At 67.0% G+C, this 55689-nt stretch carries 57 protein-coding genes and 2 tRNA genes (2 of these 59 cut by a window edge); 27 read left to right on the forward strand and 32 right to left on the reverse strand.

Features of this window, described 5'->3' with window-relative positions:
* Both recG and C8258_RS14460 read right to left on the reverse strand, forming a co-directional pair.
* Positions 1-2041, reverse strand: partial view of an ATP-dependent DNA helicase RecG gene (gene recG, locus C8258_RS14455; protein WP_106955608.1) — the 5' portion only. Its footprint begins 251 nt before the window's first position; the window shows 2041 of its 2292 coding nt (coding positions 1-2041); the start codon lies at positions 2039-2041; its stop codon lies off the left edge, out of view.
* Positions 2042-3922 carry a DAK2 domain-containing protein gene (locus C8258_RS14460; protein ID WP_233225087.1) on the reverse strand — a complete coding sequence of 627 codons (1881 nt, stop codon included), beginning with the start codon at positions 3920-3922 and terminating at the stop codon, positions 2042-2044.
* Between the two features lie 321 nt (positions 3923-4243).
* On the opposite strand from C8258_RS14460, the gene rpmB reads away from it, so the two are divergent.
* Positions 4244-4435 (forward strand): 50S ribosomal protein L28, encoded by a 192-nt coding sequence (rpmB, locus tag C8258_RS14465; RefSeq protein WP_011210730.1) that lies wholly within the window; start codon positions 4244-4246, stop codon positions 4433-4435.
* A gap of 115 nt (positions 4436-4550) precedes the next feature.
* Positions 4551-5081 (forward strand): GNAT family N-acetyltransferase, encoded by a 531-nt coding sequence (locus tag C8258_RS14470; protein ID WP_158271258.1) that lies wholly within the window; start codon positions 4551-4553, stop codon positions 5079-5081.
* On the opposite strand, the gene C8258_RS14475 is transcribed toward C8258_RS14470, so the two are convergent.
* From C8258_RS14475 to C8258_RS14485, 3 genes are all read right to left on the reverse strand, one after another.
* Entirely contained in the window at positions 5065-5343 is a 279-nt protein-coding gene (locus C8258_RS14475; protein WP_030513011.1) for a hypothetical protein, read from the reverse strand. The genes C8258_RS14470 and C8258_RS14475 overlap by 17 nt on opposite strands.
* Before the next feature lie 38 nt (positions 5344-5381).
* The gene (locus C8258_RS14480; RefSeq protein WP_036503772.1) at positions 5382-6059 is read right to left on the reverse strand and encodes a uracil-DNA glycosylase; all 678 of its coding nucleotides are present in this window, start codon (positions 6057-6059) and stop codon (positions 5382-5384) included.
* Positions 6060-6133: 74 nt separating this feature from the next.
* Entirely contained in the window at positions 6134-7090 is a 957-nt protein-coding gene (locus C8258_RS14485) for a thiamine-phosphate kinase (protein ID WP_106955689.1), read from the reverse strand.
* Between the two features lie 247 nt (positions 7091-7337).
* Between C8258_RS14485 and C8258_RS14490 the strand changes: the two genes are divergently transcribed.
* The gene (locus C8258_RS14490) at positions 7338-8111 is read left to right on the forward strand and encodes a DUF3515 domain-containing protein (protein WP_106955610.1); all 774 of its coding nucleotides are present in this window, start codon (positions 7338-7340) and stop codon (positions 8109-8111) included.
* A 5-nt stretch (positions 8112-8116) separates the two neighbouring features.
* On the opposite strand, the gene C8258_RS14495 is transcribed toward C8258_RS14490, so the two are convergent.
* The 3 genes from C8258_RS14495 to C8258_RS14505 are packed head-to-tail and all read right to left on the reverse strand — an operon-like array spanning position 8117 to position 10596.
* Positions 8117-8404 (reverse strand): DUF6191 domain-containing protein, encoded by a 288-nt coding sequence (locus C8258_RS14495; protein ID WP_063065043.1) that lies wholly within the window; start codon positions 8402-8404, stop codon positions 8117-8119.
* A 43-nt stretch (positions 8405-8447) separates the two neighbouring features.
* Entirely contained in the window at positions 8448-9566 is a 1119-nt protein-coding gene (locus C8258_RS14500; protein WP_106955611.1) for a D-alanine--D-alanine ligase family protein, read from the reverse strand.
* 34 nt (positions 9567-9600) lie between these two features.
* Entirely contained in the window at positions 9601-10596 is a 996-nt protein-coding gene (locus C8258_RS14505) for an NAD(P)H-dependent glycerol-3-phosphate dehydrogenase (RefSeq protein ID WP_106955690.1), read from the reverse strand.
* Positions 10597-10708: 112 nt separating this feature from the next.
* Here C8258_RS14505 and cofC point away from each other — a divergent pair, with 112 nt between their 5' ends.
* From cofC to C8258_RS14520, 3 genes are all read left to right on the forward strand, one after another.
* Positions 10709-11488, forward strand: coding sequence for a 2-phospho-L-lactate guanylyltransferase (gene cofC / locus C8258_RS14510; RefSeq protein WP_106955612.1), 780 nt, complete (start codon positions 10709-10711; stop codon positions 11486-11488).
* A gap of 71 nt (positions 11489-11559) precedes the next feature.
* Positions 11560-13776: an RNA degradosome polyphosphate kinase gene (locus C8258_RS14515; RefSeq protein WP_106955613.1), complete on the forward strand. Its 2217-nt coding sequence runs from the start codon at positions 11560-11562 to the stop codon at positions 13774-13776.
* Between the two features lie 83 nt (positions 13777-13859).
* On the forward strand, positions 13860-14822 hold the full coding sequence (locus tag C8258_RS14520) for an NUDIX hydrolase (RefSeq protein WP_106955691.1): 963 nt from the start codon (positions 13860-13862) through the stop codon (positions 14820-14822).
* 72 nt (positions 14823-14894) lie between these two features.
* Here the strand turns inward: C8258_RS14520 and C8258_RS14525 are convergent, their stop codons facing one another.
* From C8258_RS14525 to leuC, 3 genes are all read right to left on the reverse strand, one after another.
* Complete coding sequence (locus C8258_RS14525) at positions 14895-15551, reverse strand: HU family DNA-binding protein (protein ID WP_063065019.1); 657 nt, start codon at positions 15549-15551, stop codon at positions 14895-14897.
* Positions 15552-15707: 156 nt separating this feature from the next.
* Positions 15708-16316: a 3-isopropylmalate dehydratase small subunit gene (leuD, locus tag C8258_RS14530; protein WP_036503809.1), complete on the reverse strand. Its 609-nt coding sequence runs from the start codon at positions 16314-16316 to the stop codon at positions 15708-15710.
* Positions 16317-16352: 36 nt separating this feature from the next.
* Positions 16353-17777, reverse strand: a complete 1425-nt coding sequence (gene leuC, locus C8258_RS14535) for a 3-isopropylmalate dehydratase large subunit (protein ID WP_063007943.1) — start codon at positions 17775-17777, stop codon at positions 16353-16355.
* Positions 17778-18014: 237 nt separating this feature from the next.
* On the opposite strand from leuC, the gene C8258_RS14540 reads away from it, so the two are divergent.
* Both C8258_RS14540 and C8258_RS14545 read left to right on the forward strand, forming a co-directional pair.
* Positions 18015-18716 carry an IclR family transcriptional regulator gene (locus C8258_RS14540; RefSeq protein ID WP_036503812.1) on the forward strand — a complete coding sequence of 234 codons (702 nt, stop codon included), beginning with the start codon at positions 18015-18017 and terminating at the stop codon, positions 18714-18716.
* A 55-nt stretch (positions 18717-18771) separates the two neighbouring features.
* Entirely contained in the window at positions 18772-19272 is a 501-nt protein-coding gene (locus C8258_RS14545; protein WP_106955614.1) for a pyridoxamine 5'-phosphate oxidase family protein, read from the forward strand.
* Positions 19273-19340: 68 nt separating this feature from the next.
* On the opposite strand, the gene C8258_RS14550 is transcribed toward C8258_RS14545, so the two are convergent.
* The 4 genes from C8258_RS14550 to C8258_RS14565 all read right to left on the reverse strand — a co-directional run bounded on the left by C8258_RS14550 (position 19341) and on the right by C8258_RS14565 (position 22070).
* Positions 19341-19413, reverse strand: a tRNA-Glu gene (locus C8258_RS14550).
* A gap of 139 nt (positions 19414-19552) precedes the next feature.
* A tRNA-Gln gene (locus tag C8258_RS14555) sits at positions 19553-19624 on the reverse strand.
* A gap of 200 nt (positions 19625-19824) precedes the next feature.
* The gene (gltX, locus tag C8258_RS14560; protein ID WP_106955615.1) at positions 19825-21282 is read right to left on the reverse strand and encodes a glutamate--tRNA ligase; all 1458 of its coding nucleotides are present in this window, start codon (positions 21280-21282) and stop codon (positions 19825-19827) included.
* Positions 21283-21296: 14 nt separating this feature from the next.
* On the reverse strand, positions 21297-22070 hold the full coding sequence (locus C8258_RS14565; protein ID WP_036503906.1) for a fumarylacetoacetate hydrolase family protein: 774 nt from the start codon (positions 22068-22070) through the stop codon (positions 21297-21299).
* A 165-nt stretch (positions 22071-22235) separates the two neighbouring features.
* On the opposite strand from C8258_RS14565, the gene C8258_RS14570 reads away from it, so the two are divergent.
* A complete protein-coding gene (locus tag C8258_RS14570; protein WP_106955616.1) occupies positions 22236-23411 on the forward strand; it encodes an MFS transporter in 1176 nt (391 codons plus the stop codon).
* A 161-nt stretch (positions 23412-23572) separates the two neighbouring features.
* Here the strand turns inward: C8258_RS14570 and C8258_RS14575 are convergent, their stop codons facing one another.
* From C8258_RS14575 to C8258_RS14610, 8 genes are all read right to left on the reverse strand, one after another.
* The gene (locus C8258_RS14575; protein WP_106955617.1) at positions 23573-24175 is read right to left on the reverse strand and encodes a Uma2 family endonuclease; all 603 of its coding nucleotides are present in this window, start codon (positions 24173-24175) and stop codon (positions 23573-23575) included.
* Positions 24176-24430: 255 nt separating this feature from the next.
* The gene (locus tag C8258_RS14580) at positions 24431-25438 is read right to left on the reverse strand and encodes a 3-isopropylmalate dehydrogenase (protein WP_036503821.1); all 1008 of its coding nucleotides are present in this window, start codon (positions 25436-25438) and stop codon (positions 24431-24433) included.
* Between the two features lie 452 nt (positions 25439-25890).
* Positions 25891-27489, reverse strand: a complete 1599-nt coding sequence (serA, locus tag C8258_RS14585) for a phosphoglycerate dehydrogenase (RefSeq protein WP_106955618.1) — start codon at positions 27487-27489, stop codon at positions 25891-25893.
* A 235-nt stretch (positions 27490-27724) separates the two neighbouring features.
* Positions 27725-27928, reverse strand: coding sequence for a cold-shock protein (locus C8258_RS14590; RefSeq protein WP_025351824.1), 204 nt, complete (start codon positions 27926-27928; stop codon positions 27725-27727).
* Between the two features lie 545 nt (positions 27929-28473).
* Entirely contained in the window at positions 28474-28710 is a 237-nt protein-coding gene (locus C8258_RS14595) for a cold shock domain-containing protein (RefSeq protein ID WP_106955619.1), read from the reverse strand.
* A 97-nt stretch (positions 28711-28807) separates the two neighbouring features.
* The gene (locus C8258_RS14600; protein WP_106955620.1) at positions 28808-29626 is read right to left on the reverse strand and encodes an ATP-binding cassette domain-containing protein; all 819 of its coding nucleotides are present in this window, start codon (positions 29624-29626) and stop codon (positions 28808-28810) included.
* Positions 29623-30672 (reverse strand): ABC transporter permease, encoded by a 1050-nt coding sequence (locus C8258_RS14605; protein WP_106955621.1) that lies wholly within the window; start codon positions 30670-30672, stop codon positions 29623-29625. Before C8258_RS14605 ends, C8258_RS14600 begins: the two co-directional genes overlap by 4 nt.
* Before the next feature lie 13 nt (positions 30673-30685).
* Positions 30686-31717, reverse strand: coding sequence for a sugar ABC transporter substrate-binding protein (locus C8258_RS14610; RefSeq protein WP_106955622.1), 1032 nt, complete (start codon positions 31715-31717; stop codon positions 30686-30688).
* A gap of 149 nt (positions 31718-31866) precedes the next feature.
* On the opposite strand from C8258_RS14610, the gene C8258_RS14615 reads away from it, so the two are divergent.
* From C8258_RS14615 to C8258_RS32890, 6 genes are all read left to right on the forward strand, one after another.
* Positions 31867-32358: a MarR family winged helix-turn-helix transcriptional regulator gene (locus C8258_RS14615; RefSeq protein WP_106955692.1), complete on the forward strand. Its 492-nt coding sequence runs from the start codon at positions 31867-31869 to the stop codon at positions 32356-32358.
* A gap of 94 nt (positions 32359-32452) precedes the next feature.
* Entirely contained in the window at positions 32453-33013 is a 561-nt protein-coding gene (locus tag C8258_RS14620; RefSeq protein ID WP_106955623.1) for a carboxymuconolactone decarboxylase family protein, read from the forward strand.
* 80 nt (positions 33014-33093) lie between these two features.
* Entirely contained in the window at positions 33094-33741 is a 648-nt protein-coding gene (locus tag C8258_RS14625; protein ID WP_106955624.1) for a dihydrofolate reductase family protein, read from the forward strand.
* Positions 33742-33794: 53 nt separating this feature from the next.
* On the forward strand, positions 33795-34211 hold the full coding sequence (locus tag C8258_RS14630; protein ID WP_106955625.1) for a PPOX class F420-dependent oxidoreductase: 417 nt from the start codon (positions 33795-33797) through the stop codon (positions 34209-34211).
* Between the two features lie 91 nt (positions 34212-34302).
* Positions 34303-34569 carry a hypothetical protein gene (locus C8258_RS14635; protein ID WP_106955626.1) on the forward strand — a complete coding sequence of 89 codons (267 nt, stop codon included), beginning with the start codon at positions 34303-34305 and terminating at the stop codon, positions 34567-34569.
* A gap of 138 nt (positions 34570-34707) precedes the next feature.
* Positions 34708-35055 carry a hypothetical protein gene (locus C8258_RS32890; protein ID WP_199195704.1) on the forward strand — a complete coding sequence of 116 codons (348 nt, stop codon included), beginning with the start codon at positions 34708-34710 and terminating at the stop codon, positions 35053-35055.
* A gap of 51 nt (positions 35056-35106) precedes the next feature.
* Here C8258_RS32890 and C8258_RS14645 read toward each other — a convergent pair whose 3' ends face one another.
* Positions 35107-35874: a TetR/AcrR family transcriptional regulator gene (locus C8258_RS14645; protein WP_106955627.1), complete on the reverse strand. Its 768-nt coding sequence runs from the start codon at positions 35872-35874 to the stop codon at positions 35107-35109.
* 164 nt (positions 35875-36038) lie between these two features.
* On the opposite strand from C8258_RS14645, the gene C8258_RS14650 reads away from it, so the two are divergent.
* A complete protein-coding gene (locus C8258_RS14650; protein ID WP_106955628.1) occupies positions 36039-36659 on the forward strand; it encodes a hypothetical protein in 621 nt (206 codons plus the stop codon).
* Between the two features lie 57 nt (positions 36660-36716).
* On the opposite strand, the gene C8258_RS14655 is transcribed toward C8258_RS14650, so the two are convergent.
* Positions 36717-37616: a LysR family transcriptional regulator ArgP gene (locus C8258_RS14655; protein WP_106955629.1), complete on the reverse strand. Its 900-nt coding sequence runs from the start codon at positions 37614-37616 to the stop codon at positions 36717-36719.
* A gap of 69 nt (positions 37617-37685) precedes the next feature.
* Between C8258_RS14655 and C8258_RS14660 the strand changes: the two genes are divergently transcribed.
* The 3 genes from C8258_RS14660 (at position 37686) to C8258_RS14670 (ending at position 40416) form a co-directional block, all read left to right on the forward strand.
* Positions 37686-38309, forward strand: coding sequence for a LysE/ArgO family amino acid transporter (locus C8258_RS14660; protein WP_106955630.1), 624 nt, complete (start codon positions 37686-37688; stop codon positions 38307-38309).
* Between the two features lie 56 nt (positions 38310-38365).
* On the forward strand, positions 38366-38740 hold the full coding sequence (locus C8258_RS14665; protein WP_106955631.1) for a hypothetical protein: 375 nt from the start codon (positions 38366-38368) through the stop codon (positions 38738-38740).
* 167 nt (positions 38741-38907) lie between these two features.
* Complete coding sequence (locus tag C8258_RS14670; RefSeq protein WP_106955632.1) at positions 38908-40416, forward strand: HNH endonuclease signature motif containing protein; 1509 nt, start codon at positions 38908-38910, stop codon at positions 40414-40416.
* A 383-nt stretch (positions 40417-40799) separates the two neighbouring features.
* On the opposite strand, the gene C8258_RS14680 is transcribed toward C8258_RS14670, so the two are convergent.
* Entirely contained in the window at positions 40800-41201 is a 402-nt protein-coding gene (locus C8258_RS14680) for a hypothetical protein (RefSeq protein WP_146161234.1), read from the reverse strand.
* Between the two features lie 236 nt (positions 41202-41437).
* Between C8258_RS14680 and C8258_RS14685 the strand changes: the two genes are divergently transcribed.
* From C8258_RS14685 to C8258_RS14700, 4 genes are all read left to right on the forward strand, one after another.
* The gene (locus C8258_RS14685; RefSeq protein ID WP_106955635.1) at positions 41438-42784 is read left to right on the forward strand and encodes a helix-turn-helix transcriptional regulator; all 1347 of its coding nucleotides are present in this window, start codon (positions 41438-41440) and stop codon (positions 42782-42784) included.
* Positions 42781-43380: a GNAT family N-acetyltransferase gene (locus tag C8258_RS14690; protein ID WP_106955636.1), complete on the forward strand. Its 600-nt coding sequence runs from the start codon at positions 42781-42783 to the stop codon at positions 43378-43380. The genes C8258_RS14685 and C8258_RS14690 overlap by 4 nt, the downstream gene beginning before the upstream one ends.
* Before the next feature lie 107 nt (positions 43381-43487).
* Positions 43488-44375 carry an HNH endonuclease gene (locus tag C8258_RS14695; protein ID WP_106955637.1) on the forward strand — a complete coding sequence of 296 codons (888 nt, stop codon included), beginning with the start codon at positions 43488-43490 and terminating at the stop codon, positions 44373-44375.
* A gap of 230 nt (positions 44376-44605) precedes the next feature.
* A complete protein-coding gene (locus tag C8258_RS14700) occupies positions 44606-44854 on the forward strand; it encodes a hypothetical protein (RefSeq protein ID WP_106955638.1) in 249 nt (82 codons plus the stop codon).
* Between the two features lie 25 nt (positions 44855-44879).
* Here C8258_RS14700 and C8258_RS14705 read toward each other — a convergent pair whose 3' ends face one another.
* Both C8258_RS14705 and C8258_RS14710 read right to left on the reverse strand, forming a co-directional pair.
* Positions 44880-45683 carry a DUF1460 domain-containing protein gene (locus C8258_RS14705; protein ID WP_233225088.1) on the reverse strand — a complete coding sequence of 268 codons (804 nt, stop codon included), beginning with the start codon at positions 45681-45683 and terminating at the stop codon, positions 44880-44882.
* 107 nt (positions 45684-45790) lie between these two features.
* Positions 45791-47497, reverse strand: coding sequence for a tetratricopeptide repeat protein (locus C8258_RS14710; RefSeq protein WP_106955639.1), 1707 nt, complete (start codon positions 47495-47497; stop codon positions 45791-45793).
* Positions 47498-47728: 231 nt separating this feature from the next.
* Here C8258_RS14710 and C8258_RS14715 point away from each other — a divergent pair, with 231 nt between their 5' ends.
* Positions 47729-48499 (forward strand): SDR family NAD(P)-dependent oxidoreductase, encoded by a 771-nt coding sequence (locus C8258_RS14715; protein ID WP_106955640.1) that lies wholly within the window; start codon positions 47729-47731, stop codon positions 48497-48499.
* Positions 48500-48516: 17 nt separating this feature from the next.
* Positions 48517-49353 (forward strand): enoyl-CoA hydratase/isomerase family protein, encoded by an 837-nt coding sequence (locus C8258_RS14720; RefSeq protein WP_106955641.1) that lies wholly within the window; start codon positions 48517-48519, stop codon positions 49351-49353.
* A 69-nt stretch (positions 49354-49422) separates the two neighbouring features.
* Here C8258_RS14720 and C8258_RS14725 read toward each other — a convergent pair whose 3' ends face one another.
* Complete coding sequence (locus C8258_RS14725) at positions 49423-50463, reverse strand: acyl-CoA thioesterase (RefSeq protein WP_233225089.1); 1041 nt, start codon at positions 50461-50463, stop codon at positions 49423-49425.
* Between the two features lie 179 nt (positions 50464-50642).
* On the opposite strand from C8258_RS14725, the gene C8258_RS14730 reads away from it, so the two are divergent.
* Positions 50643-51593, forward strand: a complete 951-nt coding sequence (locus C8258_RS14730) for a hypothetical protein (protein WP_106955642.1) — start codon at positions 50643-50645, stop codon at positions 51591-51593.
* A 49-nt stretch (positions 51594-51642) separates the two neighbouring features.
* Here the strand turns inward: C8258_RS14730 and C8258_RS14735 are convergent, their stop codons facing one another.
* The 3 genes from C8258_RS14735 to C8258_RS14745 all read right to left on the reverse strand — a co-directional run bounded on the left by C8258_RS14735 (position 51643) and on the right by C8258_RS14745 (position 54489).
* The gene (locus C8258_RS14735; protein WP_106955643.1) at positions 51643-53004 is read right to left on the reverse strand and encodes a DUF2252 domain-containing protein; all 1362 of its coding nucleotides are present in this window, start codon (positions 53002-53004) and stop codon (positions 51643-51645) included.
* 128 nt (positions 53005-53132) lie between these two features.
* Positions 53133-53936: a hypothetical protein gene (locus C8258_RS14740; protein WP_106955644.1), complete on the reverse strand. Its 804-nt coding sequence runs from the start codon at positions 53934-53936 to the stop codon at positions 53133-53135.
* Positions 53937-53952: 16 nt separating this feature from the next.
* Positions 53953-54489 carry a lipoprotein LpqH gene (locus C8258_RS14745; protein WP_106955645.1) on the reverse strand — a complete coding sequence of 179 codons (537 nt, stop codon included), beginning with the start codon at positions 54487-54489 and terminating at the stop codon, positions 53953-53955.
* 178 nt (positions 54490-54667) lie between these two features.
* Here C8258_RS14745 and C8258_RS14750 point away from each other — a divergent pair, with 178 nt between their 5' ends.
* Positions 54668-55689, forward strand: the 5' portion of a protein-coding gene (locus C8258_RS14750) for a hypothetical protein (RefSeq protein ID WP_106955646.1). 382 nt of this gene lie beyond the right edge of the window; the window shows 1022 of its 1404 coding nt (coding positions 1-1022); the start codon lies at positions 54668-54670; the stop codon falls past the right edge of the window.

Consider the following 55689-nt stretch of genomic DNA (forward strand, 5'->3'; position numbering starts at 1 on the left):
CGTCCAGCGTGCCCGCCACCGCCTCCAGCCGTGCCATGGCCGTACCCATCGGCGAGGTTTCGGTGATGAGCAGGCACAGACCGGGATGCTTGCCGCGACCCACGCGACCGCGCAGCTGATGCAGCTGGCTGACGCCGAACCGGTCGGCGTCCACGATGACCATGACGGTCGCATTGGGCACGTCGACGCCGACCTCGACGACCGTGGTGCAGACCAGCACGTCGATATCGCCGTCGTTGAACGAGCGCATGACGCGATCCTTGTCGTCGGTCGGCAGCCGGCCGTGCAACAGTCCGAGACGCAGATCCGCCAGCGGCCCGGTGCGCAGCGTCTCGAAGACGTCGATCGCGGCATGGGTGGTCGGCGCCTCGCCCGTGTCGTCGTCGGCTTGTTTGCGGCTCTTACCTTTCGACTTGGCGCCCTTCTTCGGTGCGCCGTCGTCCTCCTCGTCGCCGATGCGGGAGCACACCACGTAGGCCTGCCGGCCCGCTGCCACCTCTTCCCGGATCCGCTCCCAGGCGCGCTCGACCCATGCCGGTTTCATCCGGGCCGGCACGACCCGGGTGGTGATGGGTGAGCGGCCGCGTGGCAGTTCGGTCAGGGTGGAGGTTTCCAGATCGCCGAGGGTGGTCATCGCGATGGTGCGCGGAATCGGCGTCGCGGTCATCACCAGCAGATGCGGGGTGATGCCGTCTTTCGCCTTGGCGCGCAACGCGTCTCGTTGCTCCACACCGAAGCGGTGCTGTTCGTCGACGATCACCATGCCCAGATCGAAGAATTCGACCGCGTCCTGGATCAACGCGTGCGTGCCGATCACGATGCCGGCCGTCCCGGTCACCACGTCCAGCAGTGCCGCCTTCTTCGCACTCGCCGACATCGAACCGGTCAGCAGCACCACCTTGGTGGCATCGTCGGCGGCGCCCAGCTCACCCGCGCCACCGAGATCGCCGAGCATGGACCGCAACGACCGGTAATGCTGGGCGGCAAGGACTTCCGTCGGTGCCAGCAGCACACACTGCAGTCCGGCGTCGACCACCTGCAGCATCGCGTGCAGGGCGACGATGGTCTTACCGGAACCGACCTCACCCTGCAGCAACCGGTGCATCGGATGCGGGCGCGACAGGTCGCCGGCGATCTCGGCGATCACCTTGTTCTGGCCGGCGGTCAACTCGAACGGCAGGCGCTGTTCGAATTCGGCGGCGATACCGTCGGAGCGCGGCGGGCACGGCCGCGCGGTGCGCCCGGCGGCGTCGTGGCGGCGCTGAGCCAGAACCAGCTGCAACGCCAGGGCCTCGTCGAAGCGCAGCCGCTGCCGAGCCTGGTCGATATCGGATTTTCGTTCGGGCAGGTGGATCAGCCGCAGCGCATCCGATACCGGAAGCAGTTCGTGGTCTTCGCGAAGGTCCTGCGGCAGCGGATCGTCGATCGGGTCGAGCTGGTCGAGCACCTGCCGCACACACGCCAGAATGTCCCAGCTCTGCACCTTCGCGGTCGCCGGATACACCGGGATGTATTCCCGCTCGAAGAACGAGATATCCACTCCTCCGGCGCCTTTCGCACTCTCCGCCAGACCGCGGAGGGCGCCGCCGCCGCGCACGGAGGTGAGACTGTCCACCGATTCGGCGGTTTCGGGCAGGATCAGATACGACGGATGCGACAGATTCCAGCGGTCCGGCCGCCACCAGTGCACGGTGCCCGACATCATGGCCCGAACACCCTGTTTGACAAGGTAATTCACCTTGTCGCCGTTGAAGAAGGTGATCTCCACCGGCTTCGCGGAGCCGGTGTCGAGTTCCACCTTGAGCAGTTTGCCGCGACGCTGGCGCATCGGTCGCAGTTCGGTCTTGCTCACCCGGCCCACCACCGTGATGTGGGCGCCCTCTTCGGGAGCCTCCTCGGTGAGCGGCTGGCCCTGGGTGGCGTAACGCAGCGGATAGTGCCGCAGCAGATCCTCGACGATATGCATATCGAAGGCGTCGGCCAGCGGTTCGGCCGCCTTCGCCCCCAGCACGTGATCGAGCCGGTCGCTCAGTGTCGCCATCTACTCCACCCCGATCTGGACCAGGTCCGCGGCCTGACCGCCGTCGTAGGTGACGACCTCCACGCCGGGAAATTCCGTGGTGATGTGTGCGGTGAGCTCGTCCGCCAACCCGGCGGGCGCCTGCGCGCCCAGCAGCAGCGTCACCAGTTCCCCGCCCAGGCCGAGCATGCGATCGAGCAGGGTGCGGGCGGCTCGGCGCAGGTCCGGATCGATGACGACCACGTCGTGGCCCACCAGGCCGAGTCCGTCGCCCTGCTCGCATGTGCCGACGATGGTCAGCGCGCGTTCGGCGGCGACGCGGACCGCACCCCACCGGGTACTGGCGGCCGACTGCGACATCGTCAGCGCGTCGTCGACGGCCAGGCTGCCGCTGTCGTGCAGGGCGAGCGCCGCCAGCCCCTGCACCATGGAGCCGCTGGGCAGCATCATCACCTCGCGCCAGCCGTCCCGGGCGGCCATGCCGATCGCCACCAGTTCCGGCGCCGGCAGCGCCCCGTTGGGCAGCACCAGCACTTCCCGCTGCGGCATCTCGCGAATGGCGGCGAGCAGGCGATCGGCGGTCACCGCGCCGGTGAGCACGACCGCGCCGGAGTCCTCGAACAACCGCACCGCCCCCGCGCCGGTGGCGATCGCGAGAATGCCTCGATCGGACTGTCCTTGCGCGGCAACGGAAGTGCCGAACAAACCCTCGATTCGGATGTTGCTCAGGGCGCCGGCCGCCAGCCCGGCCTCCACCGCGGCGCCGGCATCGGCGCAATGCACGTGCGCCGACCAGCTGCCCTCGCCGTCGCCCACCACGACCACCGAATCCCCCAGCGCGGCAAGGGCATCACGCAGCCGGTCGATGCGCGCCGGATCGGTCTCGACGATCCGGTACATGACCTCGTACCGGTGCACGCTCGCCCGATTGCGACGGCCGGATTCCTTCCCGGCGCGCCGCACGGCCTCCGTGCCGGATGCGCGTTGCGGCGAAATCACCGGCAGCGCAGCGTCTTCAGCACCGGCCTGTGCACTGACGATGTGTGCGTAATCGGAGTTCCCCGGCGGTACAGCGCGACTCGTGCCGGGGCCGTCGCCCGCGATCACTTCCGACGGGGCGGCCCTCGGTCGCTCGGACGACGAATCCGCATGCGCCGCAGTGTCGTTCACGTGCACGTCCGGCGAATCCGCCACCAGAGCACCGCGACGTACCGGTCCAGCGGCCGACCGCGCGGCATCCGAAGCCGTCACCCGGTAGACCGGACGCGCGGGTGCGCTCCCGGTGCACACCTCCACCAGGGCGTCCAGCAGGACCAGCAGCCCGCGCGCCCCGGCATCGACGACACCGGCCGCGCGCAGCACGACCAGTTGTGACGGTGTCTCCCCCAGCGCCTTCACCGCGCCGTCGGCGGCGGCGACGGCCACCGCGGCGACCGTCTGTTCCGCACAGTCCTCCGCGCGGTCCGCGGCCGCTTCCAGCACGGTGAGCATGGTGCCCTCGACCGGCTCGCTCAGCGATTCCCGGACCAGGACCGCCGCCCGGCGCAACGCGGTGCGCAGCGTGGCCGCGGTGAGGTCGTCGCGATCGGCCGACTCGGCCAGCCCCCGCAGCACCTGCGACAGGATGATCCCCGAATTCCCGCACGCCGCGGCGGTCGCGGCCCGGGCCATGGCGCCGAGCGGACCGGCGGCGTCACCCGACGGGTCCGCGGCGCCGTGCGCTTGCGTCGCGGCGAGTGCGGCGCGCATGGTGATGAGCAGATTGGTTCCGGTGTCGGAATCGGCCACCGGGAAGACGTTCAGCGCGTTGATCTCCTCGCGGTGCGCGAGCAGGCGTTCCACACACAGCGCACCCCACTGCCGCAGTGCGGCCGCATCGAGCCTCTCCCGGACCCCGCGCACGTCACCGTCCTTCCGCCACCGCGATCACACCGTCGAACCCGCCAGCCAGGGTAGTCGTCCGCACCGACACCCTCGACACACGAAGCCGGTAGGGAGGCGGATCCGGCGGCGGAGACGAGGCAGCCGCGGACGGGTGCCTGCGGCGAGCCCCAGGGCGATTGGACATCGAATACGGCCGACCGCTACTCTTGCAGGGTTGCCTCACGCGGCCCCTGTCGGTCGCGTTCACCGGCGGTAGCGCCGGTAGGCATTGAGGATAAAGTTTCCGGACAGGCTGTCTCACCGACAGCGGTCCCCCATGACATGAAGGAGCTCGCGACTATGGCTGCCGTCTGCGACGTCTGCGCCAAGGGCCCCGGCTTCGGTAAGTCGGTTTCGCACTCGCACCGGCGCACCAACCGTCGCTGGAACCCGAACATCCAGACCGTTCGTGCCCAGGTTGCCCCCGGCAACACCCGCCGCATGAACGTCTGCACCTCCTGCCTGAAGGCCGGAAAGGTTGTTCGCGGCTGAGCTGCGTAGACATCTTCGACGCCCCGGCGCACCCACAGGGTGACCGGGGCGTTGTCATGTGCTCACCCTGCCCCACACGCGGGACGCCAGAGTGAACCCGCACCGCCCGCGGATTGTGACGGCGTCCACCGAATACGCCCGTGATCTGGCGATCTGCCATATCGAATCGTGGCGTGAGGCCTACCGCGGACTGGTGCCCGAGCATGTACTCGCCGCCTTCGACGTCGACCGCCGCACCGCCCGGTGGGCCGCCCTCATCGACTCGATCGACGAGAGCGCGGCGGCCGATCGAACGGCGCACACCATCGTGCTGGCCGTCGACGACACCCGCGCCCCCGGCGACCGCGTCCTCGGATTCGCGCACGCCGGACCGCCTCGCGACGAACCGCGCGTCGCCGATCGGGAACTGTATGCGCTCTACGTCCGGGCCGACCGATACGGCACCGGCATCGCACAGGAATTGCTGCGTGCGATTCTCCTCCCCGACACCGACACCGCGTTATGGGTGTTCGAGGAGAATCCACGCGCCCGGAATTTCTATCGAAAGTTCGGATTCGCCGCCGACGAGGCCCGCCGAATCGAACCGTTCTCCCTGGCGAGCGAGATCCGGATGATCGCCCGCCGCCCGATTACTGGGCGCCGTTGAAGCAGTCGAGTCCGCCCTGCGCGCTGATGCTCTGGAAGATGCACAGACCGCGCGCATTGACATTGGACGACAGCGACGACGAACCCGTCTGCGGATCCCACAGGGCCAGCACCGGTCCCGCGTGCTGAGTGGTGGTGACCTCTTCCTGCGGGGTGGCCGGCTCCAGCGGCAGGCCGGCGGCCTGCGCTATCGCGGGTGCGCCGAGGACCGCCGCACCGGCGGCAACGGCGACTACGGCACCGCGCACGGATGTGATCTGCATGCATCTGCTCCTGTTTCGCTCGAACTGTTACGCCGCGGTCAGGGCAAGCGCCAATCGACCGGGGCGGCCCCCAATGTACCGAGCAATTCGTTGGTGCGGGAGAAAGGCCTCGATCCGAAGAAACCACGTGAGGCGGACAGCGGTGAGGGATGGGCGGATTCGATGGTCGGGACATCGCCGAGCATCGGCTTCAACGTCGAGGCGTCGCGGCCCCACAGGATCGCGACCAGCGGCTGCTCACGCGCCACGAGCGCGCGAATCGCCTGCTCGGTCACCGCTTCCCAGCCTTTGCCGCGATGCGACGCGGGCTGGCCGGGCGAGACCGTCAGCACTCGGTTCAGCAGCAGCACACCCTGATCCGACCACGGCGACAGGTCGCCGCACGACGGGGTCGGATGGCCGAGATCGCGCGAATACTCCGAGAAGATGTTCGCCAGGCTGCGTGGCACCGGCGAAACATCCGGCGCCACCGAGAAACTCAACCCCATGGCATGCCCGGGAGTCGGATACGGATCTTGCCCGACGATCAGCACGCGCACCTTGTCGAACGGACGGGTGAAGGCGCGTAAGACGTTCTCGCCCTTGGGAAAGTAGCCACGGCCGGCGGCGTTCTCCGCCCGCAGGAACTCCCCCATCTCGGAGATCCGGTCGGTCACCGGTTCCAATGCCTCGGCCCAGCCCGTATCGATGATCTGCGGCAGTGGTTTCGCGCCCATGTCGGGACAAGATAGTCGCCGCGGCTCGGCGTCCGCACGCCGCCCACCCGCCGTCGCATCGTCGGGCCGCACCGCTATTCGCCCCCTCCGAACGACTCCCAGCCCAACGGCCCCGACCACCGCGCTCCGTCGACGAAAACACCCGAGCCGGTGCATACCCGGCCGACCGCCCGCCAGCCCGGCGGGACGGTGGCGCCGGCTCCGAAGGTGGCGGCGAAGGCATGGTCCTCACCACCGGTGAGCACCCAGCCGAGCGCGTCGGCGTGCAGCGCGGCGGCGACCGGAGACAGCGCCGGGTCCGCCACCGCCGCCGAATCGACATCGACCGCCACACCGGAGGATTCGGCGATATGCGACAGATCGGCGAGCAGTCCGTCGGAGACGTCGGTCATCGCGGTGATCTCCGTGGCGTCCGGCAGCTCCAGCACGGCGGAGTAGGGCGGTCGTGGAACACGATGGGCGGCAACCACATCGGTGAACAGCTCGGCATCGGAAACTCCGTCCGCACCGGCCGACAGTGCCGCCAGCCCGGCCGCCGACCAGCCGAGCCGGCCCGCGACCGCCACGATATCGCCGTCGCGCGCCCCAGAGCGCAGCACGGCCCGGCCGCGGGGGTCACCGAATGCGGTCACCGAGATCACCAGCTGCGGGCTGCGCACCACATCGCCCCCGGCGATCGGGGCCCCGGCCCGCCGGGCCTCCGCCCACATGCCGTCGGCCAATCCGTCGACGAACGTCACCGGCGTCTCGGCGGGGCAGCCCAGCGACACCACGAACGCGCTGGGCGTGGCACCCATCGCGACCACGTCGGCGGCATTCTGCGCGATCGCCTTGGCCCCGATGTCCTCCGGCCGCGACCAGTCCAGCCGGAAATGCCGATCCTGCACGAGCATGTCGGTGCTGACCACGTAGCGCCCGGCCGGCGCCGCGATCACCGCCGCATCGTCCCCGGGCCCCAGCTCGACGCCGCCACCGAACGACCGCCCGGCGTTCATCCGTTCGATCAATGCGAATTCGCCCAGGTCGCGCACGGTGCGCGGGCCGCTCTCGGTGATGTCGCTCTCCTTCTCCACACCCGGTCAGGTCACCGGGGACACCACACTCCGACGCTACCCTGTGCCTGGGCAGCGGCACCGGCCCGCTGTGGCCTCCCCTCGGGCGCGGCGGCGCCCGGATGCCGCGGGAGCGCGCCGACGGCCGTTCGATACCCTCGAACACGCATTCCAGACAATCAGCCGGGCGCGACGCCCGCCCGGCACGAGTGGAGACGAATCCCGGATGAGTAGCGAGACGGACCGGCCGACAGCGGACAACCCGCAGCCCGACCGACCGGAGTCCGAGCCCGGCCTCCCCGCCGCGGCCGACCCGGAACCCGCTACCGACCGGCCCGAGAACTCCGCGCCGACCGTGGCCGAAACCCCCGAAACCCCCGCAATCCCCGAGACCGACGGCTCCGACCGCGTCGCCTCGTCGGACACCGAATCCGCCACCGAGGCATCCGACGACTCCGGCCCCCAGCTGCATCCGGCGCTGATCGCGACCGCTGTCGCACTTCCGGTCGCGCTGATCGTCGTCGTCCTCGTCATCGCGGCCATGTCGCGACAGTCCGCCGGCCGCGAGCCGCTGGCGCTGGGCTCGGTACCGGCGCCCGCGGCGTCGAGCCAGGATTGCACCTCCCTGCTGGCCGCGCTGCCGGAGTCACTCGGCGACGACTACACCAAATCCGAACTGGCCCAACCGGCTCCGCCCGCGACCGCGGCCTGGCAGCTGTCGGACGGCGGCGATCCGATCGTGCTGCGCTGCGGCCTGGACCGGCCGCTGGAATTCACCAAGGCCTCCGCGCTGCAGGTGGTCAACGGCGTGAACTGGTTCGAGGTGCGCGATCAGACCAGCGGCGTGACCTCCGGCACCTGGTACGCGGTGGATCGCGGCACCTATATCGCTGTGACGATGCCCACCAAGGCGGGACCGTCTCCCCTGCAGGAGATGTCGAACACGATCGGCAAGACCTTGCCGGCGAAGCCGCTCGACCCGGGGCCCGTGCCGAACTGATCCGGTCAGGAACGCGGTAACCGCGCCCGTCCGGAGTTCAGGTCGATCTCCGCGTCACCGGGGGTTCCGTCGCCCGGGTTCTCGCGGTGCATGAGAACCGTCTGCCGCTCCTCGAATTCGTGCCGCTTACCCGCGTCGAACAACGCGTCGAACTGCTCGAATCCGATCCCCGCCGCGCTCGGCCCGGCGGACTCGCGCATCCACGGCAGCGCGGCGCGACCGGTCATCTTCCGGTAGCCCACCTCGGCGAACGCGACCGCGATGATCAGCAGCGCCAGCCCGGGCAAAGTCATCGCGAGAATCACCCCACCGAGATTACGCGCGCGGCACCGCCGCTCAGCGCAGTCCGGTGCCCCGGGTCAGCGCCGTCTCGATCAGGGTGGTGATCAGGGTGCGATTGTCGATTCCGGTGGCATCCCACATGCGCGGATACATGGAGATGGAGGTGAATCCGGGCAAGGTGTTGATCTCGTTGATCACCGGCCCCGATTCGGTGACGAAGAAGTCGACCCGAGCCAGCCCCTGGCAGTCCAGCGCCCGGAACGCCCGCACCGAGAGCTCCCGGATCTGTTGCGAGGTATCGTCGTTCAGCTTGGCCGGGATATCGAACTCGCACACGTCGTCGAGGTATTTGGTGTCGAAATCGTAGAATTGCGGTGCGCCGGAGGCGGTTTCGCTCTCGGAGATGTCGTCGCCGGGCATGCGGATCTCGGCGATCACGCTGGCCTCCACCCGGCCGTCCGGGAATTCCAGTACGCCGCATTCGACTTCGCGTCCGACGATGGCGGCTTCCACGATCACCTTCGGATCGTGCAGGCGGGCCGCGGCGATCGCCGAATCGAGATCGATCCAGTCCTCGACCTTGGTGATGCCGATCGAGGAGCCCCCGCGCGCGGGTTTGACGAAGACGGGCAGGCCGAGCCGGTCCCGGTCGGCCTCGCTCACCGAATCGGTGCCGGGGCGCAGCACCACCTGCGTGCCGACCGGAAGTCCTTCCGCGGCAAGGAGTTTCTTGGTGAACTCCTTGTCCATTCCGGTGGCGCTGGCCAGCACGCCGGGGCCGACGTACGGCACACCCGCCAGCTCCAGCAGTCCCTGCAGGGTGCCGTCCTCACCCCACGGCCCGTGCAGTACCGGGAACACCACGTCGACCACGCCCAGTACCGCTTCGGCGCCGTCGAGCGCGACCAGGGCGCCCGAGCGGCTCGGATCGGCGGCCAGGGTCAGCACGGTGCCGGCCGAGTCGACCGTGGGCAGGGCACGCTCGCGGATGGCGAGTGCGCGCGCATCGGCGCCGCTGAGGACCCAGGCGCCCTCGCGGGTGATACCGATCGGCACCGCCTCGTAGCGTTCGGGATCCAGGTTCGTCAGCACCATGCCGGCCGAAACGCACGACACCGCGTGTTCGTTGCTGCGGCCACCGAACACCACCGCAACCCTGATCCGGTTTGTCATAGTCCGAACCGTACCCCGGCCGGACCGAAATCATTCATTCCGGTTTGATCCGCCGACCGAGTAATTGCCCGACGGCATCGGACACCGAGAGCCCCTCGTGACAGACTCGATGCACCGCCGTGGTCAGCGGCATCTCCACATTGTGGGTCTCGGCCAGCGCGCGGATCGAGGTACACGACTTCACACCCTCCGCGACCTGCCCGTGTGTCGCGTCCTGAGCGGCGCGCATCGAACCGCCGGCGCCCAGCACATGACCGAAGGACCGGTTGCGCGACAGCGGCGAGGTGCAGGTTGCCACCAGATCGCCCACCCCGGCCAGACCGGCCAGCGTGACCGGATTCGCACCCAGCGCCACCCCGAGCCGGATGATCTCGGCGAGCCCGCGGGTGATCAGACTGGCGACGGAATTGTCACCCAGGCCCATACCCGCGGCGATCCCGCACGCCAGCGCGATCACGTTCTTGCACGCGCCGCCGATCTCGCAGCCGATCACATCGGTATTGGTGTAGGGCCGGAAATAGCCGGTGGCACAGGAATGCTGCACGGCCTCCGCACGCGCGGCGTCGGAGCAGGCGACCACCGAGGCGGCCGGCTGTTCGGCGGCGATCTCACGCGCCAGGTTCGGGCCCGACAGTACCGCGATGCGCCCGGAATCCGCGCCGGTCACCTCCGCGATGACCTCGCTCATCCGCATGAGTGTCCCGGTCTCGATGCCCTTGGCCAGACTCAGCAGCGTCGCATCGGAGCGGATGGCCGCGCGCCAGTGCGCGAGATTGGGACGCAAGGACTGCGACGGAACCGCCAGCACGACGATGTCGGCGTCGTCGAGGGCCACCCGGTAATCGTCGGTCGCCGCGATCCCGTCGAGCCACACATCGGGCAGATAGCCGGGATTGCGATGTTCGGTCGCCACGGCCTTCGCGATCTCGGGCCGCCGCGCCCACATCGTGACCTCGGTACCCGCGTCGTTGAGCACTTTCGCGAATGCGGTACCCCAGGATCCCGCACCCATCACTGCCGCCCTCGTCATCGTTTCAATATGCCACTCGCCGCGGCGCGAGTACCCGGTACTCGGGGGTTCGCGTGTTCGATCGGTCACCGCTCCCAGGCTGCGGGCACCCGGAACGTGCGACGATGAACACATGCGTCCGGATGCCGTCCACGCCGTGATCGCGGTCAAGCACCTCGACCGAGCCAAGAGCCGACTCGCCGACCGATTGCCGGCCGGCGAACGCTCGCGGCTGGTGCTGGCCATGCTGTCGGATACGGTCGCCGCGACCCTGGCCGCCGGGCTGGGCTCGGTCACGGTCGTGACACCCGATCAGCGCGTCGCGACCGTCGTGCGTGAACTCGGTGCGGCAGTGCATCCGGACCCGTCCGAGGCAACTCCCGCCGATACCGCCCGGTCCCACTCGGACAGCGACGGCCTGAACACCGCGCTGGCATCGGCCGCCGCCGCCGTGCGCGAGCGCCACGGCGCCGTCGATCTGCTTGCGCTGCAAGCCGATCTGCCAGCCGTGCACGCCGACGAGCTGCGGGCGATGCTCGCCGCCGCCCCCGGCACCGGCCGCTCCGTGATCGTCGACCACACCGGCCGGGGCACCGCGGCGCTGCTGGTTCGCGCCGCCGGCCACACCCACGCGGCGGATTCGCTCGCCCCGTCGGCGGCGGGCGATGCCGCCGCCCTGCTGCCCCGCTTCGGGGCGGATTCCGCGCGCCGCCACCGGGAATCCGGTGCGGTGGAACTGGGCGGGCACTGGCCCGGTCTGCGACTCGACGTCGACACCGCCGAGGATCTCGACCGTGCGCTGTCGCTCGGGGTCGGCACGGCCACCGCCGCGCTGTTGCGCGACATCGGCTGGCCGGTAGGTGTTCACGAGAACCTCATTCGGAGGTGTGCCGCACCGTCACATGTGTGCTAGATGATCGCCAGGCCTCGATGAGAGGCCGCACCACGGTGGTGTCGAGCGCGACACCACCCGAGCCGTAAGGAATGATCGTGAGCGTGAGCGAAACGGAGACCGTCCCGCAACAGCCCCGGCTACCGGCGGCCCCGCCGGCGGCCACGCCACCGCCCACCACGGCCGCCGCGACACAGTTGCCCGCAGATCGCTACCTCAATCGAGAACTGAGCTGGCTGGATTTCAACGCCCGCGTGCTGGCCCTGGCCGAGGACCCTTCCGAACCGCTGCTGGAACGCGCCAAATTCCTCGCCATCTTCTCCTCGAACCTCGACGAGTTCTACATGGTGCGGGTGGCCGGCCTCAAACGCCGCGCCGAGGCCGGACTCTCGGTCCGCTCCGCCGACGGCCTGTCGCCCACCGAACAGCTCACCCTCATCGCCGAGCGCACCCAGGAACTGGCCGGGCGGCATGCGCGGGTCTTCCTCGACCAGGTGCGGCCCGCCCTGGCCGAGGACGGTATCGCCATCATCGGCTGGGCCGATCTGGACGACGACGAACGCCGCCGGCTGTCGGGGTACTTCCTCGACCAGGTGTTCCCGGTGCTGACTCCGCTCGCGGTCGACCCCGCGCACCCGTTCCCCTACATCAGCGGCCTGAGCCTGAATCTGGCTGTCACGGTGAAGGATTCCGAGACCGGCGGGGAGCATTTCGCCCGCGTGAAGGTCCCCGACAACGTCGACCGCTTCGTCCGGGTGCGCCGCACCATCACCGAAACCGCCGGCGCCCGCCGAGATTCCGACATCGCCGCTGTCCCCCGGCTGGCCGCCTTCCTGCCGATGGAAGATCTGATCGCCGCCCACCTCGATCAGCTCTTCCCGGGAATGGAAGTGGTGGAACACCATTCGTTCCGCATCACGCGCAACGCCGACTTCGAGGTCGACGAGGACCGCGACGAGGATCTGCTACAGGCCCTCGAACGCGAACTGGCCCGCCGCCGCTTCGGATCGCCGGTGCGCCTGGAAGTTTCCGACGATATGACCGAGCACATGCTCGAGCTGCTGCTGCGCGAACTCGACGTCGACCCCGGTGATGTGATCCAGGTGCCCGGCCTGCTCGACCTGTCGTGCCTGTGGCAGGTCTACGGCGTCGACCGGCCGCTGCTCAAGGACGCGCCCTACGTTCCGGCCACCCCGCCGGCATTCGGTGAAAGAGAAACGCCACGAAACGTTTTCGCCGCCCTGCGCGAGGGCGACGTGCTGGTGCACCACCCCTACGATTCGTTCTCCACCAGCGTGCAACGTTTCATCGAGCAGGCCGCGGCCGATCCGCAGGTGCTGGCCATCAAACAGACCCTCTACCGCACCTCCGGCGACTCTCCCATCGTCAACGCGCTCATCGATGCCGCCGAGGCCGGTAAACAGGTCGTCGCGCTGGTCGAGATCAAGGCCCGCTTCGACGAACAGGCCAACATCAAATGGGCACGCGCCCTGGAACAGGCGGGCGTGCACGTGGTCTACGGCCTCATCGGCCTCAAGACGCACTGCAAGACCTGTCTGGTGGTGCGCCGCGAAGGGGCCACCATCCGCCGCTACTGCCATATCGGGACCGGTAACTACAACCCGAAGACCGCGCGGCTCTACGAGGACGTCGGACTGCTCACCGCCGCACCGGAAATCGGCGCCGACCTCACCGACCTGTTCAACTCGCTGACCGGCTATTCGCGAAAGGCCAACTACCGCAACCTCCTGGTCGCGCCGAGCAGCGTGCGCTCGGGCATCGTGGAACGGATCCGGCGCGAGACCGAACTGGCCGCCCAGGGTGTGCCGGCTCGAATTCGCCTCAAGGCCAACGCGATCGTCGACGAGCAGATCATCGACGCGCTCTATCGCGCGTCCCAGGCCGGTGTTCCGGTGCAGATCGTGGTGCGCGGCATCTGCGGGCTGCGCCCGGGTGTGCCAGGGATGAGCGACAACATCGAGGTGCGCTCGATTCTCGGCCGGTTCCTGGAACATTCGCGCATCATGCATTTCCAGGCCCAGGACGAGTACTGGATCGGCAGCGCCGACATGATGCATCGCAATCTCGACCGGCGCGTGGAGGTCATGGCGCAGGTGAAGGATCCGAAGCTGCGCGAGCGGCTGGCGGTGGTGTTCGATTCCGCACTCGATCCCGCGACCCGGTGCTGGGTGCTGCAGCCCGACGGCAGCTGGGCGGCCCAGCCCAGCCCCGAGGCCTTGGGTCGCGGCGTGCAGGTGCGTGACCATCAGGAGTTCCTCATGCGACTGCGGAGGCCGGACCAGCAGTGAAATCCTCGGCGACACGAGATTTCGATCGGTCCCCGGACGACGGCGACACCGCCCTCGATCGCCTCGGCGACACCGGCGGGTCGATGAGCGACGGCAAGGTGGATGCAGATGAGAGCCGTTCGGGCGACACCATCTCGGATCCGCGGGTGACCGCCAACATCATCGCCGCCGGCGCGGTGGTGTGGCGGCGGCCCCGCGACGGCGGACCGGTCGAGGTCGCCCTCGTACACCGGCCGAAATACGACGATTGGTCGCTGCCCAAAGGAAAGCTCGACCCGGGCGAAACCCCAATGGTCGCGGCCGTGCGCGAAGTAGCCGAAGAAACCGGCCTGAACTGCCGTCTGGGGCGCTATCTCGGTCGGGTCACATATCCGGTGCCCGGACATCGCAAACTCAAACGAGTGGACTATTGGGCGGCCACTCCCGTCGACGGCGAGTTCGTCACCAATTCCGAAGTCGACCAGCTGCGCTGGCACCGGGTGGACCGGGTGATGGATCAACTGTCCTACCCGATGGATCGCCGCATCATCCGCAATTTCCTGCGCCTGCCGCCGGATACCGCGACCCTGGTGCTGGTGCGGCATGCGAAAGCGGGCCGCCGCGACCGATTCACCGGTCCCGACGACGAACGGCCGCTGGAAAAGGCCGGTCGCGCACAGGTTCAGGTGCTGACGCCGAATCTGCTCGCCTTCGGCCCGGGCGCGGTGTACTCGGCGCCTCCGCTGCGGTGTGTGCAGACCGTCGCGCCGGTCGCCGACGCCCTCGGCCTCGCCATCGCCCGCGAGCCGCTGCTGTCGGAAAGCGGTTATGCCGCAGCACCGCAGGCCGGTGTGGATCGGCTGCGGGAACTGGTCTCCCCCGACGTCGTTCCGCTCGTGTGCAGTCAGGGCAAGGTCATTCCGGATCTGCTGCAACGCTGGGCCGACGACGACGGTCTCACCCTGCCGCCGGCTCGGAACCGTAAGGGCAGCGTGTGGGTGCTGTCGGTCGCCGACGGCCGGCTGGTCGCCGCCGATCACCTCGATCGGTCTCTGCGTACCCACTGAAAACCGGCGTACTCACTGAAACGCAATGACCCCGGCCCGAAAGGACCGGGGTCATTGTCGTCGCGTCACTCGCTATCGCCGCGTGGTGCGCTTGGTTGCCGTGCGCTTGGCAGCGGTCTTCTTGGCGGGCGCCTTCTTGGCCGCGGTCTTGGCCGCGGTCGTCTTCTTCGCCGCGGTCGTCTTCTTGGCTGTCGCCTTGGTGGCCGTGGTCTTCTTGGCCGGAGCCTTCTTCGCCGCGGTCGTCTTCTTCGCCGCGGTCACCTTCTTCGCGGGCGCCTTCGCGGCTGCCTTCTTGGCGGTCGTCTTCTTGGCCGGAGCCGCCTTCTTGGCCGTGGTCTTCTTCGCGGCGGTCTTCTTCGCCGTGGTCTTCTTGGCGGCGCTCTTCTTCGCCGCACCCGACACCGGCGCTGCCACACCGCGTTTCACGGCCGGACCGGCCGCCGCGATCTTCTGCTTGCCCGAGATGATCGCCTTGAACTGCGCACCCGGGCGGAACGCGGGCACCGAAGTGGGCTTCACCTTCACCGTCTCGCCGGTTCGGGGATTACGCGCCACCCGTGCCGCCCGCTTGCGCTGTTCGAATACACCGAATCCGGTGATTGTGACGCTCTGACCCTTGTTCACCGCACGCACGATCGTGTCGACAATGTGCTCGACTGCCGCAGTGGCCGTGCGCCTGTCAGTACCCAACTTCTCGGTCAGAACATCGATCAGTTCCGCCTTGTTCATTGAATCCTCCGCAGACTAATGGCCCGTCGTCGGACCGACTAGGTACCACGGTAAACCCTGAATGGGCAAGAGTCTATGTGCCACGCCAAATTTCATGTGGCGTGGCACACGCGCAGCAACCTCGATTGGTTGCTCTCAGCTAACACTCGAGACCGTTCAGTCCCCGGAAATAGCCGCTGGAATGGTGGTCGGTTTCCAAGACGGCCTTGCCTTTTCGAACTGCTCGATGGCCTCTTCCTGCCGAAGTGTGAGTCCGATGTCGTCCAGACCTTCCAGCAGCCGCCACCGGGTGTAGTCGTCAATATCGAAGGGCAACACGGTGGTTCCAGCGGCCACAGTGCGCGCCTCGAGATCGACGATCAATTCCAGGCCGGGATGTTCTTCGATCAACTTCCAGAGCAATTCGACATCATGTTGTGACATCTGCGCGGCCACCAAGCCGCCCTTACCGGCGTTGCCCCGGAAGATGTCGGCGAAGCGGGAAGAGATCACCACCCGGAAGCCATAGTCCATCAATGCCCAAACCGCATGCTCTCGCGACGATCCCGTACCGAAATCCGGTCCCGCGACCAACACACTTCCCCGGTCGAACGGGCTGGTGTTGAGAATGAAGCCCGGATCCGAACGCCAGGCGGCGAACAGACCGTCCTCGAATCCCGTTCGAGTCACCCGTTTCAGATAGACCGCGGGGATGATCTGGTCGGTATCGACATTCGACCGGCGCAACGGCACGCCGATCCCCTTGTGCACCTTGAACGGTTCCATAGTTGCTCCTGTAGTCCTGGGGTGAATTCCGGCCGGTCAGTTCAGATCAGCGGGCGCCGACAACCGGCCCCGCACCGCCGTCGCGGCCGCGACCTGCGGCGAAACCAGATGCGTACGGCCGCCTTTACCCTGACGACCCTCGAAGTTGCGGTTCGATGTCGAAGCACACCGCTGACCGGGAGAAAGCTGATCCGGATTCATTCCCAGGCACATCGAGCAGCCGGCCTGACGCCATTCCGCGCCGGCGGCGGTGAAAATCTCGCCCAAGCCCTCGGATTCGGCCTGGGCGCGCACCCGCATCGAGCCCGGAACGATCAACATCCGCACGCTCTCGGCCACCTTGCGGCCCTTCAGAACGTCCGCCACGGCCCGCAAATCCTCGATCCGGCCGTTGGTGCACGACCCCACGAAAACCGTATCCACGGACACCTCACGAAGCGGAGTACCCGGCTCCAAATCCATATAAGTCAGCGCCTTCTCAGCGGACGCTCGCTCGTTTTCGTCGGCGAAATCCTCCGGATTCGGCACCACATCGCCCAGCGGGGCGCCCTGACCGGGGTTCGTTCCCCAGGTGACGAACGGCGTCAGCGACGAGGCGTCCAGGTGCACCTCGGCGTCGAATGTGGCGTCCGGATCGGTCTTCAGCGCCTCCCAGGCGGCCACCGCCGCATCCCAGTCCGCGCCGGTCGGAGCATGTTCGCGGCCCTTCAGGAATTCGTAGGTGACCTCGTCGGGGGCCACCATGCCCGCCCGGGCGCCGGCCTCGATCGACATGTTGCACATCGTCATCCGCGCCTCCATGGACATGGCGCGCACGGCCTCGCCGCGGTATTCGAGCACATAGCCCTGCCCGCCACCGGTGCCGATCTTCGCGATGACCGCCAGAATCACGTCCTTGCTCGTGACGCCGGGCGGCAACTCGCCGTCGATATTGATCGCCATGGTCTTGAACGGCCGCAGCGACAACGTCTGCGTCGCCATCACATGTTCGACCTCGCTGGTGCCGATACCCATCGCCAGCGCGCCGAATGCGCCGTGGGTGGAGGTGTGCGAATCACCACACACCACGGTCATGCCCGGCTGCGTCAAACCCAGCTGCGGACCGACCACGTGCACGATGCCCTGTTCGATATCACCCATCGGATACAGCCGGACGCCGAATTCCTCGCAATTGCGCCGCAGGGTTTCCACCTGGGTGCGCGAGATCGGATCCGCGATCGGCTTATCGATATCGACCGTCGGCACGTTGTGGTCCTCGGTCGCGATGGTCAGATCCGGCCGGCGCACCGGACGACCCGCCGCCCGCAACCCGTCGAAGGCCTGCGGACTCGTGACCTCGTGCACCAGGTGCAGATCGATGTAGATGAGATCGGGTTCGCGCTGCGCACCCTCCCCCGCACCCCGTGCGACGACATGCTGGTCCCAGACCTTCTCCGCCAGCGTGCGTGGCCGTTCGGCCATGACAACCACCTCTCTGTGTTATCTGCGACGGCTTCGCCGTCGCGGGTTCGCGGCCCCTTGGGCCTCGATTTTTCCCTCCTCCGCTCAGTCGCTGCGCTCCCTCGCTCCGTCGGTCCAAAATCGAGGCGGGCCGCGAACTCGCAGGTGAACCTCTTGTCAGAGGTCCACCGGAGGCGCGTACTCGCACTGTCCGATCAGACTTGCCAATCTCACTATGCGAGACGCTAATATCGTTCTATGAGACAGCATAGCGGCATCGGGGTGCTCGACAAAGCCATGGCCGTGCTTTACGCCGTGGCCGAACAACCGTGTGGGCTCAACGAGCTGTGCACCCGCACCGGACTGCCCCGGGCCACCGCGCATCGGCTGGCCGTGGGGCTGGAGACCCATCGCATGCTGGCCCGCGACGCCGCCGGGTCGTGGCGGCCCGGCCCCGCGCTGTCGGAGCTGGCCACCACCGCCGAGGACCCGCTGCTCGACGCCGCCGCCGTCATCCTGCCCCGGCTGCGCGAGATCACCGGCGAGAGCGTGCAGCTCTACCGGCTCGACGGGCACTCCCGCATCTGCGTGGCCGCTCTCGAACCCACCTCCGGCCTGCGCGACACGGTTCCGGTCGGCGCCCGCCTGCCGCTGACCGCCGGATCGGCCGCGAAGGTCCTGCTGGCCTGGGCCGACCCGGAACTGCAGCGCGGTGTCCTGGCCGACGCGATCTTCGGCGAGCGCGCCCTGGCGGAGGTCCGCCGTCGCGGCTGGGCGCAGAGCGCCGCCGAACGGTCCGCGGGTGTGGCCAGTGTCTCCGCACCGGTCCGCGACGGCTCGTCCCAGGTGATCGCCGCGGTCTCGGTATCCGGCCCGATCGATCGCATGGGCCGGCGCCCGGGTGCGCGCTGGGCCGCCGACCTCGTGGCCGCCGCCGACGCCCTGCACAAGCGACTCTGATCACCCCGCTCCCGAGCTGTGATGCCGGCCATACGCCGTAAAGTATCGTGACCGCATGGGAGTGAACCAACGCGCACAGATCGTGATGTCCGAGACGGAGATCACCGAATTTCTGGAACGCAGCCGCATCATGACGCTGGCGAGCCTGGGCAAGAACGGAACGCCGCATCTCACGGCGATGTGGTACGGCCTGGTCGACGGTGAGATCTGGTTCGAGACCAAGGGCAAGTCCCAGAAGGCGGTGAATCTGCGGCGCGATCCGCGCGTCACCGTCCTGGTCGAGGCGGGCGATACCTACGACCAGTTGCGCGGGGTGTCGATCGAGGGCCGCGCGGAGATCGTGGAGGACCCGGAGGCGCTGTTCAAGGTCGGCGTCAGCGTCTGGGAGCGCTACACCGGCCCCTACACCGAGGAATTGCGCCCGATGGTGGAGGCGATGCTGAACAAGCGCGTCGCGATCCGCGTGGTGCCCGAACGCGTGCGCAGCTGGGATCACCGGAAGCTCGGTATGCCCGCGATGCCGGCGGGTGGATCCACCTGGCCGGTGCAGGACTGACCGCACGCCGGCAAGAGACCTCGGAAACGAGAAAAGCCCTCCAGCTCGCGCTGGAGGGCTTTCGAATGTAGCCCCGACGGGATTTGAACCCGCGCTACCGCCTTGAGAGGGCGGCGTCCTAGGCCGCTAGACGACGGGGCCAGAGGACTTCCCCGAGGGGAGATCTCCGTGGATCTTTCGATCGAGGAGGCTCGGCAAGCTTAACCGGCCGAGACCCGGCGACCAAATCGCCGGGGATGCTGTTCCGACTCGACCGAACGAAGCGAATCAACATTCTCCGCTGGGGTACCAGGACTCGAACCTAGAATGGCTGAACCAGAATCAGCTGTGTTGCCAATTACACCATACCCCAATGACCTGGGCTTTCAGCCTCTCCCCTGTCGGTTCGAGGCCCTCGTTCCGGGCCGAGAAGAAGAGTACCAAACCCCTCCCCGATATATACAAATCGTCTGGTCAGAGCCACTTTTCGGCGCCGGTTCGGCCCCGCCGGGCGGTCACGAAGCCGCGACCACCCGGCGCGGCGACCGATTCAAGCAGCACCCGGCGCGGTTACTACGCCAGCGCGGCCCGCAGCCGCTGCATGGTCACCTCGCGGCCGAGCAACTCCAGCGATTCGTACAGCGGCGGGCTGATGTGCGATCCGGTGACCGCCACCCGTACCGGACCGAAGGCCTTACGCGGTTTGAGCCCCAGATCGTCCACCAGAGCCTTTTTCAGCGCCTCCTCGAGCACGGGTGGCGTCCATTCGGAAACACCGTCCAGCGCCGCGACGGCGGCCTGCACCACCGGCACCGCGTCGGGGCCCAGATTCTTTTGCGCCGCGGCCTCGTCGACAGCAAACTCCTCGGCGGGCACGAACAGAAACTTCAATAGATCCCACGCATCACCGAGAACCACGATCCGGGTCTGCACCAACTCCGCCGCCGCGGCGAAAACTCCGTCGTCCACTTCGGCGCCGATGTGGCCCTGTGCGGTGAGGAACTCCCGCAACCTGCGGGCGAAATCCCCGGTATCCAGCAAACGAATGTGTTCGGCGTTGATCGCATCCGCCTTCTTCTGGTCGAAGCGCGCCGGATTCGAATTTACTTTCGATATCTCGAACGCATCGACCATCTCCGCCATCGAGAAGACATCGCGGTCCTCGGTGAGGCTCCATCCGAGCAAAGCCAGGTAATTCAGCAAACCTTCAGGAATGAATCCGCGATCCCGATGCGCGAAGAGATTCGACTCCGGATCACGTTTGGACAACTTCTTGTTGCCCTGGCCCATCACGAAGGGCAGATGGCCGAACTCCGGGGTGAACTCCGCCACCCCGATCCGCTGCAATGCGGCATACAACGCAAGCTGGCGCGGGGTGGAGGAAAGCAGATCTTCCCCGCGCAACACGTGTGTGATTTTCATCAGTGCGTCGTCGACCGGATTCACCAGCGTATAGAGCGGATCTCCGGTGCCGCGGGTGAGCGCGAAATCGGGCACCGTCCCGGCCTTGGCAGTGATCTCCCCGCGAACCAGATCGTTCCACACCAGATCGGTAGCGGGCATCCGCAGCCGCACCACCGCCGGGCGGCCCTCGGCCTTGTAGGCGGCGATCTGCTCGGGGGTCAGATCGCGGTCGAAGTTGTCGTAGCCGAGCTTCGGATCGCGTCCGGCGGCGCGGTGACGGGCCTCGACTTCGTCTGGGGTGGAGAAGGATTCATAGGCCTCACCGGCGGCCAGCAACCTCTGGACGACATCGAGATGAAGCTCACGCCGCTGCGACTGACGGTAGGGACCGTAGGGCCCGCCGACCTCCGGCCCCTCGTCCCACGTCAGTCCGAGCCACCGCAACGCGTCCAGAATCGCGTGGTACGACTCCTCGGAATCGCGTGCGGCATCGGTATCTTCGATACGGAAGACGAAGGTGCCGCCGTGGTGGCGAGCGAACGCCCAGTTGAACAACGCGGTGCGGATCAGGCCGACATGCGGTGTGCCGGTGGGTGACGGGCAGAATCGGACCCGTACGTCAGTCATATTCCTTCTCTCGATCAACGTTTGGCGGCAACAGGATTGGTAAGGGTACCGATGCCCTGAACCGTCACGGATACGGTTTGCCCATCCGTCATCGGTCCTACACCTTCCGGCGTTCCGGTGAGAATGACATCACCGGGCAGCAATGTCATCACCCTGGTGACCCATTCGATCACCTTCGGAATGTCGTGCAGCAGAAGTGAAGTCCGGCTGCGCTGGCGCACCTCTCCGTCGAGTTCGGTGGTGATCTCGAGATCGCCCGGATCGAGTTCGGTTTCGATCCAGGGTCCCAGCGGGCAGAAGGTGTCGTAGCCCTTGGCGCGCGTCCACTGCCCGTCGTGGCGCTGCTGGTCACGCGCGGTGACATCGTTGGCGACGGTGTAGCCGAGGATGACGTCGGCGGCCCGGGCGGCCGGCACGTCCTTGCACGGGCGGCCGATCACCACCGCCAGCTCGCCCTCGTATTCGACCTGAGAGGAATTGGGCGGCAAGAGGATCGGCAGGTTCGGTCCGACGATGGCGGTGTTGGGCTTGAGGAAGATCACGGGATCCTCCGGCGCCGGGCCACCCATCTCCGCGGCGTGCGCGGCGTAGTTCTTTCCGACGCACACCACCTTGCTGGCCAGAATGGGAGCCAGCAGTCGCACATCGGCCAGCGGCCAGGTACGGCCGGTGAATGTCGGGGTACCGAACGGATGCTCGGCGATTTCACGAGCGATCTCGTCGGAACCGTCGGTTTCGATACTCACGAACGCGACCCCATCGGGGCTGGCAACACGACCTAGACGCATGGCGAAGAGTCTATCCACCTGCCCGAACACGGCCGACCACCCGGTCTGCGACGGGCAGATGTGACGAATTTCGAGTTGCCTACCGGGCACATCCTGGGTGTACGGTAAGGGCCGGTTCACAGAGTAAGACACTTATCCCAAAATATGAGATTCGAGGTGAGGGCGATGACCACCGTGACAGATGTGCGCACGACCCGGCGGTGGACCATGCTCGCCCTCGGAGTCTTCGCCCAGAGCTCGAGCGCAGTCATCGTGCACGGCACCCCGTTCTTGTTACCGGCGCTGACCGATCGCGGAATGCCCTTGGCCACAGCGGGTCTGCTGGTCGCGATGCCGACGGTCGGCCTGGTGTGCACGCTGATCGCCTGGGGGTACATCGTCGACCGAGTAGGTGAGCGCTCGGTTCTGGTCGCCGGTCCGGTCGTGATGTGTGTGGCAGGTGTGGCTGCTGCGACGGTGACCAATTACGGCGCGCTGGGTGTGCTGCTCTTTCTGGCCGGTATGGGCGCTGCCAGCACCAACGGCGCGAGCGGACGGGTGATCGTCGGCTGGTTCCCGGTCGATCAGCGCGGGCTGGCGATGGGTATCCGGCAGACCGCACAGCCGCTGGGTGTCGCGATCGCGGCGATGTCGATACCGGCTGTCGCTGCGGCACACGGGTTTTCCACGGCGATTCTGGTTCCGGCGGCGATGGCGGGCGTCGCGGCGATCGGCTGTCTGATCGGAATCGTCGACCCGCCCCGGCCGGCGAGCAACGGCGAGCATCCCGACAACCCGTATCGGGGCGATTCCACGCTGTGGCGCATCCACGCGGTGTCGGTGCTGCTGGTGATCCCGCAGGCCACTCTGTGGACGTTCGCGCTGCTCTGGCTGCATCGCGACGCCGGGTTGTCGCTACCGGTGGCCGGGGCGATCGTCACCGCGACCCAGATCCTGGGCGCCGCCGGGCGCATCGGCGCCGGTGTCTGGTCCGACCGCGTCGGCAGCCGCCTGCGTCCGTTGCACACCGTGGCGATCGCGGCCGTGGTCTCGATGGCGGCCCTGGCCGGTGCGGCCTGGTTGCACTGGTGGTGGGCGGCGATCCCGATCCTGTTCGCCGCGTCGGTGATCACCGTGGCGGACAACGGCCTGGCCTTCACCGCCGTCGCCGAGATCGCCGGTCCGTACTGGAGCGGTCGCGGCCTGGGCATCCAGAACACCGGCCAGAACCTGGCATCCGCCGCTGTCGCACCGATTTTCGGCGCCCTCATCACCGCCGCCGGTTTCCCGGCGACCTATCTGGTCGCCGCGATCATCGCCGCGGCCGCCGTCCCCATGGTGCCGATCGCCCGCAACCGCTGACCCCCGGTTTCCCACGGCCGCACCCCGTTCCGTCACAGTACGGAGCGCGACCGTGGGGAAACCCTACGCCGCCAACGTTTTTCGAGGTTGTACCTACAACCTTCGTTGGGCGGTCATTGCTTGGGATGACGCCGGAAAGGCCTTGATGCGGATTGCCCTGATCAGAACTCGATCAGCGCCGCGGGATCGAACTCGACCCGAAACACCTTGTCTGCCTCGATATCCGCGCTGAACCGGCTTCCCTCGCCGACCGTCGGCTCCCATTGGTAGCCGTCGTCGCCGAGTACGGAGCGATGGATTCGGATATGCGGCTGATGTTCGATGATCCAATACTGTGGGATCCCGAGTGCCGCATACTCGCGGACTTTGCGCACCCGATCGGTGCGCTCACTACCGCTGCCGGGCGACACGACTTCGGCGGCGAGCAGCAACTCCGTGCCAGGAATCAGTTTCGGGGTTTCGTCCATGATCGCCGCGCGCGCCACATCGCGCGGAATGACGAACACGGCCGGCTTTCGCACGCCACTGGGGGTGCTGATCTCCCACTCCCCACCGTCACACACGAAGACATCCGCTTCGCCGAGACTACTGCGCAGCACTCCGGCCAGCTTCCAGCTGATGTAGTTGTGCCGAGCCCCCGCCGCCACCTCGATCAACCACCCGTCCTCGAGTTCCAGCCCTTTGCCGTCTTCCGGTTGTTCGTGCAAGTCGAGCACGGTGTACGGACCGAATCCGACGGCACCGGTGATGTGCTCCGCCGTCATACCGCCTCCAGGTCTTTGCACACGTCGATGGCCTGCATCAGTTGCGCTCAATGCTAGCCGCTGGCGATCGATGCCAACCAGCACCGCGATCTCCTGGCCACGGAGGACCGGGTCGTGCCTGGCCGCTCTGCGGCAACGACAACTGCGCGTGTGTCGAACTCATGACACCCATCCGAAAGCACCGCGTCGGAGCCGCACAGACGACAATCCCCCTGTCGCGCAATACGTTTCGCGACAGGGGGATCGACTGGAAACTCAGATGGACGCGGCGATCCGGTCGCCGATTTCGACCGTGGAGGCGGTGCCGGTGCGGGCGGCGAGGTCCTTGGCTACCGCGGCTTCGATGCGGGCGGCTTCCTCGGACCGGCCGAGGTGGTTCAGCAACAGCGAGACCGAGAGGATGGCGGCGGTCGGGTCGGCCTTGGACTGGCCGGCGATATCGGGGGCGCTGCCGTGGACCGGTTCGAACATGCTCGGGTTGGTGCCGGAGGCGTCGATGTTGCCCGAGGCGGCCAGGCCGATACCACCGGACACGGCCGCGGCGAGGTCGGTGATGATGTCGCCGAACAGGTTGTCGGTGACGATCACGTCGAAGCGGCCCGGGTCGTTGACCATGTGGATGGTCGCGGCGTCGATGTGCTGGTAGGCGACCTCGACCTCGGGGTATTCCGCGCCGACCTCGGTGACGGTGCGCTGCCACAGCGAACCGGCGAAGCTCAGCACATTGGTCTTGTGGACCAGCGTGAGGTGCTTGCGGCGCTGCTGGGCCTTGTCGAAGGCGTAACGCACCACGCGCTCGATGCCGAATCGGGTGTTGGTGGAGACCTCGGTGGCCACCTCGTGCGGGGTGTTCACGCGGATCGCGCCACCGGTACCGGTGTAGGGGCCCTCGGTGCCCTCACGCACGACGACGAAGTCGATTTCCGGATCACCGGACAGCGGGCTGGTGACGCCCGGGTACAGCTTCGACGGACGCAGGTTCACGTGGTGGTCGAGCGCGAAGCGGGTGTGCAGCAGCAGACCGCGTTCGAGCAGGCCGCTGGGGACCGACGGATCGCCGATCGCGCCCAGCAGGATGGCGTCGTGCTGCTTCAACTCCGGCAGCACCGACTCCGGCAGCACCTCGCCGGTGGCGTGGTAGCGCTTGGCGCCCAGGTCGTATTCGGTCTTCTCGACCCCGGGCACGACCACGTCGAGTACCTTGAGCGCCTCGGCGATGACCTCGGGCCCGATACCGTCACCGGCGATGACAGCCAGCTTCATATGACAACGCTCCGTTCGTTCCTGCTCGCGGCTCGCAACACGTATGCGGCCGAATCAGCCAAGGGCGGTCGATCGGCGGCGTAACGCCCGGCCGGATCGCCGACACCGCCACACTATCGGGCCCCCGGATCACCCCGATAACCAGGGCAAGCCGCTCCCAATGAGTGAGATCGGGGACGGGTCTGCGGCCTCGGCCTTGGTGCCGCGAGCCCTACGAAACAGCCTCGATTCTTCCGAACTGCCGCGTACGTACACCGCCGATGCGAGCGCGGGACAACGGCGTCCGATGTCGCCGCTGCCTCCGACGCCCCTGCTCGCTCCGAGTCCCCCGGTACGCAACGGGTCGCCTCCCGACAACGCACAATGCGCGCGAATCCTGCTCCGCACCATGGCGGTTGAATTCACGCGCACTGTAACGTACTGCGGCCGAGCTGATTCCGGCCCGGAACAGCTCAGCTCAGGTCGACCTGAACGACCTTCGCGGCGCCCACGGCCTCGGCGATCGAGGACTGCACGTCGGCCGGGACGGACTCCTCGACGCGCAGGATGACGGTCGCGCCTTCCTTGTCGATGTCCTGGCTCAGCTGAGCGGCCTTGATGTCGATGGCCGCCTCGCCCAGCTTGGTGCCGATCTTGCCCAGGGCGCCCGGGCGGTCGTCGTAGTTGAGGATCGCCAGGTTGAGGCCCTCGGCGCGCATGTCGTAGTTGCGGCCGTTGATGTTGACGATCTTCTCGACCTGAGCGGGTTCGGTCAGGGTACCGGCGACGTTCAGGGTGCGGCCGTCGCCGAAGACGGCGCGCAGGTCGACCAGGCTGCGGTGGGTCGGGCTCTCGCTGTGGGTGGTGACGGAGGCCTCGAGACCCCGCTCCTCGGCCAGCGACGGGGCGTTGACGAAGGTGACCGCGTCCTCGACGTGCGCGGAGAACACGCCACGCAGCGCCGAGAGTTCCAGCACCGCAACCTCTTCCGAGGACAACTCGCCGCGCACCTGGAGTTCGAGCGAGACCGGCAGCTCGTCGGCGAGGGCGCCCAGCAGCACACCCTGCTTGCGGACGATGTCCAGCCAGGGCGCGACGATTTCGCTCACCGCACCACCGGCGACGTTCACCGCACCGGGCACGAACTCGCCGGCGAGGGCGAGCTGCACCGACTTGGCGACATCGGTGCCGGCGCGGTCCTGCGCCTCGGCGGTGGAAGCGCCCAGGTGCGGGGTCACGACGACCTGCGGCAGCTCGAAGAGCGGGCTGTCGGTGGACGGCTCGGTCTCGAACACGTCGATGCCGGCGGCGCGCACATGGCCGGAGGTGATGGCGTCGGCCAGGGCCTGCTCGTCGATCAGACCGCCGCGGGCGGCGTTGACGATGATGACGCCCTTCTTGGTCTTGGCCAGGGTCTCCTTGTTCAGCATGCCCTTGGTCTCGGGAGTCTTGGGCAGGTGAATGGAGATGAAATCGGCTCGCTCGAGCACCTCGTCCAGGCTCAGCAGCTCGATGCCCAGCTGGGCGGCGCGAGCCGGGGAGGTGTAGGGGTCGTAGGCGATGACCTTGGTCTCGAAGGCGGCGAGGCGCTGCGCGAACAGCTGGCCGATACGGCCCAGGCCGATGACGCCGACGGTCTTGCCGAAGATCTCGACACCGTTGAACTTGCTGCGCTGCCAGGTGTGCTCGCGCAGGGTGGCGTCGGCGGCCGGGATCTGGCGGGCGGCCGAGAGCAGCAGGGTGACGGCATGCTCGGCCGCGGTGTGGATGTTGGAGGTCGGCGCGTTGACGACCATGACACCGCGCTCGGTGGCCGCGGGCACGTCGACGTTGTCGAGGCCGACGCCGGCGCGGGCGACGATCTTGAGGTTCTTACCGGCCTCGAGCACCTCGGCGTCGACGGTGGTGGCCGAGCGGACCAGCAGCGCGTCGGCCTCGGGCACGGCGGCCAGCAGCTCGGGTCGATTGGGGCCGTCGACCCAGCGAACCTCGACACCGTCACCGAGCGCATCGACGGTCGACTGGGCGAGCTTGTCGGCGATCAGAACAACAGGACGGCCATTTTGGCTCACTGTGGGGCACTCCTGGGGAAAGAGGTCGGCATTTACCGCGGACCAGCTTAATGGTCGCGCTTCGGCGCCGGTGTACCGCCCGGTAGGCAGGCGCCCTCACACCGCGGCCGAGTCTCGGCCGCACCGCATGCGGGCCCGGACGCGGAAGGGCCCCGCATCTCGAAAGATGCGGGGCCCCACTGTAAGTCGCGGACAGTTCACGCTACGTAAAGTGGCGCGCAGTCAGCGGACTCGATCAGATAACGCTGACGTTCTGAGCCTGCGGGCCCTTCTGGCCCTGCCCGATCTCGAACTCCACGCGCTGCCCCTCGTCGAGGGACCGGAATCCACTACCGCTCACAGCCGAGTAGTGCACGAACACATCGGGACCACCGTCGTCCTGAGCGATGAACCCGAAGCCCTTCTCGCTGTTGAACCACTTCACTACGCCTTGCGCCATTTCATACCTTCTGTAGACGAGCCGGGCCGACCAACTTCACGGTCGGCCCGTTCTCGATGTTCAAGCCTGCCATGGACAGCGCCCTCGCGCCACCACAGCGGTCCTCCCGCGGGCTGGAAACCGCGCACGAACCGAAAAACTCGCTTTTCGAGCGGTGCCGCCGTGATTGTCCCGTGATAGCTCGGACCACGCCGCTCGTCGCGCCGCCACGGACGCCCGGAATCATGCGAGCGGGCCGATCGGCCATAGAAATGGGTCGACCCCGGACACTGCGGTCCGGGGTCGACCCGAGGTCGCGTCGAGCGACCGAAATCAGTGATCAGCCACCGAAAGAGCCGGTCCACAGGGTGTTGACCAGGCCGTGGAAGGCCGCACCCAGGGTGTCGAACAGGCCGTTCACAGCAGCACTACCGGTGTCGATGATAACGGGGATCATAAATACCTCTTCGTTGTTTCAATTCAGTCGTACAAACTGACGATCAACATATCGAGGGCCCAGAAAGGCGCGTTAACCCGATTTGGGGAAAAGTGATCTGCCTGACAGGTCACAGTTCGTGTGGGTCGGGCCACAGTCGGCGCATCGGCTCGATTCGGACGCCCTTGGCTTCCGGCCCCGCCTTGGTATGGCGTACGTCGAACTCGACCCGCTGGCCCTGGACCAATCGCCGGAAACCGTCGCCGTGAACCTCGGTGTATTCGACGAAAACGTCGTCTCCGCCACTATCCGGGATTATGAAACCGAAGCCTTTCTCACTGTCGAACCACTTCACCGTGCCGTTCAACTACGCTTCTCACTCACTTCTCGACGTCGGGGCAGGCAGAGGGTAACCGGAGCCCCACCGCCAGTCCAGCGCTGACGGCCGTCCCATGCGGCGGAGTTCATTGGGGCGGCGTGCGACGCAATTCATGTTGCAGCGCTTCCAGTTCCGCGCCGCCGGCCATCTGCCGAGTGAGCTCGGGCAGATCGATCTGCGACTTGTCGTAGCCGCCGAGTGCGCGGCCCCGCCGCAGCAGCAGGAATCGGTCGCCGACGGGGTAGGCGTGATGCGGATTGTGCGTGATCAGCACGACTCCGAGACCGCGATCCCGGGCCTGCGCGACGTAGCGCAGCACCACGCCGGACTGTTTGACGCCGAGCGCTGCGGTCGGTTCGTCGAGAATGAGAACCTTCGCGCCGTAATGGACCGCGCGGGCGATCGCGACACATTGGCGCTGACCACCCGACAGCGTGCCTACGGGCTGTTCCAGATCGCGGATCTCGATTTCCATGTCCGACAACGCCGTCCGAGTGATGTCGCGCGCGGTCGCACGGTCCAGCAGGCGCAAGGGTCCGGCGCCCCTGGTCGGTTCCGAGCCGAGGACGAAATTGCGCCACACACTCATCAGCGGCACGACCGCCAGATCCTGGTAGACGGTGGCGATACCGCGGTCCAATGCCTCGCGTGGCGAGGAGAACCGGGTCGGTTCACCGTCGACGCGCAGTTCACCGGCATCGTGGCGGTGAACGCCGGCGAGAATCTTGATCAGCGTCGACTTCCCGGCGCCGTTGTCGCCGAGCACGCAGGTGACCTCCCCCGCTCGGACGACCATCGAGATGTCGGCCAGGGCGACGACGCCGCCGTAACTCTTCCCGATACCGACCGTCTCGATCAGCGTCGCGGAGGCCAGCTGTTCGGTATCGCTGTGTCGAGTGGTCATCGGCGCAACCTCTCCGCGCGCTTGGCGAACGCGTTGTTGACCAGTACCGCGGCCAGCAGCAGCACACCGAGGAACAGCATGAACCAGTCGCTGTCCCAGCGTGCGAACACGATGCCCTGCCGGGCCATACCGAAGATCAGCGCGCCGATGGCCGCGCCCAGCACCGATCCGAATCCGCCGGTGAGCAGGCAACCGCCGACGACCGCGGCGATGATGTACTGAAATTCCAGTCCCACTCCCTGGTTCGCCTGCACGCTCGCGAACCGCAGCAGATTGCAGGAGCCGACGATCCAGCCCGCGAGGGCGGTGCCCATGAACAGCAGGATCTTGGTGCGTGCCGCCGGTACGCCGACGGCACGAGCACTGGGCAGCGAACCGCCGACCGCGTAGATCCAGTTGCCGAAGCGGGTGCGCACCAGCACGAGCGTCGCCACCGCGGTGACCGCGATCCACCACAGCACCGAGGCCTGGATGCGGGCGTCACCGAGATTCGTCGTCGCCGCGAAAACCCAACCGGCCGAGGCATATCCGGGCGCCGACCGGATACCCGACACCTGCACGGTCCCCGTCACCAGCCGTGTGACGCCGAGATCGAGACCTTGCAGAGCCAGGAATGTGCCCAGCGTGACGATGAAGCTGGGCAGGCCCGTCCGCATGACCAGCCAGCCGTTCAGCGCGCCGACCGAGAGGGCGAACAGCAGCGAGACGCCCAGCGCGAACCACACGTTCCATCCGGCGTGCACCGCGAGCATGGCGGTCACCAACGCCGTCGACGCGGTCATCACGCCCGCGGACAGGTCGAATTCGCCGCCGATCATCAGCAGTGCCACCGCGACGGCCATGATGCCGAGTGTCGAGGCGTCGTCGAGCCAGGTGGCCACCCCGAGTGGACTGAGGAACTGGTCGGTGATCACGGCGAAGAAGACGAAAACCACCAGCGCGCCCAGACCGGCGCCGATCTCGGGCCGGACGATCAGCCGGTTCAGGAGTGACGGCCCGATCGCGGCGGGTGCGGTGGACTCGGAAACCGTTGCGGTATCGGTCATGACAGCCCCCTGCTCAGCGCGTGCCCTGCGCCACCAGGGCGGCGATGGCGTCGACGTTGTTCTTGTCCACGAAGGCCGGCCCGGTCTGCACCGGCATCCCGCCACCGACCGTGTTGAGATTGCGCCGGTACAGCTGCAGCATCACCACCGGCAGATATCCCTGTTCGTACTGCTGCTGGTCGACCGCGAACAGCAGGGTCCCGGCCCGAATCGCATCCACCACATCGGGATTGAGGTCGAATGTGGCGACGGCGGCGTGGGAATGGGATTCGCGAACCCCGTCGACCACCCGGGCGGCGATCTGCGAATTGAGGGTCAGCACGGCGTCGATCGAGCGATCGGCCTCCAGGGCTCCCTTGATCCGCGACTGCGCATCGGCCGGATTGTTGATGTCGACCTGCAGCGTGGTGGCGTTGCCACCGAATCCGTCGATCGCGCCGGCGCAGCGGTCGTTGGCGCCGATATTGCCGGCCTCGTGAATGACGCAGAGCATCCTGGTTTTGCCGGCGTCGCGCAGGCGTTTGCCGGCGGCCGTCCCGGCCTGGCGCTCACTCTGCCCAACATGCCCGATCGCGCCGGCGGCCGCGCTGTCGGCTTCACCGGAATTGATCGTGACGACCGGGATCCCCGCCGCGACGGCATGCTCGATGGACGGGCGCAGCGCCTGCGGATTGGCCATCGACACCACGAGTCCATCCACATGCTGTGCGACCGCGTTGTCCACCAACTTGGCCTGCTCCCCCGGGTCGCCCGAGGAGTTGTAGACGACCCGGATTCCCAGATCCTTCCCGGCCGCCTGGGCACCGTTCTTCACCACATTCCAGAACGCGTCGCCCGGACTGCCGTGCGTGACCACCGCGACCGAGCTCAGCGGAGCGGTCGAAACCGTTGCGGGAGCGTGTGATTCGGTGACATCGGCGCCGGGGCCACTGCACGCCGCCAGCATCGCGGTGAGAGCCAGCCACGGCGCGAGCCGATGCACGAGGCCGCCACGACGGCGCGGCGCGGAAGGTTGGTCGGGAATCCGGTGTGGCCGTGTGGTCATCGCGCCTCCGGGCATTCGACAGAACAAGGCGGGCTCGTTTCCGAGCACTCCAGGTGTATTGAACACCACCGGACCCGCCGCGACCGGTGACACGCGCCCACGGGCGACGCCGGGGTATGCGTCTGCGCCGCTGGACTACTCTCGTCAACATGGTTGTCGGAAAGCGCGGGAGGGCCCCGATCGACAGCCCCGGATTCGAGCTGCCGTTGCTGCTGTTCGCGGGGTTCCGCTCGCTCATCGACGAGCTGCACGCCGAACTGGCGCAGCAGGGGCACCCCGACATGCGCCCGGCCCACGGATTCGCGATGCAGGCGATCGGGGTGCAGGGCGCGACGGCCAGCGATATCGGTCGCACGCTGGGCGTATCCAAACAGGCGGCGGGTAAGACGGTCGAGCGGCTGACCGCGCTGGGCTATGCCGAACGCGTCGAGGATCCCGAGGACGCCCGGCGCAAGATCGTCCGCCTGACCCCGCACGGGATCGACGCACTCCGGCAGTCGGCCGAAATCTTCGAGCGGCTGCGACGCCGCTGGGTCGAAGAGCTCGGCGCCCAGCGCGTGCGGGATATGGAGTCCGCGTTGCGCACGATGGTCCCGCCGGAATCGTTCCGGCTCGATGTCGCGGGGTGGTTCGGAGGCTGACCGGCTTCACCCCACCGGTCCCGAGACTTGCCCTATTCGACAACCAGGTTTACTGTTTAGACAACTTGGTTGTCTACCTCGAACGGATCGCCCCATGCATTTCCCCACTCACACCCTCGACTCCGCACCCGCCGAAGCCCGTCGCACGATGACCGCGAGCGCCGCACACCTCGGCTACCTCCCGGCCGCGGTGGCGAAGATGGCGACGTCACCCCGACTGCTCGACGGATTCATGAAACTCAACGCCCTGTTCGAAGGCGGCACACTCGACGAACTGTCGCGCGAAGTACTGGTCATGACGATGGCCACCCGCAACGAATGCCACCTGTGCGTCGCCATGCACACCGCGAAGCTGACCGCGATCGGCGCGAACCCGGAATTGATCGCCGCGCTGCGCGACCAGCGCCGCCTCCCCGACCCCCGCCTCGCCGCGCTCCAGGAGTTCACGCTCACCGTCGTCGAAACCGCCGGCAACGTCCCCGACGAGCGTGCGAGCGATTTCCTGTCCCACGGCTACACCCCCGAACAAGCCCTCGAGGTGGTGCTGGGTATCGGCACCTACACGCTGTCCACACTCGGCAATCGACTCACCGCGGCCCCGTTGGATCCCACCCTGACCGCATTCGCCTGGTCGGCGGCGCAGCGCACGGCGTGACAACTGATTGCAATCGGCAAGCACCACGGTTAGAGTGCTGAGCAATTGCAAACAGCAAGCACTCCGTGAGAGGACCCGCCATGCCCCGTCTCCGCGTCCACAACTTCTCGATCTCGCTGGACGGGTACGTCGCGGGTCCCGACCAAGGTCCCGATCATCCGCTCGGTGTCGGCGGTGAGCGCCTGCACGAATGGGTTTTCGCGACCCGCTTCGGCCGGCGGATGATCGGCCGGGAGGGCGGCAGCACCGGAATCGACGACGAACACCTCGCCGCCGGTGAAGCGAATATCGGCGCGACCATCATGGGCCGCAACATGTTCGGGCCCGTGCGCGGGGAATGGCCCGACGATTCCTGGACCGGCTGGTGGGGACCCAACCCGCCCTACCACCACCCGGTCTTCGTGCTCACCCACCACCCGCGCCCGGCACTGGAGATGGACGGCGGCACCACCTTCCACTTCGTCGACGACACGTCCGAAAACGTTCTGGAACAAGCCTTCTCCGCGGCCGGCGGCAAGGATGTCCGTCTCGGCGGCGGAGCCGCGACCGTCCGCCGCTTCCTCCGCGCGGGCATCGTCGACGACCTCCACCTGGCCCTCGTCCCCACCCTTCTGGGCACCGGCGAACGCCTCTACGACGACCTCGGCGACCTCCCCGGCTACACCGTCTCCCCCGCCCGGCCGGGCGACAATGTCACCCACATTCACCTCACGAAAGTGGCCGACTGACCGGACGGCGCGGCACTTGACCTCAACCGCACTCGAGCTCTTAGCGTGGCGGCATGACTTTCACCGCGGCCGAACACAAATATCTGACTTCCCAATCGCTGGGCCGGCTGGCCACTGTAACGGCGGACGGGCGGCCGCAGTTGGTGCCGGTCGGGTTTCGGGTGAACGAGGACGGCACGATCGATATCGGCGGGCCGAGTCCCAGTGCCCAGCGGTATCGCAATGTGCGTGGTAATCCGAATGTGAGCCTGGTTGTGGACGATATGACGCCGGACGATCCGGCCGAGGTGAAGCCCGGCTGGGGGCGCGGGGTCGAGATCCGCGGCGTCGGCGAGATTCTCGATGTCGATACGCCTCCGGTGGCACCGGACTGGTTCGCGCACACCATTATTCGCATTCACCCGCGGCGGATCCGCAGCTGGCATATCGATCCCGCGAATCCGGACGGCGAGGCGCGGGATGTGAGCTGAACCTCTTCTCAGCCCTGGGCGTATCGCGACCGTGACGTTCGCGCCGAAATCGGCGAGGGTGGCGGGACAAGCGAGTTGAAAGGGGCTGGTCGTGTTCGCGACTGCCGCATCCGTCCGGGTACGCCGAATCCTGGCGAGGACGGCGATAGCCGGACTGATCCTGATCGGGATGGTCACCGCGGCCGCCGGGCAGAGTTCGGCGCAGGCGCCGGCGAGCGAGCCGAGCTCGGTCGGCTGGTACTACCCGGGAATCACACCGTTCGATCCGATGCCGATGGAACTCTGGAATCCGTGGTATCGGCCGTACTACTCCTGGTATAGGCCGGTTTACCCGCCGGGGTGGTTCGGCAGCAGCTGAATCGCTGGACTCAGGGGCAACCCCGAGTTCCCGTCATCCCCGCGGCCGATTCGGCCCTGAACCTCGTGCCACCACCCGTGACGCGGTGTCCGATTTGCGAGAGACTGCGTTCGGTGTAACTGATTGGAAGGATTCACCGTGATTGCCAGAACCGAACATCGCACCAAGCGCACGGCGGCGCGCCTCGCCGTCGCCGGCGCCATCGTCGCAGCGCCGCTTGCCGCGCTTGCCATTCCGGCCCAGGCCGACGTGGTGAGCGCCCCGGCGGCCACCGACATCGCACACCCGGGTCACGGGCACGGCCCGTTCGGCGGCCTCGGCGACTGGGACCGTCGCGGCGACTGGGACCACCACGGCGATTGGGACCGTCGCGGAGACTGGGACCGTCACCGCCACGGCAACGACTGCAACCCGTGGGACCGGCACGGCAACGGCTGGAACGGTTTCCGCCAGGTCGTTCCTCCGGGCTGGTTCGGCAGCAGCTGATCCGGCGCTGTTCGCGGCCCGGCGCCCCCCACGGCGCCGGGCCGCTTGTCGTTACCGGCCGTTTCCGACGTACCCATGGTGCGCGGCTATCGTCGCCGCCACACCGTCGAGGATCAGGTCGAGGCCGAAGGCGAAGTCCGAGTCGGGATCTGCCTCGGCGGGCTCGATCGCGTCGAACAGTCCCGAGGCCAGCAGTGCAGCCATATCCGGCAGCCGCTCTGGATCCACCAGCGCACGCAGATGACGGCTGTAGTCGTGCAGGGCGCCGACGGGGTCGAGATCGGCTGCCGCCATGGCGTGTTCGAGTTGGCGGGCGGTGACGAACGCCTCGCGGACGTATCCGCTGACCACCATGATGGCCCCGACCTTCGCCGGCCAGTCCAGAGAGGTTTCCCGCACTGCGCGCAGCCCCGCGTCCATCCAGGCCACAGTGTTCGGCCCGCTCGGCGGACCGGTGATCGGCAGCTGGGTCAGCCAGGGGCGGGCGCGATGTACGTCGAGTTGTGCGAGTGCCCAGGCGCGCAGCATCGAACGCCATGAACCGCTGGGCAATTCGGGTGGGGCACCCATTCCGGCATCGGACATCAGCCCGAGTAGTTCATCCTTCGATCCGATGTGACGGTAGAGCGACATCGGCGTAACGCCCAGCGCGGCGGCAATTTTCGGCAGTGTGGCGGCGGCGAGACCGTCCCGGTCGGCCAGCTCGACGGCCGTCGCGACCACCCGATCGACATCGAGTGCGGCCGGACGGCCCAGTTTGGCGTCCACCGGCAGCCGCCACAGCCGAGCCAGATGGCCGGGCACCTCCCGATCGGTCATCAGCGCGCATCCCGTCGTCGACAATTCTTCCTTCGGGAGTTTAGTATGGTCGATATAGTATAAGACATATACTTACAATTGTCGCCGATCGGAAGGACGATCCGTGCACACCGAAACCCTCCGCCGCACCGCGGGAATCGCCGCGGTGCGGCGGCGCCGCGCTCATGCTCGTCGAACTGCCGCTCTACTTCGTCTACGAAGGACCGCCCCCGGACTGGAACATCCTGACCCGCGGCCTGATCGGTCTCGTCGGGCTTCTCGGGGCGGTGGTGTTCATGTCGGCCTTCGGTCACCTGGTGAAGGCCGCGGACCGACGCTACGAATGGCTCGGTTCACTGGCCTCGACCGCCGGTTTGATGTGGGCCACAGTCGCTTTCGTCTCCATGGGCCTCGAGATCGGCGCCACGATCCAGGCGCCCGAGCCGATCGATCCCACTGTCACCGTGTCCGGCACCTATGTGCTGTACGGAACGGTCACCCGGCTCCTGACCGCCCTGTTCATGACCACGGCCGCCGTCACGATCCTGCGCACTCGGATTCTGCCCACGTGGGCAGGGCGCTCGGCCGCGGTCCTGGCGGTGGTGAATGTGGCGTTCGCACCGTCGATGTTCTTCGGAAACACTCCGGCGAACTTCTACGCGGCGAACGGATGGGGCACTACCGCAACGGTTTCCGGATTCACGATCATCTGGTTGCTCGCGGCGGGAATCGCGCTGCTCACCTCCGCATCGCCGAGAGCGGTTCCCGGCAGTTCCCGGGCGGTGGCACCACAGTTGATCGACTGACGCCACCGAGACACCCGGAACGGCTCAACATCGACATGCGCTGCGGGAGAGACTTTTTCACTGCCGGAGATAGTCGGCCGCCGCAACACCGATCGTCTGCGCGACGAGCGCGAGGGCCGGTACATCCAACTTCCACTGCTGCCAGTAGAGCGGCACATCGACCCACTGCTCCGGCGCGAAGATCCGCAACGCGCCCTTCCGCAGCAGTGGGTCGGCGTGCGGTTCGGGCACCAGCCCCCATCCGAGCCCGGCGACGATGGTGTCGCGGAACCCTTCCGAGGTGGGCACATAATGGCGGAGCCGGCTCGCACCCGCCCTGCCGGAGGTGACGGTGCGAACGTAGTGATCCTGCAATTCGTCCCGGCGATCGAAAACAATGACCGGAGCGTCGGGAAGCGACCGTTCCAGAGGTCCGGCCGCGAAATGACGCTCGACGAATTCCGGACTCGCGACCGGCAGGTACCGCGCCAGGCCCAGCAGCCGTGCGGTACATCCGGTCACCGGCTCGGCCAGCGACGTCACCGCCGCCATCACCGTGCCCTCACGTAGCAGGGTGGCGGTATGGGATTCGTCCTCGCGATGCAGATCGAAACAGACCGGCGGATCCTGCGGCACCCGTGACAGCGCGGGCAGAAACCAGGTCGCCAGCGAATCGGCGTTGACCGCGATGGACAGCGTGGTGGACTCGGAATCTCCGGCGATCCCCAGCTCTCGTTGCGCCGCCTCCTGCAATGCGGCCAGTTGCCGCGCGAAACGCACCACCGCCCGGCCGGATTCGGTGGGCCGGACGGGTTTCGTGCGCATCAGCAGGACGCGGCCGGTGCGTTGTTCGAGTGCCTTGATGCGCTGACTCACCGCCGAGGGCGTCAGATGCATCGCGGCAGCGGCGGCGTCGAATGTGCCTTCGTCCACGACGGCGAGCAGCGTGCGGACCTGATCAACCGGCAGCTCGGACATCACGGTTGCTAATGATAGTTAAGGAACTTTAGCTGTACTGATTCTGTCAACGCCCATACCGTCGGCGGCGTGAACAGCGGTGTCTTCTCGGCGGCCCTGGCCGGATTCGGTGCCGGCTTATCCCTGATCGTCGCCATCGGCGCGCAGAACGCCTTCGTCCTGCGCCAAGGCGCACGCAGGCAAGCCGTTGCGGCGGTGGTCGCCATCTGCATCGCCTCCGACGCCATTCTGATCATGTGCGGTGTCGGCGGTCTCGGCGCGCTGGTCGGCGCCTATCCCGCCGCTCTGACCGTCGTCGGACTGGCCGGCGGCTGCTTCCTGATCGCCTGCGGCGCCGTCGCAGCCCACCGCGCACTGCGCCCCGCCACCACCGCCCTCGCGACCACCGGCGACGCCACCGCGTCCATCCGCACCGCGATTCTGGTCTGCCTGGCGATGACCTGGCTCAACCCACACGTCTACCTGGACACCGTGCTGCTGCTCGGCTCGGTCGCCGCCGGACACGGATCGTCGCGCTGGGCCTTCGGTGTCGGCGCGATGGTCGCGAGCGGAGTGTGGTTCGCCGGGCTGGGATACGGGGCGCGGCTGCTCGCGCCGGTCCTGTCGCTGCCCGCGGCGTGGCGAGTGCTCGACGCCTTCGTGGCGGCGACGATGTTCGCCGTGGGGGTGGTGCTGATGATGCGGCTTGCTTGAGGACCGGCCTCGGTTCGCCGGGCGGCTCGCCCCTCGGACCGCAGTACGCTCGATACATGAATTCCGAGGTGAAAGCGGATGAGCTCGCGCGGGTGATCGCCGACTACGAACTCGCTCACCTCATCAGCATCGGCGACGATTCTCTTCCGCGCGTAGTGCCGGTGCACCCGGTCCCGCACTCCGGTCGCCTGCACGTGACCGCGCCCGGCAGCCATACTCGGGACAACATCGCGGCCCGCCCGGCGGTCAGCCTGGTGTGGGCGCCGCGGGAACCGACGGGTTACTCGTTGATCGTGGACGGTCTCGGCACGCTGGACAACGACCGGCTCGTCATCGTGCCGACGCGGGCGATCCTGCACCGTGTCGCCGGGCCTGGGCAGGGTTCCGTCGATGGCGGTTGCGGTAACGACTGCCGCACGATTCCGCTCTGAGCATCGTCGAACTCGGCCAAGTTCGCCGGGCACTCGGGCTTGTCCGCCTCGACTTGGCGAATTGCACTGCGCCACAATCCCTTTCGGTCACTTGTTCAGAATCGGTTTCGCAGACTGAACAGAGCGAAGGGGTGCACACCGCCACTCCTTCTTGATAGAATTCGAACATGCATTCGAACGGCGGGGAGGACGCGGAGCGGGTCACCAGACCGCTCCTCGCTGCGGTCTCCGAGCTATTCGAACGATCGCTGACACCGCTGTCGGATGAGCAGCTGGTACAGGCGATGCGGGAGGTGGAGAGTTGCACGCGCCAACTGACAGCGATGCAGCACCGACTGCTGATCGAGGCCGAGGAGCGATCCCTGCCGTCACGCACCGGCGCGAAGACGGTCAAGCGGTTCCTGATGGAGACACTGCGCATATCGAGCGCCGACGCGGGCAGCCGCGTGAATTCGGCGCGCTGGGTAGGAACGTTCCATGATCTCGACGGCGAGTTACGCGACCCGCAATTACCCTGCACCGCAGCAGCTTTGACACACGGCGAGATTTCCGCCGACCACGTCCGCGGGATCGCACAGGTCATGAACCGGGTGCCGCGAGGCGTATCCGACGCGGACCGCGAAGCCGCCGAACAACTGTTGGCGGAGTTCGCACGGTCGGGCTCACCGGACGACATCGGCAAGGTCGGCGCCCGAATCCTGGCCTACCTGGACCCCGACGGCCGCCTCACCACCGACCAGGACCGCGCCCGAATGCGAGGCATCGTCGTAGGCCGGCAACGCCCGGACGGCATGTCCCCCGTGCGCGGCGACATCGACCCGGTGCTCCGTGCCCTACTGGACCCCTTGCTGGCCAAGTACGCACGCCCCGGCGTCTGTAACCCGGACGACCCGAACAGCCCAGCCCTCGATATCGACACCGCCGACCCGGCGACGCTGGCCGAGGCAGCGCGAGCCGATCATCGCAGCGCCGCCCAACGCAACCACGACGCCCTCACCGCCGTCCTGCGCTCCGGCCTGATCGCCGAAGACCTCGGCCGCCACCGCGGCATGCCGGTCACCACCGTGCTGACGATGAAACTCGCAGACCTGGAAAAGGATTCGGGCGCCGCGACCACCGCCACCGGCGGGGTCGTCCCGATCCGCGAAGCGCTGCGCCTGGCCGAACGATCCCGCCCCTATCTGGCGATCTTCGACCACGCCGGACTCCCTCTACATCTCGGCCGCATGAAACGACTCGCCTCCCCCACCCAACGCCTGGCACTCATCGCCGCCCTCCGCGGCTGCTCCCGCCCCGGATGCGATGCCCCCGCCAGCCTCTGCGCCGCCCACCACATCCGCGACTACGCCAAAGGCGGCCCCACCGACATCACCAACCTCGTCCTGGCCTGCGACGCCTGCCACTCGCTGATTCACGACGGACCGGGTGGCTGGAAAACCCTTGCACAGGACGAGCTTTCCCCGTTCCCGGGTCGAACCGCATGGATCGCCCCCGAACACATCGACCCCAGCCAGACTCCCCGCATCAACCACCGCCACCACCCCGACGAACTCCTGGCCGCGATACTCACTCGCATCCACCTGCGCGACGAACACGAACGCCGACAACGTGAACGCGAGCAACACCAGCGTTGGTTGCAATCGCGCTCGCGACCACCCGACACCAGCGCGGCCTGACACCCGACCACCGGCCGGGCAGTCCGCCGTGCGCGAATCAGGGCGCTGACGCTCACAGCCGCCGGGATCGGTCCGGCCGCACCCGCCCGGCGGCCACCAGAGTCCTCATCGCCACTGCCTTCGCAGCGCACAGGGCGGGATCACATTCCAAGTGCAGCTGCATATCCTCGTGCGCCTCCACCACCGTCGGCACCGATGACCGAGCGGCGTGCGTCAACGAGAACCACAGGATGTCCGGACGCACAACGGCTTTCACAGTGGGACAAGTGGCTTCGCCGAACTTCCGATCGCCCCCGACATCCGGCCAAGCACAGGAGACCCCGGCAACCGCCAACGCCGCCACACCGACAACCGTCACCACCGAAGCGATCAACCCCGACATCTCAATCGCCCACCTCGGGCTGCGAATCACGCGAAGCCGAGTCCGGCCCCGAAGGAATCGTGGGCCGCGCCCGCGCGTAGGTAACCTCCGGCTCAACCGCCTCCACATCGCATGCCGCGCAGACGATTCGAAGCCGCTCACCGAGATGCTCCACACTCGGAACCACAACCGCCGCAACGTTGTACCCACCGATCCGATCGAGCAGCCGCATGATCGGATCATCGATATCCCCCGCCGTCCGAAACACGATTCGCACCAACGAGTACCCCAACTTCACCGCATGCGCGATCACCCGCTGCTCATTCGCCGGCCACCCCGGCAAGGTCCGGTCGATATAACCGAGCGCCCGAGGCGGCCCCTTCGGCAGTTCACCCGACGCCACATAAGCGGTAGGAAGCGTCATACCGGGCTCCCGATCGTCACAATGAGATACATTCGGCTCCTTCGGATTTCGTTGGCAAGCACCCGCCGCCGAGGATCACCGCCGGTCGTGGATGGCGTCACAGATATCCGGGCATCGACCCGGCGGCGGGGCCGATTCGAGCTTCACGGAGAAACACCGCAAACCGAAGGCATGGAACCGCACCGAGGTAATACGCTTCCGCTACTGGCCGTTGAGGGTGTCGATCGGGGGCAAGGATGATCGTCAGCACATGGACCGGCGCGGAGGTACGTGCACTTCGCACGGTCGCACTTCGACTTACGCAGGAGCAGTTCGCTGAACGGCTCGGTTTTCAACCTCCGACCATCCGCAAGTGGGAGAGAGCAACTCATGAGCGCCCGGTGCGCGGCGATTCGGCCGCGGCCTTGGATGTGGAGCTATCCCGACTGACCGACGAACAGCGTGACCGGTTCGCTTCTGTTGCTACCGATAAGGTTGCGCGTCCCGTTGCTCGCGACCCGAGGACTCCGCCCCGAACAACCGATAGCCTGGGTGAGCACGATGAGCTGAACACCTACGGAATCGAGGACGAGGTGAAGCGGCGCGAGTTCGGAATGTTCATGGGTGCCGCCGCCCTTACGGCAGCTGCCGACACCCCACGCATTTCCCGCACGGTCGGAGTAAGCGACGCTCGCCAGTTGGCCGAACGCGTAACTGAACTCGCTCGGCGCGAGCAAGCTATCGGCGGTGCCGGACTTGTGACGAGCGGGCTCCGAGATCTCGCGATCGCGAAGCAACTGCTGGAAACCGGCGCTTTTTCCGATCGAGCCGCATCCCTGTTCATGAGCGCCGCCGGCGAATTGGCCACGATCACCGGTTGGATGGCATACGACGCCGACATCCACCCGCTCGCCCGACAGTGCTACGCCGACGCCTTCGCACTGGCCAATCAGGCCGGTGACGACGACCTGACAATCCACGTATGCCTGAACGCCGCACATCAATCGCTCGCCCTCAGCCGAACCGGGGAAAGCAACCCGCACCGCGCCCTCGGACATCTGGAGCGCGCACGCCAACTCACTCATGGCCGACCACCCGGCCGAATTCACGCCTTGATCGCGATTCGAGAAGCACTCGCCCACGCAATCCTGCGCGACAGGATGGCGTTCGACCGCGCAGTCGCGACAGCGTGGCGTGAACTGGACGCCGCCATCTCCTACGAACCGATTTCCGAATGCCCGCGATGGCTGCGATTCGTGAACGCGAGCGAGATTCGCTCACAAGAAGCCCGCGGACTGGGCGACCTCGGCCAGCCCGGGAAGGCACTGGCCCTACTGGTCGCCGACGACGATACGAACGACGCCGGAACCCGCAACCGTGCCAACTACCGTGCGGGCCTGGCCGCAACGCTCGGCAAAACGGGTGACATCAATAGTGCTGTGGCAGAGGGCCTTTGCGTCCTGGCCGAATTGGAGAGCGCCGTATCCTCCACCCGCACCCTCCGACTGCTGGCCCCCGTCCGCGCGATCGCGGACACCATCCCGGATGACGAATTCGCTCAACGTTACGACAACCTCCAGCGCCAAGCGGTAGGTATCTCATGAGCGTCAACCCACCCTCGATCGACGGCCTGACGTTTCAGCACTACACGGCCGCCGAAGCGCGAGCAGTCCGAGGCCACGTCGAGCAGATCTTCCGAGACTCGTACATCGACGCCATTGAATCCGGCGAAGATTTCGAAGCGCCCGAAGCATTCATGCACCGCTTCGACACCTACACCGACCCGGGCCGAACGGGCTTCGAACTCGTAATGGCGCGTTCAGCCGACGAACCCGTGGGCCAGGCGTGGGGATGGCCTCTGGGAGGCGAAAGCAGGTGGTGGTCGGGTTTGCAACTGGACGAGGGCGATGCGGAGGCTTTCACCAGAGAAACCGGTAGCCGCACGTTTGCGTTGAGTGAGCTGATGGTGCGTAAGGAGTTCACGGGCAAGGGGATTGCCCGCGCGCTGCATGACGAACTTCTCCAATACCGAACCGAGAGCCGCGCGACTTTGCTCGTACGCCCCGACAACGCCCGAGCCTATGAGACGTACCTGCGATGGGGTTGGAAGAAGGCGGGTTCCCTTCGACCCGACTGGCCTTCGGCACCTCCGTTCGACGTGCTCATCTACGAACGGAACCAGGGGCGAGCCGACATGTGACGGCCACACCGCGCATAGTCGAGATTCGATGTGCCCAAACAGCTCTGGCGCAGATTCGTGACCGACGATGGTCAACGCCACCGAACCGAACATGGCACACTTCACACATGACAAGCGACGTCGAAAGGCACCTTCGCCAGATGGTGTTCGATCACCTCAACAAAGCCATCGAGGCTAAGGGGGATCGGGCCTTCACCCGCCAAGAGTTGAACTCCTTCTGGGTTGGCAACCACCATCGGCGACTGATCGACGTTGCAAAGGGCATTTGGAACCCCAAAGACCTCCTAGCGACTCTTGCTATCGTGTCAGACCCCACTGGCCGGTATGCCGACCAGGAGATCAGTGACTCCCTTCTCTCGTACGACTATCAACAAGACACAGTGGAGGGCGACAACACGAAGCTACGTCGGGCGCTCGATCTCGGCTTGCCGCTCATCCTCTTCCGCAAGATCCGCCCGAGCGTGTACATGCCCGTTTTCCCTGTATACGTCATCGCTGATGACAGGCCGAATAGAAGATTCTTGATCGCGATCGACGAAGAAATTCGCCGGTTCGATGACCCCTTCGATCTGAAGCCGGACGAGCGCCGTTATGTAAACAGAGTAACCAAGCAGCGGCTTCACCAGCCCGAGTTCCGCAGCCGAGTACTGACGGCATACGAGAACCAATGTGCTGTTTGCAGTCTCAAGAAGATCAAGCTACTCGATGCTGCTCACATCACTGCTGATGGCGACCCCAACGGGACGGCCACCGTCGATAATGGACTTACTCTGTGCAAGATCCACCATGCAGCGTACGACGTCAACTACCTCGGCATATCGCCTGATTACCTCGTGCACATCAACAGTGACTTGTTGAATGAAACCGATGGCCCCATGTTGAAGCACGGGCTGCAGGAGATGCACCAACGGCCGTTAACAGTTCCGGCGCACAGAGACGAAAGACCATCGAAAGAACGTCTCGCCGAGCGCTTTGCGGCCTTCCGGGCTGCATAGCATCGCGGAAGACTGTCGTGATGCGCCTACCTCGTGGAGTCACCGGTTTCTGGCAGGTCGAAGAACCACCGCTGGGTCGAGTAGATGAGCGAGAGTTCCGCGCCGCTTGCCACTCAGTGGCACGGACGACCGGAGGGGTCGTTTCCCATTCGCCGTCGAATAGCCTGCCCGGCAACTTCTTTCGGTGCACCATCGCATACTCGGACAGAGAACGAACCGTAGTGTGCAATATGTACGCGCCGCTGGTTACGATCGCCGAGCCGATGGGCTCGAATGAGGTGGTGCTGACCTTCACCGATGATCCGCCCATTGCCGAGGCGCTCAGCTTCTTCTCCCGGTTCGAGGTGCTGTCCCGCCACGATCTGAGTCGGCCGCTGGCAGGCTTCGATCTTTCGGAACTGGGGACCGCAGAACTCGAACAGGTCCGGTATTGGAACCCGCATACCCTCGGAGAAGTCACGTTTAATCGGTGGGATTGACTACCTCACCAGCTCCGCAGCGCGTCTACGCCGACCGGGGGCGTAACACAACCATGCCAGGAACGGTTTGCAAATACTCTCCCAGCGGGGTGTCCACCACCTTGTTGTTGGCCGCAAGCGAGGACGCATTTCGGAAGACGGGGCCGCTCGGTGTGCTGATGAGGATTCCGACGTGGGTGACATCCAGGCCGGGCTCGTCGGAATAAGCGCCTATGTAGTCGCCGGTTCGTAGGCCGTTGATGACACCTTGGTCTACCGAGGAACTGGGGATGTAGGTGATGGTGCGGTCGACCACTGGGATGCCGGGGAGGTAGGCGCTGCCGTCGGCCTTTGCGTTGAGGTGTTTGGGGACGGGGATTGCGGCGGGGGTCAGGGTTGCCGTGATGTCGGTGGCGGCGACGTCGGCAACCTGCGCCCAGTCGGTGAAGAAGTGTTTGCGGTGGGTGTAGTCGACTTGGGCGGCGGCGTAGCGGGTGTCGATCAGGTTGGCTTCGAAGCGGTTTCGGTCGGTGGTTCGGCTCAGGGCTTCTACGTAGTCGAGGAAGGTGAAGCAGTCCACCTGACGGAAGTCGGCGACGAGTTGTTCGGGTTGGGTTGCCGAGCCGATGAGTGTGTTCGCGGCGTAGGGGGTGCCCAGGAATTGCTTGGACAGCAGGTCGAGTAGTTCACCTTTGCTCGCTCCGGCGGCGCCCGCGCGCACTGCGACCAGTTCATCGATGCGGTGGGAGGTGGTGTCGTCGATGGCGGCGTCGGCGCTGGCGCGTGCGGGCAGCAGGAGGGCCGCGGCGACGAGGACGAGCAGGATCGGCAGTATGCGGGTGGAGCGCAAGACACCTCCCGGGTGACGAGTGGAATGGCCGGTATCCACCGTAGACCAGCGGGTGGCCGCTCCGGGCTGCTGTTCTGATCAGGGGAGGCCGATCGGAACGGGGCTCGTCACCGGACGAGAGTCGGGCCGGGGTCGCCCGCGGCGGCGGCTCTGCGCCTCCAAGTTTCGGCCGCGTCGACACGACCGGCCAACGCGAGTAGGTAGGCCAGGCCGGACATCGCGCCGGGGTGGCCGGCGTCGGCGGCTCTGCGCCACCATGTTTCGGCCTCGTCGGTTTGTCCTCGATGCTCGAGGATGCCGCCGAGGAGAAACATCGCTCCGGGATGACCTGAGTCGGCGGCGCGGCGGTACCACGTTTCGGCTTCCTCCATCCGGCCGGTCTTCTCCATCGCTACCGCCAAGCTGCACATGGCGACGGGGCGTCCCGCCTCGGCGGCTTTGCGGTACCACCACTCAGCCTCGTCGGGCCGGCCCGATTCCATCAGCAGGGCACCCAGGTTGGTCATCGCAACGGCTTCGCCCGCCTCAGCGGCTTTGCGGTACCACGACTCTGCCTCCCCCACTTCACCGAAGATTTCGAGTAACGAGCCCAGGTTGAACATCGCGGTCGTGTCACCGGCATCAGCGGCCTTTCGATACCAGATCTCGGCCTCTCGTTGCCTACCCGCCTGCTGCAATGTGCAGGCCAGGTTGAACATCGCCTTGGGATGTCCGGCTTCGCCGGCCCGCTGATACCAGGTTTCGGCGTCCTCCGACCTGCCCGCCTCCTCCAATGTGATCGCCAGGTTGAACATCGCCTTGGGGTGCCCGGCGTCCGCGGCCTTGCGCCACCAGGCTTCTGCCTCGTGCGTCCGGCCCGAGTCATCCGCGAGCACTCCCAGGTTGAACATGGCAGTGGCATGGCCGACGTCGGCAGCGCGGCGGATCCACAGCTCGGCGGGCTCGACCTTGCCGGCGTCCTCCAGAAGCAACGCCAGGTTGAACATCGCGTTGGGTTCGCCGGTGTCGGCCGCGCGGCGGTACCAGGCCTCGCCGTCCTCGACCTGTCCCCGCGCCTCCAGCCGAACTCCCAGAGCATTCATCGCACCTGTATGCCCGGCGTCGGCTGCCTTGCGGAACCACTCGTCGGCACATTCCGAGCGTTCCGTCGTCTCGAGAAGTACGGCAAGGTTGTTCATCGCCCTCGCGTGGCCAAGGCCGGCGGCGCGGCGAAACCACCTCTCGGCATCCGCCACCTGTCCAGCATCACGCGACCTCACCCCCAGGTTCGACATGGCATTGGCGTTCCCGAGGTCGGCGGCCCGGCGGAACCACTCCTCGGCTTCGGACGACCGACCCGTATCTTCCAGAAGCAGCCCGAGGTTGTTCATCGCGCCGGGGTGTTCCTTGTCGGCGGCGCGGCGGTACAGGGCTTCAGCCTCCTGTATACGCCCTGCGTCTTCAGCCGCGACGGCGCCGCCGAACAGGGCAGCGGCGGAGGCGAATCGGGTCGGCTCCTCCTCCTCCGCGAGCGCTGTGGTCGGAAGTTTCGTGGGCGCCGCCTCCGGTCGATGCACCGTACGCAGAACGCTCACCGCCGCTGCCGCCAACGCACGATCGCCGGCCGCACCGGCATCGTCGAGATCTTCGGCCAGCGACGCCTTCTTGACTTCGGAATCCGGCTTCCGCTCCAGCGCCGACACATCGACGTCCGGATACCTCTCGGCGATCAGCCGCTTCAGATCGGCGTATGCGTCCGCGGCCTGTTGTGCCACAACATCTTTCGAGCTGCTCGTCGCTATCGCCGAGAGCACGAGCGAAATCACGAAATCCATGTCGAATCCTCCCGCCTCAACCCCATGAGCAGTATTGCCGAACCCACCGACAACTCCGTCTCGGCTGGTGGCGAAGCCGCGCGACCCTCGGATGGGCGCAACCGGTCAGCACAGGGTCCTGCGGCGAGCCCTCGTCGTTCGGACCACGCGGCGCGACTCGCCTGATAGAACTGACTGCGATCGTCGTCAGTTCTGCTCGGCAGAGCGACACCCAGCAGAGAGGCCAACCCAGTGGACCGCAGCTCATTCCAGAAACTTTTCGACCTCAGCGGGCGGACCGCGATCGTCACCGGCGGTACTCGGGGTATCGGGTTGGCGCTGGCCGAGGGGATGGCTTGTGCGGGGGCGAATGTGGTTGTGGCCAGCCGGAAGCCGGAGGCTTGTGAGAAGGCGGCGGAGCGGTTGCGGGAGTTGGGGGCCGAGGCTCTCGGGGTGCCGACTCATTTGGGGGAGGTCGACGCGTTGCAGGGGTTGGTCGCGAAGACGGTGGAGACGTTCGGCGGGGTCGACATCGTGATCAACAACGCCGCCAATGCGTTGGCTCAGCCGTTGGAGGTCATGCAGAAGGCGGCGGTGGACAAGTCGTTCGCGGTGAATGTGCAGGGGCCGTTGTTTCTGGTGCAGGCGGCGTTGCCGTATCTGCGGGCGAGCAAGCATGCGGCGGTGTTGAACTTCGCGTCGATCGGGGCGTTCGGGTTCTCCGGCGGGCTGGCGATGTATTCGGCGGGGAAGGCGGCGTTGTTGTCGTTCACTCGCTCGATGGCGGCCGAATTCGCCGGCGACGGGATTCGGGTGAATGCCATCGCTCCGGGCGCGGTGGATACCGATATGGTGCGCAACAATCCGCAGGAAGTGGTGGACGCGATGGCCGCGGCACCGTTGCTGCGGCGGCTCGGTCAGCCGGACGAGCTGGTCGGGCCCGCGCTGCTGTTGTGTTCGGACGCAGGCAGTTTCATCACCGGGCAGACGTTCGTCATCGACGGTGGCACCGTCCCGCGCTGATCGCGAAGGAAGCAGGCATGTCCGCGCTGAATATCGACTACCGGCCCTCGGGTGTGGTGGTGTTGACCATCGACCGGCCGCACCGGCGCAATGCGCTGGACAATCAGACCGTCGCCGAATTGCATCGGGTGCTCGACGAGGTGAACGGGAAACCGGAGGTGCGGGCGCTGGTCATCACCGGTGCGGGAGCGGGGTTCTCCTCCGGCGCCGATCTGAAGTCGAAGCCCGAGGACTTCACGGCCACCGATGCGAGTCCGACCGCGGCGCTGCTGGGTGCGGTGCAGTCGCCCGTCGCGCAGATCTATGCGAGCCAGGAGTTGATGGCCTCGGCGTTCGAGAAGATCCATCGGCTGCGGCAGCCGGTGATCGCGGCGGTGAACGGGGCCGCGGTCGGTGGTGGGTTCGCGCTCGCGCTGGCCTGCGATATCCGGTATGCGAGTCCTAGCGCCCGCTTCGGGGCGGTGTTCATCCGGCACGGGATCTCGGCCTGCGATATGGGTACCAGCTATCACCTGCCACGGTTGGTGGGCGCGTCCCGGTCGGCCGAATTGCTGCTCACCGGAAGGGTTTTCGATGCCGACGAGGCCGAGCGGATCGGGCTCGTCCTCGAGGTCGTCGGCGAGGACGAGCTGCTGGACCGGGCGATCGCCAAGGCGGAGGAGATCGCCGCCCATTCCCCGCTCGCGGTGTGGATGACCAAGGAGACGATGTGGCAGACGGTGGATGCGCCGAGTCTGCGCCACGCCCTCGACATCGAGAACCGCACTCAGGTGATGTGCAGCGCCACCGGAGAACTCGCGGAATCGTTCGGAGCCTTCCGCGACGGGGACGAGTTCCGTTGGCGCCCATTGTGAACCGGCGGAAGCCCATTCGCGACGAACGCTGAGAATGTGCGACGGCTACACGCATCGGCGTTCCCGGCCTCAGCACTGGTTCGCCGTGATCCGGAAGTGGTTCGGCTCGGCGTCTTCCGGAACAGCGTCTGCGGGCGTGAAATCCTCGACCAGCGAACGTAATCCGATCAGGTGACGGGCATGGGCGTCCAGAGCGATGTCCTCGTCGGAGGCCGGGATCCACTGGCGGATCGAGCGCGCTTTGGCGTCCGGGTCCAAGGCTACGACCACGGCCAGGCCGTGGGCCGCCAGTTCCGGTTCGCCGGAATGCGGGTCCGTGGAGGTGACGTGCACGCTGATGTGCATGCTGCGGGGTCCGGTGTGGATCAAGCGGGCCGTCGCCTCGACGGCGTGCCCGATGACGATCGGCCGGTAGAAGCGGATGCCGCCGAAGTACGAGGCCAGGACGTGCTGGCCGGCCCACTTCGCGCCGCAGACGTAGGCCGCTTCGTCGATCCACTGCATGGTGCGGCCGCCGTGGACCTTGCCGCCCCAGTTGATGTCGGAGGGAGCGGCGAGGAAGCGCAGGGTCGCGCTGGGCGCCGTCCCTTCCGCGGTGTAGCGCTGGGCGGCCATCGCGGCTTCGATTTCCTTGCGGACGGCGATTCTGACCTTCGCCTGGCGGTGCCGCCGCAATTCCAGGGCGGTGGCCGGATTCCATTGCGGCACTTCGACGGTGCGGCGGTCGCCGTCGACGGCGACGAAGATGGTCAGGCATTGGGCGCTCTGGACCGGCTTCACGCGGGTCGGGTCGGTCGAGTAGACGGTGACCAGGATGTGCATGCTGGTACGGCCGGTGTGGACCAGGTTGGCGTGCAGTTCGACCAGTTCGCCGACCTCGATGGGACGGTCGAGGTGGATATTGCCGACGTAGGCGGTGACGCAGTAGTGGCCGCTCCACTGCGCGGCACCGGCGTAGGCGACCTTGTCGATCCATTCGAGCAGCTTGCCGCCGTCCACGGTGCCGACGATGCCGGCGTCGGCCGGTTTGACCAGGAAGCGGTGGATCACCTCCGACCGCGGCCCCGCGACGACCGGGGCGGGCAGATCGGCGGTCAGTGTATTCGGCACAGCGAAAGGTCCCTTTCCGAGAGCGTTGTTTCTTCGCCGACACCGTTGTCCCGAGCACCCTAGGCCGCCGCGGCGGTTACGAGCGAGTAGGAGGTATCCCTCGGAGCGCGCGGGCCGAAGAGTGTCGGTGCGGGTCGCTAGTGTCGGCGCGTACCAGCACGACTACACGGGGCGGAAATATGGGTTACGACATCAGCTTTCATCCGATCGACATGCGCGTGGTGGAGGAACGGATCACTCCGTACCTCGCCGGGCAGGACGTGGAGATCGATGATCTGGTGGCCGATGCGGTACGGCAGGCGAAGGTGCGGTTCCGGGCGAATGCCTGGGGGCTGGGCACCAGCAAGGTCGCCGGCGACCGCGACTTCGATACGTTTCTCTACATCTGGGGGCGGCCATTCTTCGTCACCGCGCAGGATCCGGCGACGGTTGCCGAAACGGTTGTGCGCTACTGCAATTCGTCCGTCGACGAGGTCGATGATCTGGCCCGCGAACAGATCGCGCTCCTCGACCCCGGCCTGGTGAGACATGTCGAACCCGATATGAACGGCACTCTGCCCGCCGACGCGCACCTCGCCGAGGGTTTCCGCTGGAAACTCGATCTGCTCCGCACCGCCGCGCTGGCCGTCCGCGAGGGCCGCTCGACCATTCCCAATGCCGACGGCGACGAGATTCCCGCCGCCGAGGCGCTGACCGGCAACGTTCACTTCGCGCTGGTCGAATTTCTCGCCGCTCTGCTGCCCGGCTGGATCGAGCGGGGCAAGGTGTGGCCCACCGAACTGGCGGGACGAGCCGCCGTCGACGCCTATCCCCCGATCGACGACAATGCGCCGTTGCTCGGCTGTCTGCCCGCCGAATTGCCCACGCTGCGTTGGGAATCCGAGTCGATGATCGGGGGGAACTACACCATCGGCGGGTACACCGCTCCGGACGAAGTTCACGCCCTTCGCCAGTGGCTGGCACGCAATATCGAACCGCTCACGGCGGTCGGCGACCAGTGGGACGACCGGCCCTACGTGCAGGGCGCACTCCGCAAAATCGACGAAGCCCTCGCCCTGGCCGAACTCACCGGCTCCGGTTTCGTCGAAGCCGCCGAGATCTACATCCCCATGCAAGGCACCATGAACTAGGACCGGCCCGGGTTGGTGGGCTGCTCACCGACCCGGGCGCCGTGGACGATCAGTACGTGCCGGTCGCCGCCTGCACTCGTCCGGAGTCTATGGCGCGCAACAGTTCTCGGTGGTCGGCGGCGGTTTGATCGGCGTAGGTCAGGGCGAACTGCGTCATGGCCTTCTCGAAGGCCTCTCCCCCGCCGAGGTAGTCGGCGATGGCGATGCGGTCGCCGGAACGGGCGTGCGCCCGTGCGAGGGTGTGGCCGCAGATTCCGGCGTAGTCGCGCAGGGCGGTCTTCGCCATCTGCGTGATGTCGGCGCCGCCCTTCATATCGCGCAACTGCCGGAAGTAGTAGTTGCGGTCGTTCGGGCCGGAGACCCAGCCGAGGAAGATATCGCTGGAGGTCTGCAGCAGACGCTGGCCGTGCACGACGCGGTGGCCCTGATGCTGGAAGCGGCTCGGCGCGAGATACGGTTCGAGGACCGACTTTTCGGCCTCCTTCATCTGCAGGAACAGCGGGCCGCCGGTATCACGGTCGACCGTCAGGATCACATAGCAGCGGGTGCCGACGCTGCCCACGCCGACCACCTTGTGCGCGTAGTCGACGATGCGGTAGCGATCGGCCAGCACCCGCCGCTCCTCCGGCAGCGATCGCCGGTAGGCGGTGAACACCTCTTCGACGGTCTGAGCGTCGACGTAGTCGACCGGGGTCAGCAGCGGCGGCCGATGCCGGATGCGCAGCGCTCCCTGCTCGTCGGTGTAGGTGAGTTTGCTCAGCGCGCCGAGGCTGGTGCGTTTGCGGGCCGCATCGAAGGCCCGGTCCACACCCTCGCGAAACTTGGGTCGGCTCACCATATTCGCCACCGTGTCCTCGTCGACCTGCTCGTACCAGACGTCGAGGGAGTCCATGCCGGCCAGGCGCCGCATACATTCCCGGTAGGCCCTAGCCGCGGTCCGAGCCGCGGCGGTGGCCTCCTCGTCGGTGAAGCCCTTCTCCCTGGCCGCCACGACCGCACTCGCCACCAGCCGTTTGACATCCCACTCGAAGGGGCCGGACAGGGTTTCGTCGAAATCGTTGAGATCGAACACCAGTGACCGTTCCGCTGAGGCGAAGATGCCGAAATTCGACAGGTGCGCGTCACCGCACAACTGCACGGTCAACCCGGTGTGCGGGACTGCGGCGAGGTCGGCCGCCATGATCGCGGGAGCGCCGCGCAGGAACGGGAACTGCCCTGCGGCCATTCGTGCATAGCGAATCGGGACCAGGTCGGGAAGCCGGGTCTCGGCCTGCCGTTCCAGGATGGCGATGGGATCACGATCGGGGGCGGGACGGAATTCGCCGAGCGACGAGCGGGGAACGGTGGCGCGCACCGCACGCCCCGTGGAGAGGGGTTCGCTGGGAACGGGATCGGCCACTGTTTTCGTCATGCACCAAGTTTTGCCCCGGCACACGGTTGCGGCAACCATCTGGCGAACACCGTGATCCGCTTGCCGCCGGCACGACCGTGCCGCCCTTCGCAGCGCTGGTTCTGCGAAGGGCGGCATACCGGTGTGGTTCATGCGTTGAGCGGGATCGCGATGACCACCTCCTGCTCGTTCTCCGGAAGGTAGTGCACCTGCACGATCCGTCCGACCTGCACGTTCGAGACACCGGCCGGTGGGAGGAACTTTTCCGCGTGGGTGCTGAAGGTGCTGCCGTCGGGCCGGGTGATCGCGAGCCCGAGGTCGATCTTCGCGTAGCCGTTGCGGATTTCGCCGGTCACCGACAGCGACTGCACCACCGCCTGCGCGGCCACGCCGCGGCCGGCGATGTCGATCTTGGCCCGCGTAGTGACTCCCTTGCGAATCAGCGATTCGTTCATCGCCTGCTGCGCCGACGCGCTGTCGCCGGATCGATCGACCTCCACCTTGTCGGTCCGTCCGGGTAGATAGCGCACCGGAAGTACGACGCCGGGGCGCAGCAGGGCCAGTTCGGCGAGGGGCACGATCATCTTGGCGGTCGAATCGAAGATCTCGCCGTGGGCGCCCTCGACGCTGAACTCGATGCGCAGCTGCGGCTGATCGTTGACGGTGAGCCCGGTTTCGCGAGCCGACTTGACGGTCCCGAGGCCGAGCAGGCCGTTGCGGAACTCCGCGCTGTTGCGGCCGGTGAGCGCCGACAGCACGCCCTCGCCGGTGAACGCGAAGGCCATCACCACCGTGGTGAGCGCGATGATCGGCAGTGCGAGAAAACCGTTGAGCCAGGCCACGAAACCGGGCTCCCAAGGGCCGGCCGTCCGGTAGGTGAAGCCGTGCCAGAGGTAGGCGCCGACCGCGAAGGCGGCGAAGGCGACGGCACCGGCCCGTACTGTGGTGCGCACGATGGTTCCTCCCGGCTCAGCCGTTGACGATGGTGGGGCAGGCGAAGGTGATCTCGAACTTCGCGGTGGCGGGGCCGGCCATCGGGTTCGTCATATCCGGCGCGGCGACACCCTCACCGGTGATCCTGTAGGTCTTGCCGTCCTTGGACACGGTGGCCGAGCCGCCGGGCTGGCCGTTGCCGAAGCCGACGGCATACGGCATACCGGAGGCTCCGCCCTTGCTGCCGCCGATGGCGACCGCCTGCACGGTGCCACCCTGTGCGGTGAGGGTGGCGCTGACGCTCAGCTGGCCGTAGGTGGGGTTGGCGGTATCGGTCAAGGCCAGCGCGAGGGTGCCGCCGCGCTGGGCGCAGGTGGTGTCGAAGTTCGCGCTCAGCGCCTTGCCGTCCACGAGGGCTGCCGACTTGCCGCCCGCCGGAGCCTGGGTCGCCGGTGCCGCGGTGGTCGATGCCGGGGCGGCGGTGCCGGAGTCGTCGCCGCAGGCGCCGAGGGCCAGGGTCAGGCCGGCGGCGGCGAGGGTGGCGGTGGCGATCCGGATCTGCTTGGTGCGCATGGTGTTCGTTCCTTCGTTCTCGGTGAGTCCGGCCCTGGGATCGGGCCGTTGTTCACAAGGTAGGAACGGTTCGCCGCCTACCGATCCCAGGTTTCGGGCCCGGCCGCGGGGCAGTAATCGAGCCTCTGCCCTGGTGGCGGCGGTGGGTTAATCTGACCGAATGCGACGACCGCGCGCCATGGTGCTCGACGAGGTGTGGCGCGGTATCGACGGCGTCGAGCCGCTCAGCGGCGCCCAGGGCGGGCCGCTGCGCCGCACCGTGAAACTGATCCTCGACCCGCTGGTGATCCGCCCTGTCCAGTACCCCGCCTGCGCCGGACCGATACTCACCGCGGACGGGGCCACCCTGCTCGCGGCCCGCGTCCATGCCGCCGCCGACGTCCTGCGCGCGACCGCGGCCTGGTTCACACTTCTCAAACAGGTGCGGCGGGCACTGCGCATCACCGACGGCAATCCGCAGGACCTGTATTTCCAACGCTGCTTCGAACTCGCGACCGTGTCGGGGACGCCGGATCCGGTGCGTGACAGGCCCACCGCCACAGCCACATTGCACGACATCCATCACCTGGCGGCCGGGCGGACCACGCAGGCGTTGAAGGACCATCTCACCGATCGCTCCACGACCAGCGAACTCGCGGCGCTGATCGATACCGCGTGGCTCCGGCGACCGCAATCCACGCCCGCGGTCGCCGACCACACCACCGCCCTCGCCGCACTACTCGATTCGTGCGCCACCGCCCGAGCCGATGACGCCGCCCGCGAACTGCGCACCTTGATCACGGAGCGAGCGGGCACCCATTCAGGAATTACGCTGTGGCACAGAGCTTCCGGAGACTCGGCACAGGAACTGGGCCTCACCGTGCACCGCCTGCCGGTCGCCCCCGTGCTCGGCACCGGGGCATCGACCGCGACACTGGCACTGCCGTTCGACCGCACCATCTACGAACGGGTTTTCACGGTGTTGCAGGCCTCCACCGAGCGCTCGGACCTGCCCACGATCCCGGAGCTGGTGACCGAGGAGATCGCCCGGAGTTGCGCACCGTGGGCGCTGCTCGACGAATCACTTCGGGTGACAGCGGCAGCGGGCGTGCAACTGGCACGGGGTCTCGCACCTGTCACCGGATCCGATCGGTCGCCCGCGAGCGAACCGGTAACCTCGAGCCACGGCGATTGCGTTCGTGAGATGAAAAGTCCTGCACG

The organism is Nocardia sp. MDA0666, assembly GCF_003023875.1.
GTDB classification, from domain to species: Bacteria; Actinomycetota; Actinomycetes; order Mycobacteriales; family Mycobacteriaceae; genus Nocardia; species Nocardia aobensis.

What these genes read in the sequence shown, in the direction of transcription:
- C8258_RS14650 (WP_106955628.1), top strand. Translation starts at nt 36,039, where the DNA reads ATGCTCGTCGAACTGCCGCTCTACTTCGTCTACGAAGGACCGCCCCCG.
- C8258_RS14495 (WP_063065043.1), bottom strand. Translation starts at nt 8,404, where the DNA reads ATGACTTTGCCCGGGCTGGCGCTGCTGATCATCGCGGTCGCGTTCGCC.
- C8258_RS14570 (WP_106955616.1), top strand. Translation starts at nt 22,236, where the DNA reads ATGACCACCGTGACAGATGTGCGCACGACCCGGCGGTGGACCATGCTC.
- C8258_RS14745 (WP_106955645.1), bottom strand. Translation starts at nt 54,489, where the DNA reads ATGCGCACCAAGCAGATCCGGATCGCCACCGCCACCCTCGCCGCCGCC.
- C8258_RS14685 (WP_106955635.1), top strand. Translation starts at nt 41,438, where the DNA reads ATGATCGTCAGCACATGGACCGGCGCGGAGGTACGTGCACTTCGCACG.
- C8258_RS14480 (WP_036503772.1), bottom strand. Translation starts at nt 6,059, where the DNA reads ATGGGCGCGAAACCACTGCCGCAGATCATCGATACGGGCTGGGCCGAG.
- C8258_RS14515 (WP_106955613.1), top strand. Translation starts at nt 11,560, where the DNA reads ATGATCGTGAGCGTGAGCGAAACGGAGACCGTCCCGCAACAGCCCCGG.
- C8258_RS14580 (WP_036503821.1), bottom strand. Translation starts at nt 25,438, where the DNA reads ATGAAGCTGGCTGTCATCGCCGGTGACGGTATCGGGCCCGAGGTCATC.
- C8258_RS14565 (WP_036503906.1), bottom strand. Translation starts at nt 22,070, where the DNA reads ATGCGTCTAGGTCGTGTTGCCAGCCCCGATGGGGTCGCGTTCGTGAGT.
- C8258_RS14500 (WP_106955611.1), bottom strand. Translation starts at nt 9,566, where the DNA reads ATGACAAACCGGATCAGGGTTGCGGTGGTGTTCGGTGGCCGCAGCAAC.
- C8258_RS14525 (WP_063065019.1), bottom strand. Translation starts at nt 15,551, where the DNA reads ATGAACAAGGCGGAACTGATCGATGTTCTGACCGAGAAGTTGGGTACT.
- C8258_RS14735 (WP_106955643.1), bottom strand. Translation starts at nt 53,004, where the DNA reads ATGACGAAAACAGTGGCCGATCCCGTTCCCAGCGAACCCCTCTCCACG.
- C8258_RS14700 (WP_106955638.1), top strand. Translation starts at nt 44,606, where the DNA reads ATGTACGCGCCGCTGGTTACGATCGCCGAGCCGATGGGCTCGAATGAG.
- C8258_RS14590 (WP_025351824.1), bottom strand. Translation starts at nt 27,928, where the DNA reads ATGGCGCAAGGCGTAGTGAAGTGGTTCAACAGCGAGAAGGGCTTCGGG.
- C8258_RS14540 (WP_036503812.1), top strand. Translation starts at nt 18,015, where the DNA reads ATGAGACAGCATAGCGGCATCGGGGTGCTCGACAAAGCCATGGCCGTG.
- C8258_RS14655 (WP_106955629.1), bottom strand. Translation starts at nt 37,616, where the DNA reads ATGTCCGAGCTGCCGGTTGATCAGGTCCGCACGCTGCTCGCCGTCGTG.
- C8258_RS14490 (WP_106955610.1), top strand. Translation starts at nt 7,338, where the DNA reads ATGAGTAGCGAGACGGACCGGCCGACAGCGGACAACCCGCAGCCCGAC.
- C8258_RS14645 (WP_106955627.1), bottom strand. Translation starts at nt 35,874, where the DNA reads ATGACCGATCGGGAGGTGCCCGGCCATCTGGCTCGGCTGTGGCGGCTG.
- cofC (WP_106955612.1), top strand. Translation starts at nt 10,709, where the DNA reads ATGCGTCCGGATGCCGTCCACGCCGTGATCGCGGTCAAGCACCTCGAC.
- C8258_RS14695 (WP_106955637.1), top strand. Translation starts at nt 43,488, where the DNA reads ATGACAAGCGACGTCGAAAGGCACCTTCGCCAGATGGTGTTCGATCAC.
- C8258_RS14620 (WP_106955623.1), top strand. Translation starts at nt 32,453, where the DNA reads ATGCATTTCCCCACTCACACCCTCGACTCCGCACCCGCCGAAGCCCGT.
- C8258_RS14720 (WP_106955641.1), top strand. Translation starts at nt 48,517, where the DNA reads ATGTCCGCGCTGAATATCGACTACCGGCCCTCGGGTGTGGTGGTGTTG.
- C8258_RS14605 (WP_106955621.1), bottom strand. Translation starts at nt 30,672, where the DNA reads ATGACCGATACCGCAACGGTTTCCGAGTCCACCGCACCCGCCGCGATC.
- leuD (WP_036503809.1), bottom strand. Translation starts at nt 16,316, where the DNA reads ATGGAACCGTTCAAGGTGCACAAGGGGATCGGCGTGCCGTTGCGCCGG.
- C8258_RS14610 (WP_106955622.1), bottom strand. Translation starts at nt 31,717, where the DNA reads ATGACCACACGGCCACACCGGATTCCCGACCAACCTTCCGCGCCGCGC.
- C8258_RS14665 (WP_106955631.1), top strand. Translation starts at nt 38,366, where the DNA reads ATGAATTCCGAGGTGAAAGCGGATGAGCTCGCGCGGGTGATCGCCGAC.
- C8258_RS14625 (WP_106955624.1), top strand. Translation starts at nt 33,094, where the DNA reads ATGCCCCGTCTCCGCGTCCACAACTTCTCGATCTCGCTGGACGGGTAC.
- rpmB (WP_011210730.1), top strand. Translation starts at nt 4,244, where the DNA reads ATGGCTGCCGTCTGCGACGTCTGCGCCAAGGGCCCCGGCTTCGGTAAG.
- C8258_RS14575 (WP_106955617.1), bottom strand. Translation starts at nt 24,175, where the DNA reads ATGACGGCGGAGCACATCACCGGTGCCGTCGGATTCGGTCCGTACACC.
- C8258_RS14710 (WP_106955639.1), bottom strand. Translation starts at nt 47,497, where the DNA reads ATGGATTTCGTGATTTCGCTCGTGCTCTCGGCGATAGCGACGAGCAGC.
- C8258_RS14730 (WP_106955642.1), top strand. Translation starts at nt 50,643, where the DNA reads ATGGGTTACGACATCAGCTTTCATCCGATCGACATGCGCGTGGTGGAG.
- gltX (WP_106955615.1), bottom strand. Translation starts at nt 21,282, where the DNA reads ATGACTGACGTACGGGTCCGATTCTGCCCGTCACCCACCGGCACACCG.
- leuC (WP_063007943.1), bottom strand. Translation starts at nt 17,777, where the DNA reads ATGGCCGAACGGCCACGCACGCTGGCGGAGAAGGTCTGGGACCAGCAT.
- C8258_RS14505 (WP_106955690.1), bottom strand. Translation starts at nt 10,596, where the DNA reads ATGACGAGGGCGGCAGTGATGGGTGCGGGATCCTGGGGTACCGCATTC.
- C8258_RS14615 (WP_106955692.1), top strand. Translation starts at nt 31,867, where the DNA reads ATGGTTGTCGGAAAGCGCGGGAGGGCCCCGATCGACAGCCCCGGATTC.
- C8258_RS14670 (WP_106955632.1), top strand. Translation starts at nt 38,908, where the DNA reads ATGCATTCGAACGGCGGGGAGGACGCGGAGCGGGTCACCAGACCGCTC.
- C8258_RS14630 (WP_106955625.1), top strand. Translation starts at nt 33,795, where the DNA reads ATGACTTTCACCGCGGCCGAACACAAATATCTGACTTCCCAATCGCTG.
- C8258_RS14690 (WP_106955636.1), top strand. Translation starts at nt 42,781, where the DNA reads ATGAGCGTCAACCCACCCTCGATCGACGGCCTGACGTTTCAGCACTAC.
- C8258_RS14600 (WP_106955620.1), bottom strand. Translation starts at nt 29,626, where the DNA reads ATGACCACTCGACACAGCGATACCGAACAGCTGGCCTCCGCGACGCTG.
- C8258_RS14520 (WP_106955691.1), top strand. Translation starts at nt 13,860, where the DNA reads ATGAGCGACGGCAAGGTGGATGCAGATGAGAGCCGTTCGGGCGACACC.
- C8258_RS14475 (WP_030513011.1), bottom strand. Translation starts at nt 5,343, where the DNA reads ATGCAGATCACATCCGTGCGCGGTGCCGTAGTCGCCGTTGCCGCCGGT.
- C8258_RS14545 (WP_106955614.1), top strand. Translation starts at nt 18,772, where the DNA reads ATGGGAGTGAACCAACGCGCACAGATCGTGATGTCCGAGACGGAGATC.
- C8258_RS14680 (WP_146161234.1), bottom strand. Translation starts at nt 41,201, where the DNA reads ATGACGCTTCCTACCGCTTATGTGGCGTCGGGTGAACTGCCGAAGGGG.